The 56574-nt window shown below is 46.3% G+C and carries 51 protein-coding genes; 29 read left to right on the top strand and 22 right to left on the bottom strand.

Annotated features, from left to right (window positions below):
• The coding region (locus ABEW34_RS27630) for an ATP-binding cassette domain-containing protein (protein ID WP_430163682.1) at positions 1–277 on the bottom strand (277 nt) is incomplete at its 3' end.
• Positions 278–589: 312 nt separating this feature from the next.
• Here ABEW34_RS27630 and ABEW34_RS27625 point away from each other — a divergent pair.
• Together ABEW34_RS27625 and ABEW34_RS27620 are read left to right on the top strand one after the other, a co-directional pair.
• On the top strand, positions 590–1321 hold the full coding sequence (locus ABEW34_RS27625; RefSeq protein WP_430163679.1) for a sensor histidine kinase: 732 nt from the start codon (positions 590–592) through the stop codon (positions 1319–1321).
• A 168-nt stretch (positions 1322–1489) separates the two neighbouring features.
• Positions 1490–1843, top strand: coding sequence for a c-type cytochrome (locus tag ABEW34_RS27620; protein ID WP_430163676.1), 354 nt, complete (start codon positions 1490–1492; stop codon positions 1841–1843).
• A 123-nt stretch (positions 1844–1966) separates the two neighbouring features.
• Here ABEW34_RS27620 and ABEW34_RS27615 read toward each other — a convergent pair whose 3' ends face one another.
• The 5 genes from ABEW34_RS27615 to ABEW34_RS27595 all read right to left on the bottom strand — a co-directional run bounded on the left by ABEW34_RS27615 (position 1967) and on the right by ABEW34_RS27595 (position 6746).
• Entirely contained in the window at positions 1967–2704 is a 738-nt protein-coding gene (locus tag ABEW34_RS27615; RefSeq protein WP_430163673.1) for a response regulator transcription factor, read from the bottom strand.
• A 508-nt stretch (positions 2705–3212) separates the two neighbouring features.
• Positions 3213–4085, bottom strand: coding sequence for a DJ-1/PfpI family protein (locus ABEW34_RS27610; RefSeq protein ID WP_430163670.1), 873 nt, complete (start codon positions 4083–4085; stop codon positions 3213–3215).
• Complete coding sequence (locus ABEW34_RS27605; RefSeq protein ID WP_430163667.1) at positions 4082–4888, bottom strand: ABC transporter ATP-binding protein; 807 nt, start codon at positions 4886–4888, stop codon at positions 4082–4084. The genes ABEW34_RS27610 and ABEW34_RS27605 overlap by 4 nt, the downstream gene beginning before the upstream one ends.
• Complete coding sequence (locus ABEW34_RS27600) at positions 4885–5934, bottom strand: FecCD family ABC transporter permease (protein ID WP_430163688.1); 1050 nt, start codon at positions 5932–5934, stop codon at positions 4885–4887. Before ABEW34_RS27600 ends, ABEW34_RS27605 begins: the two co-directional genes overlap by 4 nt.
• Before the next feature lie 14 nt (positions 5935–5948).
• Complete coding sequence (locus ABEW34_RS27595; RefSeq protein ID WP_430163664.1) at positions 5949–6746, bottom strand: ABC transporter substrate-binding protein; 798 nt, start codon at positions 6744–6746, stop codon at positions 5949–5951.
• On the opposite strand from ABEW34_RS27595, the gene ABEW34_RS27590 reads away from it, so the two are divergent.
• Positions 6715–7014, top strand: a complete 300-nt coding sequence (locus tag ABEW34_RS27590) for a hypothetical protein (RefSeq protein WP_430163661.1) — start codon at positions 6715–6717, stop codon at positions 7012–7014. The two genes, ABEW34_RS27595 and ABEW34_RS27590, sit on opposite strands and share 32 nt — an antisense overlap.
• Before the next feature lie 950 nt (positions 7015–7964).
• Here ABEW34_RS27590 and ABEW34_RS27585 read toward each other — a convergent pair.
• Together ABEW34_RS27585 and ABEW34_RS27580 are read right to left on the bottom strand one after the other, a co-directional pair.
• On the bottom strand, positions 7965–8576 hold the full coding sequence (locus ABEW34_RS27585; protein WP_430163659.1) for an SCO family protein: 612 nt from the start codon (positions 8574–8576) through the stop codon (positions 7965–7967).
• Entirely contained in the window at positions 8573–8722 is a 150-nt protein-coding gene (locus ABEW34_RS27580) for a hypothetical protein (RefSeq protein ID WP_430163657.1), read from the bottom strand. The genes ABEW34_RS27585 and ABEW34_RS27580 overlap by 4 nt, the downstream gene beginning before the upstream one ends.
• A 302-nt stretch (positions 8723–9024) precedes the next feature.
• On the opposite strand from ABEW34_RS27580, the gene ABEW34_RS27575 reads away from it, so the two are divergent.
• From ABEW34_RS27575 to ABEW34_RS27535, 9 genes are all read left to right on the top strand, one after another.
• A complete protein-coding gene (locus ABEW34_RS27575) occupies positions 9025–10419 on the top strand; it encodes a cytochrome ubiquinol oxidase subunit I (protein WP_430163655.1) in 1395 nt (464 codons plus the stop codon).
• A 2-nt stretch (positions 10420–10421) separates the two neighbouring features.
• Positions 10422–11435, top strand: coding sequence for a cytochrome d ubiquinol oxidase subunit II (cydB, locus tag ABEW34_RS27570; RefSeq protein ID WP_430163652.1), 1014 nt, complete (start codon positions 10422–10424; stop codon positions 11433–11435).
• On the top strand, positions 11435–13192 hold the full coding sequence (gene cydD / locus ABEW34_RS27565) for a thiol reductant ABC exporter subunit CydD (protein ID WP_430163650.1): 1758 nt from the start codon (positions 11435–11437) through the stop codon (positions 13190–13192). The genes cydB and cydD overlap by 1 nt, the downstream gene beginning before the upstream one ends.
• Positions 13179–14951, top strand: a complete 1773-nt coding sequence (gene cydC / locus ABEW34_RS27560; protein ID WP_430163685.1) for a thiol reductant ABC exporter subunit CydC — start codon at positions 13179–13181, stop codon at positions 14949–14951. Before cydD ends, cydC begins: the two co-directional genes overlap by 14 nt.
• A gap of 193 nt (positions 14952–15144) precedes the next feature.
• A complete protein-coding gene (locus tag ABEW34_RS27555) occupies positions 15145–15522 on the top strand; it encodes a hypothetical protein (RefSeq protein ID WP_430163647.1) in 378 nt (125 codons plus the stop codon).
• A complete protein-coding gene (locus ABEW34_RS27550) occupies positions 15519–16856 on the top strand; it encodes a right-handed parallel beta-helix repeat-containing protein (RefSeq protein WP_430163644.1) in 1338 nt (445 codons plus the stop codon). The genes ABEW34_RS27555 and ABEW34_RS27550 overlap by 4 nt, the downstream gene beginning before the upstream one ends.
• Positions 16853–17416 (top strand): nitrous oxide reductase accessory protein NosL, encoded by a 564-nt coding sequence (locus tag ABEW34_RS27545; RefSeq protein ID WP_430163641.1) that lies wholly within the window; start codon positions 16853–16855, stop codon positions 17414–17416. Before ABEW34_RS27550 ends, ABEW34_RS27545 begins: the two co-directional genes overlap by 4 nt.
• Complete coding sequence (locus tag ABEW34_RS27540) at positions 17413–18234, top strand: ABC transporter permease (RefSeq protein WP_430163639.1); 822 nt, start codon at positions 17413–17415, stop codon at positions 18232–18234. Before ABEW34_RS27545 ends, ABEW34_RS27540 begins: the two co-directional genes overlap by 4 nt.
• Positions 18227–18964, top strand: a complete 738-nt coding sequence (locus ABEW34_RS27535; RefSeq protein ID WP_430163637.1) for an ABC transporter ATP-binding protein — start codon at positions 18227–18229, stop codon at positions 18962–18964. Before ABEW34_RS27540 ends, ABEW34_RS27535 begins: the two co-directional genes overlap by 8 nt.
• Before the next feature lie 74 nt (positions 18965–19038).
• Here ABEW34_RS27535 and ABEW34_RS27530 read toward each other — a convergent pair whose 3' ends face one another.
• Together ABEW34_RS27530 and ABEW34_RS27525 are read right to left on the bottom strand one after the other, a co-directional pair.
• The gene (locus tag ABEW34_RS27530; protein ID WP_430163634.1) at positions 19039–19530 is read right to left on the bottom strand and encodes a FixH family protein; all 492 of its coding nucleotides are present in this window, start codon (positions 19528–19530) and stop codon (positions 19039–19041) included.
• A gap of 16 nt (positions 19531–19546) precedes the next feature.
• A complete protein-coding gene (locus ABEW34_RS27525; protein ID WP_430163631.1) occupies positions 19547–20965 on the bottom strand; it encodes a PepSY-associated TM helix domain-containing protein in 1419 nt (472 codons plus the stop codon).
• Between the two features lie 295 nt (positions 20966–21260).
• Here ABEW34_RS27525 and ABEW34_RS27520 point away from each other — a divergent pair, with 295 nt between their 5' ends.
• The 6 genes from ABEW34_RS27520 (at position 21261) to ABEW34_RS27495 (ending at position 25784) form a co-directional block, all read left to right on the top strand.
• Positions 21261–21815, top strand: a complete 555-nt coding sequence (locus ABEW34_RS27520; RefSeq protein ID WP_430163628.1) for an NADAR family protein — start codon at positions 21261–21263, stop codon at positions 21813–21815.
• Between the two features lie 158 nt (positions 21816–21973).
• Positions 21974–22465 (top strand): SMI1/KNR4 family protein, encoded by a 492-nt coding sequence (locus ABEW34_RS27515; protein ID WP_430163625.1) that lies wholly within the window; start codon positions 21974–21976, stop codon positions 22463–22465.
• Positions 22466–22634: 169 nt separating this feature from the next.
• Complete coding sequence (locus ABEW34_RS27510; protein WP_430163622.1) at positions 22635–22907, top strand: NmrA family NAD(P)-binding protein; 273 nt, start codon at positions 22635–22637, stop codon at positions 22905–22907.
• Positions 22900–23136, top strand: coding sequence for a hypothetical protein (locus ABEW34_RS27505; RefSeq protein WP_430163620.1), 237 nt, complete (start codon positions 22900–22902; stop codon positions 23134–23136). Before ABEW34_RS27510 ends, ABEW34_RS27505 begins: the two co-directional genes overlap by 8 nt.
• 116 nt (positions 23137–23252) lie before the next feature.
• On the top strand, positions 23253–24554 hold the full coding sequence (locus tag ABEW34_RS27500; protein WP_430163617.1) for a D-alanyl-D-alanine carboxypeptidase family protein: 1302 nt from the start codon (positions 23253–23255) through the stop codon (positions 24552–24554).
• Positions 24555–24767: 213 nt separating this feature from the next.
• Complete coding sequence (locus ABEW34_RS27495; RefSeq protein WP_430163614.1) at positions 24768–25784, top strand: phosphotransferase enzyme family protein; 1017 nt, start codon at positions 24768–24770, stop codon at positions 25782–25784.
• Positions 25785–26174: 390 nt separating this feature from the next.
• Here ABEW34_RS27495 and ABEW34_RS27490 read toward each other — a convergent pair whose 3' ends face one another.
• Entirely contained in the window at positions 26175–26792 is a 618-nt protein-coding gene (locus tag ABEW34_RS27490; protein ID WP_430163612.1) for a TetR/AcrR family transcriptional regulator, read from the bottom strand.
• 135 nt (positions 26793–26927) lie between these two features.
• On the bottom strand, positions 26928–27686 hold the full coding sequence (locus ABEW34_RS27485; protein WP_179264641.1) for an SDR family oxidoreductase: 759 nt from the start codon (positions 27684–27686) through the stop codon (positions 26928–26930).
• 1096 nt (positions 27687–28782) lie between these two features.
• Between ABEW34_RS27485 and ABEW34_RS27480 the strand changes: the two genes are divergently transcribed.
• Complete coding sequence (locus ABEW34_RS27480) at positions 28783–29115, top strand: hypothetical protein (RefSeq protein ID WP_430163609.1); 333 nt, start codon at positions 28783–28785, stop codon at positions 29113–29115.
• 306 nt (positions 29116–29421) lie between these two features.
• On the opposite strand, the gene ABEW34_RS27475 is transcribed toward ABEW34_RS27480, so the two are convergent.
• Entirely contained in the window at positions 29422–30177 is a 756-nt protein-coding gene (locus tag ABEW34_RS27475; protein ID WP_430163606.1) for a class I SAM-dependent methyltransferase, read from the bottom strand.
• Between the two features lie 149 nt (positions 30178–30326).
• Here ABEW34_RS27475 and ABEW34_RS27470 point away from each other — a divergent pair, with 149 nt between their 5' ends.
• From ABEW34_RS27470 to ABEW34_RS27445, 6 genes are read left to right on the top strand one after another with little or no spacing between them, the layout of a single operon-like run.
• Positions 30327–31922, top strand: a complete 1596-nt coding sequence (locus ABEW34_RS27470) for an ABC transporter substrate-binding protein (RefSeq protein ID WP_430163603.1) — start codon at positions 30327–30329, stop codon at positions 31920–31922.
• Entirely contained in the window at positions 31892–32869 is a 978-nt protein-coding gene (locus tag ABEW34_RS27465) for an ABC transporter permease (RefSeq protein WP_430163600.1), read from the top strand. Before ABEW34_RS27470 ends, ABEW34_RS27465 begins: the two co-directional genes overlap by 31 nt.
• Positions 32866–33669, top strand: a complete 804-nt coding sequence (locus ABEW34_RS27460; RefSeq protein ID WP_175380646.1) for an ABC transporter permease — start codon at positions 32866–32868, stop codon at positions 33667–33669. The genes ABEW34_RS27465 and ABEW34_RS27460 overlap by 4 nt, the downstream gene beginning before the upstream one ends.
• Positions 33670–34473, top strand: a complete 804-nt coding sequence (locus tag ABEW34_RS27455) for an ABC transporter ATP-binding protein (RefSeq protein ID WP_430163597.1) — start codon at positions 33670–33672, stop codon at positions 34471–34473. It abuts the gene before it with no gap.
• Complete coding sequence (locus ABEW34_RS27450; protein WP_430163594.1) at positions 34466–35236, top strand: ABC transporter ATP-binding protein; 771 nt, start codon at positions 34466–34468, stop codon at positions 35234–35236. The genes ABEW34_RS27455 and ABEW34_RS27450 overlap by 8 nt, the downstream gene beginning before the upstream one ends.
• Entirely contained in the window at positions 35218–35424 is a 207-nt protein-coding gene (locus ABEW34_RS27445; RefSeq protein ID WP_430163592.1) for a hypothetical protein, read from the top strand. Before ABEW34_RS27450 ends, ABEW34_RS27445 begins: the two co-directional genes overlap by 19 nt.
• 1064 nt (positions 35425–36488) lie before the next feature.
• Here ABEW34_RS27445 and ABEW34_RS27440 read toward each other — a convergent pair.
• The 3 genes from ABEW34_RS27440 to ABEW34_RS27430 form a co-directional block, all read right to left on the bottom strand.
• Positions 36489–37958 (bottom strand): carboxylesterase family protein, encoded by a 1470-nt coding sequence (locus tag ABEW34_RS27440; RefSeq protein WP_430163589.1) that lies wholly within the window; start codon positions 37956–37958, stop codon positions 36489–36491.
• A 254-nt stretch (positions 37959–38212) separates the two neighbouring features.
• The gene (locus ABEW34_RS27435; RefSeq protein WP_430163586.1) at positions 38213–38830 is read right to left on the bottom strand and encodes a 3'-5' exonuclease; all 618 of its coding nucleotides are present in this window, start codon (positions 38828–38830) and stop codon (positions 38213–38215) included.
• Between the two features lie 62 nt (positions 38831–38892).
• A complete protein-coding gene (locus tag ABEW34_RS27430) occupies positions 38893–39726 on the bottom strand; it encodes an SPL family radical SAM protein (protein ID WP_430163583.1) in 834 nt (277 codons plus the stop codon).
• A gap of 379 nt (positions 39727–40105) precedes the next feature.
• On the opposite strand from ABEW34_RS27430, the gene ABEW34_RS27425 reads away from it, so the two are divergent.
• From ABEW34_RS27425 to ABEW34_RS27415, 3 genes are all read left to right on the top strand, one after another.
• On the top strand, positions 40106–40990 hold the full coding sequence (locus tag ABEW34_RS27425) for a helix-turn-helix domain-containing protein (RefSeq protein ID WP_430163580.1): 885 nt from the start codon (positions 40106–40108) through the stop codon (positions 40988–40990).
• A gap of 117 nt (positions 40991–41107) precedes the next feature.
• Positions 41108–42433, top strand: coding sequence for a replication-associated recombination protein A (locus ABEW34_RS27420; protein ID WP_430163577.1), 1326 nt, complete (start codon positions 41108–41110; stop codon positions 42431–42433).
• Positions 42434–42461: 28 nt separating this feature from the next.
• Positions 42462–42803 (top strand): MmcQ/YjbR family DNA-binding protein, encoded by a 342-nt coding sequence (locus ABEW34_RS27415; protein ID WP_430163575.1) that lies wholly within the window; start codon positions 42462–42464, stop codon positions 42801–42803.
• Positions 42804–43281: 478 nt separating this feature from the next.
• On the opposite strand, the gene xerS is transcribed toward ABEW34_RS27415, so the two are convergent.
• From xerS to ABEW34_RS27385, 6 genes are all read right to left on the bottom strand, one after another.
• Positions 43282–44352 (bottom strand): tyrosine recombinase XerS, encoded by a 1071-nt coding sequence (xerS, locus tag ABEW34_RS27410; RefSeq protein ID WP_430163572.1) that lies wholly within the window; start codon positions 44350–44352, stop codon positions 43282–43284.
• Between the two features lie 289 nt (positions 44353–44641).
• Entirely contained in the window at positions 44642–45775 is a 1134-nt protein-coding gene (locus ABEW34_RS27405) for a serine hydrolase domain-containing protein (protein WP_430163569.1), read from the bottom strand.
• A 491-nt stretch (positions 45776–46266) separates the two neighbouring features.
• Positions 46267–46461 (bottom strand): MbtH family protein, encoded by a 195-nt coding sequence (locus tag ABEW34_RS27400; RefSeq protein WP_430163566.1) that lies wholly within the window; start codon positions 46459–46461, stop codon positions 46267–46269.
• Positions 46462–46487: 26 nt separating this feature from the next.
• Positions 46488–52070, bottom strand: a complete 5583-nt coding sequence (locus ABEW34_RS27395; protein WP_430163563.1) for an amino acid adenylation domain-containing protein — start codon at positions 52068–52070, stop codon at positions 46488–46490.
• Positions 52063–53472: a glycosyltransferase gene (locus tag ABEW34_RS27390; RefSeq protein ID WP_430163560.1), complete on the bottom strand. Its 1410-nt coding sequence runs from the start codon at positions 53470–53472 to the stop codon at positions 52063–52065. The genes ABEW34_RS27395 and ABEW34_RS27390 overlap by 8 nt, the downstream gene beginning before the upstream one ends.
• A gap of 31 nt (positions 53473–53503) precedes the next feature.
• Positions 53504–55369: a non-ribosomal peptide synthetase gene (locus tag ABEW34_RS27385; protein ID WP_430163557.1), complete on the bottom strand. Its 1866-nt coding sequence runs from the start codon at positions 55367–55369 to the stop codon at positions 53504–53506.
• A gap of 579 nt (positions 55370–55948) precedes the next feature.
• On the opposite strand from ABEW34_RS27385, the gene ABEW34_RS27380 reads away from it, so the two are divergent.
• A complete protein-coding gene (locus ABEW34_RS27380) occupies positions 55949–56545 on the top strand; it encodes a TetR/AcrR family transcriptional regulator (RefSeq protein WP_430163555.1) in 597 nt (198 codons plus the stop codon).
• The last annotated feature ends 29 nt before the right edge of the window (positions 56546–56574 follow it).

Below are 56574 nucleotides of genomic sequence, written 5' to 3'. Positions count from 1 at the left end.
TACTTTTTAGTCTAACAACACCTTGGGGCACAAACCCGATTTTTCTTCGAGCTAAGTGGAAATCCTTTTTATGCTCCATTTTGTGCGAATGGATGGTTATACTTCCTGCTGAGATCGGGAGCAGTCCAAGAATGGCTCTGAACAAAGTTGATTTCCCTGCACCGTTAGAGCCGCTTATTGCTACAAGCTCTCCTCTCGCAGCTTTGAAATCCAGTTGATTAATAATGGGGTTCATTCCATAACCCGCGGTTACCTGTTGAAGCTCAAGAGCAAGCACTTATCTTCGTTCACCTCTTTCTTTTTTACATTATGTACAATGACGCTACAAGTTAGAATGACTCCATATAGCTATATGCCAATGACATTGTTACAAAGTTGAGAATTTTGGTAAACAATTAGCTCTTATGAGTCATGCGTTAAGAAGCAGAAATAAGCGACAATAGACACATGCTTAAAAATTCTATTATTATTCTCAAGGGGGATATTCACACTGTATAAACAAATTAAATGGTTAATTTTAATTATACCAACTCTAACCATTTGGGTATGGGAGTATGTTCGGCATGAATATTTATTACCCTATATATCCATGGATGCGGGGAATTGGATTTCTCCGTTAATTGTATTTGTAGTCACGCTGCTGCTGATCACGCGGCTTTTCACCATTTTAGAAGCGATTCAAGAGGAACTCCAGCAAGCAAGACTGGCACAGATAGCGCTTCAGGAGCGTGAAAAGCTGGCTAAAGAACTTCATGATGGCGTTGCCCAGTCCTTATTCTTAGTTTCTGTTCAGCTGGAGCAGCTTAAACCAACTAAGGAACAAAACGAAAAGCTGCTATCTATTAAAAATACGGTACGGGAAGTTAACGAATACGTTCGTCAGTCCATTTCCCATTTAAAATATCCGCCTGAGGTAGCCGTTGAACCTTGGAATGATTCGATTAACGACTTAATTAATGATTTGCATTTCGATTCAGTTATAAATACCGAATATAGTTGGCCAATAGCAGAGATTAATTTAACGGACAAGGAAAAAATAGCATTGTACGCTTTTCTTAGAGAAGGATTGCTTAATATTCGAAAGCATGCGAAGGAAGCCAATCATATTCGGATTCGCTTAGAATCAACAGAATGGGGCTGGACATGTCGTATTTCAGACAACGGATTAGGCTTTACCGATGATCCGCTGCTCAAGGAAGGCAGTTATGGCTTGAAATTTCTAGAAAAACGGACAGTAGAGCTGGGTTGGGAACTCCAATTGAGACGAGAATCGGAAAGAACCGTACTGGAAGTGATACAGCGGGAGGAAGGTGTAGCATAAATGACCAATCAACAAATACGCGTTCTAATTGTAGATGATCATCCCCATGTCTGGAACTGCTCGAAAAAACGAGCAGCGCACCGCCGTTTCCAACCATTTTGTCGTTCATTTTAACAGCTCAAAATTGGTTATGAAGCATGTGAACGAGATGAGGAAGGAGGGATTTATATGAATAGTAAGCTTAAGTACGGTTCTGCAATAGGCGTCCTGCTAGGCGTGTTGGTATTATCGGCATGTGGAAGTTCTGGGGCTGACGCTACAACGAATAATAACCGTAATGAAGAAAGGAGTGTCCAAGAAGGCGATCCAGAAATCATATACAAGAAGAAATGCATGTCCTGCCACGGTACCGATCTTCAAGGTAGAAGAGGGCCTAGTCTTCAGAACATTGGAAGTCGATTAACGGAAGAAGAAATCATTGATATTGTTACAAACGGCAAAAATGGAATGCCCAAGTTTGAAAAAAATATTTCAGCAGAGGACATTCAAAGTGTTTCTAAATGGTTGTCGGAGCTCAAATAAAGGGAATATCAGACCTATAGAGGAAAAATGGTTAAGGTAGCTATTTTGGTATGAAAAAGCATTCAGAAGCCTAGATAAAAACGGCCGCGCTGCTTTTGAAGCAGCGTTGCCGTTTTTTGTTCCTTATTCTACTTTCATCACACTATGCTTGCCTTTGCTAAATATATAGCCTACCCCTCGTACCGTTTTGATCATGGCTCCTATATCCGGTGAAAGGGGCATCAGCTTTTCGCGAAGACGTTTAATATGTGTGTCTACTGTTCGGTAATCGTTTACTTCAGACTGTCGCCATATGACACTAAGAAGATGAGTACGTGTGTGAACGATATCTGCATGAAGCGCAAGATAGTAGAGTAAATCAAATTCTTTTAGAGATAGGTGGATTTCTGTACCATCTACTTGAATACGGTGAGCAGATGGATTAATGGTGAGTCTACTTAGCTGTATAGTTGGATAATCCGTTCTGCTTGTTGCTTTCAGGGCTTGAACAGTGCTTCTTCTAAGAATAGCTTTGGTACGCCATATCATTTCTTGATAGGAAAATGGTTTTTCCATGCAATCATCGGCTCCTGCTTCAAAGCCAGCTAATCGCTGATCTTCCTTGCCATTCTCTGTAATTAACATAATGGGGGTTTTTAATCTTTTTCTGATGGCGATGCACAATTGAATATTACTCAAGCCGGTTTCCGCATGGTCAATAATAATTAAACCGTAATGATTTCGATTTGGCTTAAGCCAAGCATTTTTTACATGATAGGTGGTGTCTGTATGATAACCTTCTTTCAAAAAAAAGGATTTCAATTGAGCTTGGGTATGTTTTTCCTGGCTAATAATGAGAATAACGCTTTTCTTTTGTTTCAAGGTAGCGATCCCTCCATGCTTGTTGCAGATCACGCGCTGGCTAACGAAGCTACTATGGCAATTGTGTGGTCAGTGGAACATGCAGCTCAAGAAAAAGCCAAGTCGAACATCGAGAGGTCGACGGCGAAAACGAACGGAAGCTTGATGACTATGGCGGATTGGTAAACATAAGTGCGCACAAATGTATAAAATAACCCAATTTACGAACTGCCTTTTCAGAAGGGGGCTCTTTTCCAGTTTACTCCGAAATAGGATTTCTGAAGATTCGTTCAACTCTGAAGTGCTATGCAATGCTAGTGATAAAAAATATAAAAACAATCAGCGTTTCCATTAATCCGGTAACGCTGATTGTTCTTATGGTGGGTTATGGATAATTTTAAGTGAATGTTTCCTGCTAATCACTCACAAATCCTGTCCATAATGGGCAATCAGCTCTTTTCTTGCACCATTTCTTACATAGGACAAGTAGGTCCATTCTCCGTTGCCTTATTGCAATGACCGGAGCGCGTCACTCAGCGCGAAGTGCATGTTCGAGTGTGGCGTAAAAGTCTCGCGCGAGAGCGGTGAGTTCCGGTCCCGCCTCATCAGGCGTTCCAGCCCCGAGCGGTGGTTGCGGCGCGTACTCCGCTCCAAGTTCGAGGAACCGGGCGTACTCGTCGCCGCGGAGCCGTGCCACCAGCCGAAGGGCGAGGTCCATGCCCGCTGTGACCCCGGCGGCCGTCATGAGGTCCCCGTCGATGACGACACGCTCATCCACGGCCTCGGCTCCATACCCTGCCAGCAGATGGTGCATCGACCAGTGAGTAGTCGCGCGCCGCCCGTCGAGCAGTCCGGCTGCCCCGAGGGCGATGGCGCCGGTGCACACGCTCGTCACGATGTCTGCCCCGGCAGCGATGCGGCGGATCGCTGCCATGGCGGCCTCATCGGCGAGGAGGATGGGAGTGTCCCCGCCTGGCACGAGCAGCACAGTCGGGGATGCAGGGGCGTCCTCCAGCGTGGTCGTGGGGATCAGCGGCAGCCCGCCGGCGCTGGTCACCGGCTCGCCCGGAGCTCCGGTCGTTGCCAGGTGTACCTTCGCCCCCAGCATGGAGGCGAGGAAGTAGTGCGGGCCGATTACGTCGAGAGTGTCGAAACCTGGGTGCAGGACGATGACAACATCCTCGTCCGCGGTGAACGTCACTCCAGGCAGTGCCGCAAGTGCGTCATGCGCCGCGACTGAGCGGTCCCACGCCGCTCGCGCTGCCGGATCGTCGGGACGCCCTGTCAGATGATCGTGGGTTGCAGCATTCTGAGCGGGTTTGGTGTTCTCTGTTGCAGTCATGGTCTCTCCCTTTCGTGGACGTAGGTGATCTGTAGGTTTAATAATTAGTTTTTTATTCAAGATAAATTCATCTCCTTTTCGTGGGCATAGACGAGTTGCATGCGCCCGGTGAGTGGATTGGTGATGCCCTGAGCGCGTATACCGAAGACCTCATGCAGCAGCTCCGGGGTCAGGGTGTCCCCGGGCGTTCCCGAGGCTACCACCTCACCTGCTGAAAGGATGAATAGGCGGTCGCAGTACGCCGCGGCCAGATTGAGGTCGTGGAGGGTGACCAGGGTCGTCACCCCCAGCGTGTGGACGAGCGCCATCAGCTCGAGCTGATGGCGGATGTCCAGGTGGTTCGTCGGTTCGTCGAGCACGAGGATGCGCGGCTCCTGCGCGAGAGCGCGCGCCAGTTGGACTCGCTGCCGCTCTCCGCCCGACAGCGTACTCATATCACGATTGGCGAAATCGCTGACGCCGGCCCGCCTCATCGCTCGTTCGATCGCGAGCATGTCCTCCGGTCTGTCGGATCCGAGGAGGCGGCCGTGCGCAATACGACCCGTGGCGACGCACTCCGCCACAGTCAGTTCAAGATCGCTCGGTCCGTCTTGGACGACGGCAGCCGTCACACGGGCCGCCTCCCGTGGGCGGGACTTCCAGACGTCGCGATCTGCCGCCGTCACGCGCCCGGAGGTGGGGCGGAGCATCCGGTAAACGGCGCGCAGCACGGTCGATTTTCCGCTGCCGTTGGGGCCGATGAGTCCGACGACGTCTCCGTCAGCGGACAGCGAGATTCCCTTGACGATCTTACGTCCGGCTATCTCGACCGTGACGTTATCGACGTGGAGAGCTGCGGCATCCTTACCGCCCGGGGTGCTCATTCCTCTCCTTTACTGGATTGCCTTAGCATCCAGAGGAAGAACGGCGCACCAATGGCGGCGGTGAGCAGCCCCACAGGCAGTTCGGACGGGGCGATGATCAGACGCGCAGCGATGTCGACCACGACGAGCAGCAGCCCACCGGCCAGAGCCGATGTGGGCAAGACCCACTTGTGGTCTGAGCCGACGAACATCCGGACGGCATGTGGAACCACGAGCCCGATGAATCCGATCGCGCCGCTCACTGCGACAACGACTCCTACGAGGAGCGACGTAATCACGAACATCATCAGACGGAAATGCCCGACATCTACGCCGAGACTCGCAGCGGTTTCATCGCCGATGAGGAGCGCGTTGAGAATTCGGGCCAACAGGATAAGCACCACAGTAGCGACAACAAGGACGACAGCAGGTATGCCCAGATCGACCCATTCCGCTGCGGCGAGGCTGCCGGAGAGCCAGGAGAGTACTTGGCTCACGCCTTGGCCGGGTGCGCTCGCACGCAAGACGAGATAACTGGTGACGGAGCTGAGCAGGTATGACATCGCCACGCCTGCGAGAATTAACCGTCCCGGCGTGACGCGGCCTCGCCGTTGCGCGAGCGCGAACACGATCAGTGTCGTTGCGAGGGCGCCACCGAAGGCCGCTACCGGGACGGAGACGGCGGTCAGGACGCCCAGGCCCAGCGTGAGAGTCGCGACAGCCGCGACGGATGCGCCGGAGGAGATCCCGAACATAAAAGGATCGGCGAGCGGATTGCGCACCACCGCCTGGAGCACCGCGCCGGCGACGGCGAGGGAGGACCCGACGACGAGACCGAGCAAAGCACGGGGCAGCCGGAACTCCCAGATGATACGCGCCTCCACATCCGTTGCCGCGACAGTGACGCTCCACGGGACGATGTGGTCGGCGATTACCGACAGGACCTGGCCCGGAGCGATCGGGACCGATCCGACGGATACGGAGAGCACCACGGCGGCGACGCACGCCATCATCAGGACGACAATGATGGTCCGCCGGCGACCGGTGCGACTCGTGGGCGGCACCATGATCGACAAGGAGGTCACGACGCAGGTACCGCGAGATTCAGGTCGGGATGGACACCGTTCGCGATCTCCGTCAGGCCTCTCATCACGGAGATGGACGCGTCGGTGTCGGCGACGGGGATCTCGACGAGCCTGCCATTCTTCACAGCAGGCAGGTCAGGGAAGTTCGTCGTGATGTAGTTGCTGAGGGTCGCGAAGTCCTGCCCCTCGAAGGTGCCGACGAGAATCACGTCGGCGTCGGATGCCGCGAAGTCCTCTTTGCTCACGTAGACCGAGTCCGCCGGGAATACGTTCTTTCCGCCGGCCGTTGCGATTGCGTCGTCGTAGATGCCGCCAGCGAGCACGATCAGCGGTCCATCGCCCCCGTTGTAGAACGCGACCCGTTGCGTGGGCAGACCCTTCACGGCGTCGACGACCGTCTGCTTCTCCGCGGTCATCTGGGCGATGAACTCCTCCGCCCGGTCCGAGATGCCGAAGATCGTTCCGAAGTCCCGCAAGGTGCGGTATGGCGTCTCGAGCGTCATATTGAGAGCATCCGCCGAGCTGCACAAGTTCGACCCGTAGACCTGGGCTCCACCCTCTTCGATCTGCTCCACCGAGGCGTAGCCCTGCGAGGTATCGAAGGCGAAGCCCTCCAGGGACTGGCCGACTACGAGGTCGGGGGCTTCGCTCAACAGAACCTCCTTCGAGGGCCAGCTCATCGAGGTGCCAATCACGGGGAGTGCCTCGGCGGCTTGGGCGACGCTATCAGGGAAGGCGGCGTAGTTACCCGCAACAGCGGTGATGCGATCATCGAGTCCGAGAGCGAGCATCATCTCGGTGGGCGCCTGCCATAGGCTCACCACACGCTCCGGCGCCGAATCGAACGTCAGCGTGCGTCCACAGTTCTCAATTGACACCGGATACGCCGCCCCCACCGACGTAGGGGATGCGGTCGAACTGGGGGAGCTGGCGGTATTTGAAGCGCTGCTTGCAGGAACGCTTGTCTCCGGAGCGGAGCCACCAGGCGAGCCGCATCCGGATAAAGCGATGACGGCGATGGAAGCTAGTATAAGCGGATTGGCTTTGAACCTGATCATGTAAGGAATCCTCCAATATTCTTTTTGTATTGAAAAATAACAAGCTATTTGACGTCGGAACGAATCGTTATTCTTACAAAGGATAGTACGGCGAGCTTTCAGAATTTGCCGTCCACAAACGAATAGGATATCTGCCTGTTGTCATCTGGCGCAGCCGAATTGATGCGGATGAGATTGTCCCTGGCTCCGCGATCTTTTTCAGCCTTCCACGCTCCGTAGACCGCCTGCGAATCGCGTTTGGCTCAGCAGCGTCCCTGACAGACGAGAACATGCTGTTCCAATTCCGTCATCCGCTCATGGGATTGCCGACGAATGAGAGCAAGCTCTTCTTCTGATCGCGCTTCTTTTTATCCAGTAGATTTGCATTCTAGTTTGGCATATTGGCCCACATCTCGCTTTCTCCATCATTTTTTTCTGCAAGTCCGTTCTGTTCAATAGTAAGAGATAATCAGGATAAATCCATGACCATTTGGAGTTATTAATGTGAAGGAATGATGACATCTGCTTCCAACGCAAAGACGTCACAAAACGGTCAATTCGGGGTTTAGGGATAGCTCGAACACTGCGTTGGTTTTCAAGCGTGTAACGAATCTAATGCGTCATTTGCAATGAACGTAGCTCGTCGCGTTCTTGCAGTTCTGCATGAAGAAAATGCTTGAAGCAAGCGGGTGTCGAGCCATTTACCAAATGACGAAAATAGCGTTTTCTTGTCCCTGTGATGATCCTTATTAGTGGATTATGGACAGGGCGATCTTCCATATCTGTTATTAAGAGTTTTTTATGGCTACATTTGAACAATACAAGAAGCAGAAAAAGAGGAATAACATTAATCGCATGCCGTCTCAGAAACTAGGAAATTGAATAAGCATATTTGGGAATGAAAATCAGCCATCCTAAATCGGAATGGCTGGTTGAGAGGATTTAAATTAAATTTTCCAATGTCATCCTAACGGATTACTTTTCTTTCAGGAGAGCATTAATGTCTTTCAAAATAGCTGAGTTATCCATTTCATCACCCATGCGATAAACCTTGCGAATTTGATGTTTGGCATCCAACAGCATGAGGGAGGTTACTGTATGTACGAACTGATCATCTTTCAGCTTTTGAATCGCAATCCCATATTCTTTTGCTTTCTCAATCGTATAGGCTTCGTCTCCACGCAGCAGCTTCCAGCCTGATCGATCAATGCCCATTCGCTCGGCATAAGCTGCAAAAACCTCTGGTGTATCCGTATTAGGATCAAAGGTTATAGCCGCGAATTGCACGTTCTCCCCAAAACTACCCTGTTTCTTCAATTCATCCTGCAGCAGCACCATATTGTATGTCGTTACTGGGCAGATATCAGGACAGCTCGTGAACATAAATTCGATCAGCATCACTTTTCCCAAGCTGTCGCTTAAGTCATAGGCTGTGCCATCCAGCTCCTGAAGGGTGAAGGCAGGGGCTTCTCTCATGACAGGGAGCTTGCTGCTTCCGCCTTGAATTGTATAGACAAGATAAGCGATCAAGGCCGCCACGAAAATAATGACTGCGATAAGAAGGGGGCTAAGCTTTTTTGTTATCATACCTGCTTTTCCTTATCCCTCACGACTGGAAGAGGATGGATGCTATCTTGCAGCTCATTGTCCTCCTGTACAAGCTTCGCTCCGTTAAGCATAACGTAAGCGCCGCCACCTAAAAATAATCCTCCTAAAATAAACCAGTACAGCATGTCTCGTTCTCCCTTCCTCGTACTCATTCATTATATAAGCAAAGCACGATGCAACTTAATGACTCGTATGAGCTATTTTCACAATAGTGAAGAACAAATGTCACACGATAGCCAAAGTTGTGCCTTTTTTCACAAAGTAGCCGCTTTTTCGTGACAGCATTGTCACACGTACCTGCTCAATGGGGCCATACAAAAGCATTGATGATGATCTATAATGATGATTATCTGAAAAGTGAGTGAAGAAAATCACATACTTTTTTCAGTACATAACATGCAGATACAGAAAAGAGGTAACCACCAAGATGGACGTAGTAGAATTAGCACGCCTTCAGTTTGCAACGACAACGATCCTTCATTTTGTCTTTGTCCCCATATCCATAGGCTTGTCTTTGCTTGTGGCTATCATGGAAACGATGTACGTCATTACAAAAAAAGAATTGTACAAAAAGATGACGAAATTTTGGGCGCATTTTCTGTTAATCAACTTTGCTGTTGGCGTCGTTACTGGTATTTTGCAGGAATTTCAATTCGGGATGAACTGGTCTGATTTTTCACGCTTTGTTGGAGATGTGTTTGGAACTCCTCTAGCCATTGAAGCGCTTCTAGCTTTTTTTCTGGAATCTACCTTTATCGGTCTATGGGTATTTGGCTGGGATCGCTTACCGAAGGGCGTCCATCTCGCCTGCATGTGGCTGGTATCCATTGGAACGATGTTATCCGCATTCTGGATTTTGACGGCGAATTCATTCATGCAGCGTCCCGTCGGATTTGCTTTGAATAACGGTCGGGCAGAAATGGTCGATTTCTGGGCGCTTGTAACGAACGAACAAGTGCTTTGGGAGTTTCCGCACACGCTGTTTGCAGCCTTTGCAACAGGCGCATTTCTGATCGCAGGAATCAGCGCATGGAAGCTGCTGCGAAAAAAGGATATGGAATTCTTTAAGCCATCCTTTACTTTAAGCATCATCGTCGCCTTTGTATCGTCCATAGCCATCGCACTATTCGGCCATGGTCAGGCTCAGTTTTTGGTGGAGACACAGCCTATGAAGATGGCTGCCAGTGAAGGCCTGTGGGAAACGAGCAGTGATCCCGCACCTTGGACCGTTATTGCAGGCATTGACCCGGATAAACAGCAGAATTCGTTTGAGCTTAAAGTGCCTTACCTTCTCAGCTATCTCTCTTACAGCCAGTTCTCAGGCTCGGTTATCGGAATGAAAGAGCTTCAGGCTCGTTATGAGGCTGAGTATGGTCCCGGAAATTATATTCCGCCTGTACGCACAACCTTCTGGAGCTTTCGCATTATGATTGCTTGCGGCAGCGCCATGATTTTATTAGGGCTTTATGGAGCCTATCTTGCAGTACGCAAAAAGCTTGAACAGCCAAATAAGCTATTTATGCGCGTGATGATGTTTGCCATCGCGTTGCCGTTTATTGCGAATACCTCCGGCTGGATTATGACCGAGGTGGGGCGCCAGCCATGGACGGTATTTGGACTTCTGCAAACGAAAGATTCCGTCTCTACGACGACAAGTGCAGGGGAAGTGCTGTTTTCCTTCATTTTGTTTACCGTACTTTATGTGATCTTATTGGGAGTCCTGGCTTTTCTGTTTGTTCGCGAAGCCCGCAAGGGGCCGTATGCAGCCCATGAGCCAGAAATCGCCTTGCAAGATCCATATCAGTTCAAGGAAGGGGTCTGACGATGTCGCTTAGTGATTTATGGTTTTTGTTAATTGCCGTGTTATTTACAGGCTTTTTCTTTCTGGAGGGCTTTGACTTTGGTGTAGGTATGGCAACGGGCTTGCTTAGTCGCAATGATAGGCAGAAAAGAGTGCTTATCAATACGATCGGTCCTTTCTGGGATGCCAATGAAGTATGGCTGATTACGGCCGCTGGGGCTATGTTTGCTGCTTTTCCGCATTGGTATGCAACGATGTTCAGCGGCTATTATGTCTTATTTACGCTTATTTTGATCGCACTGATCGTAAGAGGTGTCGCATTTGAGTTTCGTGGCAAGGTGGACCATTCGTGGTGGAGGAAAACATGGGATATAGCCATTCTGATTGGAAGCAGTGTACCTCCGCTGCTATTCGGTGTTATGTTTGCGGGGTTAATCAAAGGACTGCCAATTGGACAAGACATGGAGATGCGATCTGGATTCGCGGACGTTGTCAACAGCTACAGCCTGTGGGCAGGCATTACGATTGTCGGCTTGTGCTTGCTGCATGGCCTTACATTCATTTCTCTGCGGACAATGGGAGAACTGCGAGAGCGTTCCCGCCATATGGCGGCTAAATTTTTACCTGTGCAGGCTGTTTTGCTAGCTGTGCTTGTCGTATGGACCTATTCCGTCACTGATTTATTTGAACGCCGTGGAGGCTTATTGCTGGTATTTGTCATGATAGGTGTCCTTGCGGTATTGCTTGCCGGATGGTTCCTGAAGCGGGGACAGGAAGGCAGAGCCTTCTGCATGTCGGGGCTGTTGATTTTGCTGACATTTGGATCGTTTTTTGTTGGACTTTTCCCTCGATTCATGGTCAGCTCCATTCATACAGCGTATGATCTGACGCTTTATAACGCTGCTTCCAGTGCTTATACCTTGAAAGCAATGACGATTGTGGCAGCTGCGCTCCTTCCCCTTGTACTGGCTTACCAAGCCTGGAGCTACTTTGTTTTCCATAAACGTGTCAGCGAGAAGGAGCATTTGGAATATTAATGGACAGGTCATGGTTTCAGTTAAAGGGAATCCAGCTGCATATGCTGCTGCTGACTGTGCTTTCCCTTCTTCAAGGAGCAGCTATTATAGGTCAAGCTACTTTTTTATCCAAAGCCATTACGCTGTTATTTGAAAATAAGCCGATTGATCAAGCAACTCAGCCGTTGCTCCTGTTTTTGATAAGCTTCGTGGCTCGCCAAACTTTCGTCTGGCTTCAGCGACGGCTTTCCGGCGGCTTCGCAGAAAAAACAGCTGAAGCCATTCGGCAGCAGCTGCTTGCAGCGATATTCGGGCATGGTCCGAGTTTTGCAGCGAAGCAGGGAAGCGGACGTCTGGTAACGCTGGTGCTGGATGGAGTGGATCGTTTTCGCACGTATTTGGAGCTGTCGATTTCCCGTATGATTGATATGCTCGTGGTTACGGTTCTACTTTTACTGTGGGTTTTCAGGCTCGACATCATATCGGGAATCATTCTGATGTGCACGCTTCCGATCCTTATCGGTTTTTTCATTCTGCTCGGGTTTGCAGCAAGGAAGCAGGCTGACAAGCAATGGCGAACTCATCGGATGCTGTCGCATCATTTCACAGATTCCTTGCGAGGCATGCTGACGCTGCGCTTTCTGAAACGAAGCAGAGCACATAGCGAGACGGTTGGAAATGTCAGCAATCAATACAGGGTATCGACGATGCGAACGCTGCGTGTGGCCTTTCTTTCGTCTTTTGCCCTTGATTTCTTCAGTATGTTATCGGTTGCTTTTGTCGCAGTAGGCTTGGGCATTCGTTTGGTAAATGGAAATCTCGGACTCGAGGTTGCGCTGGCCGTGCTCTTAATTGCACCCGAATATTTCACGCCCGTCAAACTGCTGGGTACGGATTACCACGCTTCTCTCGATGGCAAAGAAGCCTGGAGCACGATTCGCTCTATGGTTAGCTCCAAAAAACAACCCGAACAAGGGCAGGAAGACAAACCTGCTTTTCTGTTAGCAGAGCCAAAAGTAGAGCTGGCTATGGAGCTTTCTGGCATAGAGGTTGTGGGCGATGCTGGGACTTTTCTGCTGAAGAAAGTGTCCGTACAGCTTCCGCAAAATGTTACCCGCATTGGCATTGTTGGGGCCAGCGGGGCTGGAAAAACGACTCTTCTTGGTTTGCTGAGTGGATTTATTGAACCGGATGGCGGTGACTTTCGGGTGAACAACGTACGGATGACCAGAACCGTCAGAGAAGAATGGCGAGGCCAAGTGGCCTATATTCCGCAGCATCCCCACCTATTCAGTCAATCGCTCACTGATAATGTCAGGTTCTATGCTCCAGATGCTACACAGGAACAGGTTGAGAGGGCGATAGACGCGGTTGGGCTGCGCTCTTTGGTCGATCAGCTTCAGACGGGAAGCGATTCGAAAATTGGAGAAGGTGGAAGAACGCTAAGCGGTGGGCAGGCACAACGTGTGGCCTTGGCCCGTGCGCTTCTGAGCAGCCGTCCCGTCATTTTACTCGATGAGCCAACGGCCCATCTTGACATTGAGACCGAATACGAACTAAAGCAGATGATGTTAACTGTTCTGCAAGGAAGAAAGGTGTTTATGGCTACACACCGTCTGCACTGGATGCCAGAAATGGAATTTATCCTAGTACTGGAGCAGGGCCGCCTTGCAGAAAGCGGAACACATGAGCAGTTAATGGAGCAGCAAGGTGTTTATTATCATTTGATTTTGCAAGGCTCGGGAGAGGGTGAGGCGAATGGCTATGAGAGGGGATGACCATCAAGCAAAAGGATGGCTGCTGCCTTATCTGAGACAGCATGCTCCGACCTTTGCAGCCGCACTTTTATTCGGAGCTTTGGCACTCGGCTGTGCGGGTGCACTGCTGTTCACTTCGGGTTATCTGATCTCGCGCTCGGCATTAAGGCCGGAAAATATATTGATGGTGTATGTGCCGATTGTGCTTGTCCGTGCCTTTGGCTTTGGCAAAGCTATTATTCAATATGTGGAGAGACTGACTGGTCATGATGCGGCACTACGCGTATTATCACGCATGCGTGTTCGATTGTACCGCGCGTTGGAGCCGCAGGCGCTGCAGCTCCAAGCCCGGTTTCGCACAGGAGATTTATTAGGGCTGCTTGCGGAGGATATCGAAAAGCTCCAGAACGTTTATCTCAAATTCCTGCTTCCCGCCTTATCTTCTATCATCATTTATGTTGCAGGAGTAGCTGCATTGGGACGTTTGGATCGTATGCTTGCACTTATGATGGCACTATATGGCGGCTTTATACTATTTCTAGTCCCCTTCATTGCTTTGAAGGCATCGATGGGGAGAAGGCGCAGAGCCAAGCAAGTCCGCAGTGAAGCTTATCAGGAGCTGACCGATGCCATGTTTGGCATGTCCGACTGGGTTCTGAGCGGCCGAATTCAGCCGTTTCTACAATCCTTTTTCAAAAAGCAGGAATCCTCTTCGCGGATAGAGAACTCGCTTCGCCGCAGCGAATGGCGGGTAAACTGGATTTCCCAGTGCGGTATCGGTGTTGCGGTCATTATTATGACGTTATGGGCAGGATGGTTGGCAGAGGCAGGAACGATTCAAGCGACGTGGATAGCCGCACTGGCGCTTATTGCCTTTCCGCTTCTTGAGGCGATGGTGCGAGCAGCAGGGGCCATAGCACAATTGCCAGAATACCAGACTTCACTTCACCGTCTGCAGGCTATAGAAAATGTAAATGCAGCGGATGCTCGCCTTTCCACATATTCGTCTGCTCCAAAGCCTTCAAGTTTGTTGCCGAAAGAAGGATTGCTTGACCTGCAGGGAGTACGTTTTCGTTATTCTCATTCAAGGGAATGGGCCGTTCATGATATTTCTTTACAGCTTCCTCAAGGAGGGAAAATCGCAATTCTAGGACGCAGTGGCTCCGGAAAATCGACATTATTGAATCTGATTCAAGGAGAATTACAGCCTGATGAGGGCAGCGTTAAGGTGAACGGTATTCCTGTAAATGCCGAAGCGGGGGATGCGAATCCATTTTCCGTATTAAATCAAAATCCGTATTTGTTTGATACGTCTGTTGCCAATAATATAAGACTTGGACGCCCGGAAGCAAGCGACGAGGAGGTGCGTTTGGTTACCGAGCAGGTGGGTTTGGATGTGTTGATCGCTTCTCTACCAGATGGATACAGCACGAGGATGGAAGAAACAGGCCTTCGTTTTTCAGGAGGTGAAAAGCAACGAATCGCACTCGCACGTATTTTATTGCAAAACCACCCAATTGTACTTCTGGATGAGCCCACTGTTGGGCTTGATCCAAAGAATGAGCGCGAGCTTATGCGGACTGTTTTCCGCGTTCTGCATGGAAAAACGATCGTTTGGGTCACCCATCATTTGAGTGGTATGGAAGAAATGGATGAAGTGATTTTTATGGAGCAAGGCAGGATCAGCATGCGAGGCACGCATGAGCAGCTTATGAGGGAAAATATGCGATATCGCAAGCTTTACGAATTAGATTGTCCATTACAGAAACGAGTGTGCTAAAAATAGATTAAAAGATCCACTTTCAACCTAGTTATGATCAGAGCAACAAAACAACTCGAAGCAGCCTTGAGTTGTTTTGTTGTTTTGTGTTCGTTTTGAAACTTGCATTTTCCATATAGCCCTTTTGAGTCATACGGAAAAAAGCCTGCATTTGTTAATATAAATGAATAAACTATGGCGGGTAGGTGAAAAATTGCGAACAATAGTTAAAAAGACAGTATTAATTGGATTAATTTGCACCTTTCTGGGAGGTTGTTCTACCTCTGCTACGACTCCTATTGATCCGGCAGCCCTTGAGGCAACATTGACGACGGAGCCAGCTTCACCAACCGCAGGCACTCCCATTAAGCTAAGAGCAGCGTTTACAGGCGCCGAGCTTTCCAAATCATCGGGATTGACGTTTGAGATTAGGGTGGATGATAACAAGGCGTTAGTGGAAGCTGAAAAAGGAGGGAGCAATACATTTGACGGGGAATACACTTTCTCAAAATCAGGGACTTACGAGGTTTATTTGCATTTGTATACCGAGGATATTCATTTAACGAAAAAGAAGCAGGTTGTGGTTCAATGAAGAACGTTCGAAAATGGGTATTGGTGTTGCTATTGGGTGTTTTGTCCCTTATTTGTCTAACACCTCCCATAAAAGCGGAGGAACAGGCGAGAGCTTTGCAGTCCCTCATTAATGAAGCACAGGCAGGCGCTACGATAATTCTAGCGCAAGGCACATATGAAGGACCCATAATCATTGACAAGCCCCTTCAATTGGAGGCTAAGTCAGGGGAAGAGGTCACAATTGCCAATACTTCCGATCAGCCCGCCATCCAAATCATCGCTGATGAGGTGTCTTTAACCAGAATCACTATTCGCGATGAGCAGATTAAGATGCAGCCTACTGTGCTCATTCAGGCAGACGGCGTGTTATTGGATCAACTCCAGATCCATACGGGCTCCTTCGGTATTAAGATGAGGAAGGCTAATCATGGCGAGGTGCGAAATACGAGCATTGTATGGGCAGGGAGTGTTTCCAATCGACCGCTCAAGCTGTCCGACAAAGGTAACGGAATGGATCTGTATGAATCGAACGACAATACGTTTATTGGTAACAGCGTTATAGCCATGCATGATGGCATCTATATGGAAAACAGCGACAACAATTTAGTTGAGGAAAATAATTTTGAGCGGCTTCGGTATGGCGTGCACTGCATGTATACAAGGGGAACGATTATACGCAATAACATTGGAAAGTTGAATATAACCGGCGCTATGATTATGGCAGCCCGTAAGGTTGAGCTTTCTAATAACCAATTCACGAAGCAAAGCGAGAATGTGAACTCACAGGGGATCCTTTTGTTTGACGCACATGAGATAATGATTTTCGATAATCATGTGGAGGGAAACCGGGTTGGGCTATATGTGGAGCAATCGACACTCAATCGCATAACAAACAATAGCATAATTGGAAACTTTATTGGCCTTCAGATATTAGATGCTGAAAATAACGCCATAAGCGGAAATCAGTTTATTGGCAATGTGGCAAATGCCGCGTCTAGAAACAGTGTCAATAATACACTCGATGGGAACTATTGGGATACCTTTCAAGGCATTGATCTGGATGGGGATAGGAAAAGTGAGATCGCTTACGCGATTAATCCTTTTTTCCAAAGCCTTGTGAAGGCCAAGCCAGGCTTTCAGCTTTTCTTTCAGTCGCCAGGAATGGTTTTCCTTGAAGGACTTTATCAGTCACAACGGGAGCAATGGGCAGTAGATGCTTCTCCTTTAATGGAGCCGACTGAAAATGTTCGATTTGTTATTTCCAAGCAGACCTTGCAGCATTCAGCCACTATAGGGGGCTTACTGCTTTGTCTATCTATTTATTTAATTTATCTGGGGGTAAGAAGAAAATGAAGTCATTTAACGCAATGCTGCTGATCATGGTTGTTGTACTGCTATCAAGTGCCTGCGGGGCCAAGGAATACGAACCACAGGCAATTAATGAGGAAACCGATAAATGTGTCATTTGTAATATGTCAGTAAAAGATGACCCCTATGCGACGCAAATCATTACGAAAGATGGACAATCTTTGAAATTTGATGACATTGGCTGTATGAATGAATGGAAGGTTCAGAATGGAACGGAGACCGTAGGGGCGGAGTTTGTCAGAGACCATAATAGCGGAAACTGGCTCAAATATGATAACGCCTATTATGCTTATGATGCTGAATATGTGACCCCGATGGCCTATGGCGTAATTGCCTTCGAGAGTCAAGCTTCAGCACAAGCGTATATCACGGAGCAGGGCAAAGGAGAATTGCTGAGCTCTGCTGATCTGAAGGATCATAAGTGGGAAGTTAACCGCGATATGATGGACATGGAAGAGATGGAGATGCACAATGAAAGCATGCACTCCGATGACAGTAAAGAAGAGATGGAAATGGGTCATGAAACAGAAGGGAAGGACTCGTGATCCAGACTGCGCACATTGCAATAAGGGAAGTGAAGCTAGGGTTTCGCAATCCGTGGGCTTATTCCTTCATGGGGCTTTTTGCTTTATTTATGCTGTGTCTGCTCCTAATTAATGCGCAGGGCTATGTACAAGGTTATTCAGGCATAACGGGGACAACACTTAATTTAATATTATACTTATTGCCACTAATGTCTTTGCTGCTAGGCTCCTTTTCCTTGACTGCCGAGAAGGAGGATGGTAGCTGGGAGCTGTTATCTGTCTACCCGGTAAGCACATGGTCCTTTATCATTGGAAAATATGTCGGGCTTGCGATTGTGTTGCTTGTTATCGTTTCGATCGGCTTCGGAACGGCAGGTGTTTTGGGGTTTGCAGCTGGCTCCGGTTTTGGACTGCTTACGTACGTACAGCTGCTGGCTTTTTCCAGCAGTGTGGCCTTATTTTTTCTGGCCATTGCTCTGTTGATAGGTACGCTAGCTAAAAATCGCTGGCAGGCATTAACGATCGCCGTTGCGATCTGGTTCTTTGCGATTATTGGCTGGCCTCCGCTGCTCATTGCAGTGCTTGGCTTCATGCCTTATCCCATGATTAAACCTATGGTGACGCTGCTTACCTTTCTTAATCCAGCGGAGCTATCCCGCTTATTTACAGTAGTAAAGCTGGGAGGAGGAGCTATTCTCGGCCCTGAATATTACGAATGGATAAAATGGATCAGACAACCTGGCGGCAGCTTTAGCTTTGCATTAGTTGCGCTGTTATGGATTGGAAGTGTAATGGCAGCCGCACAATTCGTATGGGAGAGGAGGCGCCTACGTGGCTGAACCGATCGTTAGGCTGGAAGGGATTACAAAAACGATTAAGAAGCAAGTCATTATAGAAGGGCTAAATCTGCAAATTGAAGAAGGCCAAATCGTTGCGTTGTGCGGTGGAAACGGAGCGGGCAAGAGCACGATTCTAAGAATGATTGCAGGCATTTCGCATCCTGACAGGGGCAAAATTACCGTTGGCGGTTTGCAGTGGAAAAACAATCGTAAGCGTTATGCGGACCTTATTGGCTATATGCCTGATGATTTTCGTTTTAGTCAGGGGCTGACCGCATTCGAAACGCTCGCTTTCTGGGCCGCGCTGCGGGGAATAGCGCAAAGCAGAGTAAAGGAGCTGCTCCAAGAGGTTGGCCTTGCGGATACGGGGAGAAAATCAGTCTCCAGCTTTTCGAAAGGGATGAGACAGCGGGTATTGTTTGCGCAGGCTTTGCTCGCGAAGCCGCCTGTTGTTCTAATGGATGAGCCTACGAATGGGCTTGATCCTTACTGGATTGAATCCTTTGTCCGTATGGTTAAAGAAACGGCCGCAAGCGGTCAGACCGTTATCTTCTCCACGCACCAGCTGCATGTAGCCGAGGCGCTGGCAGATCGGATTGCTTTGCTAAGAGGAGGCCAAATTGAGCTTGAAGGTTCAGCAGCAGATATTCGAGCGCAGCTGGGCGCAAGCGGTCTGCAGGCAGCCTTCGCTGAATGGTTTGGACTAAGCGGAAAGCTTAATGGCTATTAATAGTACATGTTGTTTCATACTTATAACCCTTAGGCCTTAGGCCTAGGGGTTATTGTGTTTAAGTATGTTCAAGTTTAATGGTGTCCGCCAGCAGCTGGAGCAGGCGCATCGGAGTGCTGTGCGCTTTCAAGCTGTGTAAGGCGCTCTATGGCATGGGCACCAATCGCAAAGCGTTTCATCGGCATCACCTGAGTATCGGCGAATTTGATCCGTGATTGGACAAAATACAGACCTTCTCCGTCAATCACATAAGAGGCGGAATATAAACCGGGGGAGGTTTCGTCGGCTTTAATCGTAACTGCAGAATCCTTGTTGTCCTCCCGCCATATGACAAATTCCGCTGTATCTGCGTGCTCAAGCGGCTTATTGCTTTTTGACACTTCTACAGAAAAAACGTTGGAGCTGCCTGTTTCAAATGACCTAGGCAATTGAAGATTTACGCTTAAATGAGGCGGCAGCCCGCTCTCATCCGTTTGCACGGCTTTGGCGGTACACCCGCACAGCAACAAGACAAGTAGCATAGGCCATGCCCATTTGTACATGCATTTGATTTTTATATTCATCATTAGACTCCCCTAGCTACTAGACCGAGAACCAGTGCCGAAGCGACTTTATTCTGCGGAGAATGAATAGATCAAGAGCGATAACCATCAGAATGGACAAGCCTACTAGCGGCATGAGAGCCCCGCATGCCAGCATAATAATGAGTACAGCAATCGTTATTTTTGTGCTTTTGGGCTTGGCAGGTGCTCCAAGCTTGCGGGTTGGCTTTCGTTTGCGCCACATAACATAAGAGCTGATGGATACGAGTATTAATCCCATACATGCAAGCAGACCTAATAATTGATTGGCCGGGCCAAATAAAGTGCCTTCATGAAAGGCGATGCCGTAGGAGATGGCTTTTGCCATAATCCCATAATCCGCAAAACGAACATCGGTCAGCACAGCGCCGCTGTATTGGTCAATATGAAGCGTAGCGTTTTGACTTGGATGGGGGCTGGCAGTAGACACGGTGAAAACACCGGTTTCTCTCGCAGGCTTTGTAATGGTGTAAGGCTTGATTACCTGCTGCTCATCGGCAATACCAGCAATATCGTTTAAGCTTAAAGGAACGTACCCGCCAGCAATTGAAGCGGGGACTGGAACATTTTCAGCTGCCCAAGGCAGATCCTCAGCAATATCCTGCGCTACAGTAACGGAGTCCGGTTTGGCTCCGAAGCTGTAGGCAAAGGGAGGGGTATTCGTATTAGTCGAATTGGCAACCTTGTCAATTTGATCGCCCATGATTCCGGACCAAGGCAGTCCACTTGCGATAATAACAAGCAGCACGAGCGAAAGCCAAAAGGCAGGAACGGCATGCAAATCACGCCAAAAGAGCCGGCTGCCTGGTTTACTAAGACGAGGCAAAATCGTTCCCCAAATGGCTGCTTTGCTTCGAGGCCACCAAAGGAAGAGCCCTGTTAGGATTAATATAATAGCCCAGCATGCAGCTAGCTCTACAAGCCGATTGGCGAAGGTACCCCCGATCACAAGCTCACTGTGCATTTTTTTGAAAAAGGCAGAAAACGTCTTGCTGCTATCCATCATACCAAGCGCATGACCCGTATAAGGATCTACATACATGATGGTAGAGGCTCCATTGCGAGTGACGGACAGCTTATAGCTCGACTTCGCGTTGCTGTCCAGAGTAATCGAGGAAATAACCGTACCCGGGTAAGCTGTTACTATTTTGCCTACAATGCTCTCTGGTGCCAGCGGAGTTGTCCCGACTTCGCGGACGGTCAGCATATCCTTGTACAAATAGCCTTCAATTTGAGGCTTAAATAAATAGACGGCGCCGCTAAACGCTAAAATAATTAAAAAGGGCGCGAAAATAATACCGGCGTAAAAATGCCATCTCCATACAGACTGATAAATAGATTGACGTACGCCTGCTGAAGTTTTGCTTTTCACCGCAGGTTTAGTAGGGCTTGATTGTTCTGCTGGCATTGTCCTCATCATCTAACTCCATTCCTAAATGAATAAAATCCTCCTCCATTATACGCAAGTCTTTCTAGTTAGCCGATGACCCATTAGAGCCATCCTATCGGACGTGAAACTATCCGCGTTCATCATTTGTTCAAAAAATAGGAAAAATTCGGATAAACCTTATGAGAAACGAAAAAGCGAATTATTTTGCAAGTTGCTATATGCATGTATCAAAATGGATACGCAAGCACATCCATGTCAGTTATAATGAAAATTATATGGGAATACCGTCCTGAATGACCTGTTTAGGTAGAAAGCGAGGAGCTTTATGTGCTATTCACTAAAGGAACTACAACATGCGTATAAATCTGGAGAAAAGGTTAAGTTTCTATTTTTCTGGGGCCATACCCCTATGAAAGACGGCACTATAAGTGCTAGCTGTTTAAGCCAGTGGTGGGAAAGCTCATTTAAAATAGAAGGGGAACAATACAGCTGCGCTGAGCAGTATATGATGGCTGAAAAGGCTAGGCTTTTTTATGACGATGAAATGCTTGAGGCCATAATGTTGGCAAAGCACCCGAAGGAAATGAAAAGTTACGGACGTGCGATTAAAGGTTTTGATGAAGCGTTATGGGAAAGCCGCTGTTACGATATCGTACTGCAAGGAAACCTAGCCAAGTTCAGACAAAACCCAGAGCTTTTAAACTTTATGAAGACAAGTAAAAATAGGGTTTTTGTAGAAGCTAGTCCAGTGGATCGAATTTGGGGAATTGGACTTTCAAAAGAACATCCCCACGTAAATAATCCTTTGTTATGGAAAGGCAAGAATTTGCTTGGCTTCGCATTAACCGAGGTTCGTGATCGCTTGAATAACGAAGATTAATGCTGCCTTTGTGCCAATCTATACTTGCACCAATCAGACAGAGCTTATGATGGGTATCTGGAGAAAGGCATTACGCTAACTTCAAGCCATTCATATGAGAGCATTTTGGTTAAGAGGTGCAGTGACCAGCATAAGGGTGTCAACTAGTAGGAGGGAGTATGAACAAGAAATGCAGTAAATTCATTAGTTGGACTAAAAATAATGGATGGAAAATAACTGATAAATCTGAATTAAATTTAAATGATAGTATAGCATCAAGGTATAAAGAAATTCCCGAAGGTTATCTAGAATTTTTAAAAAGGGTTAAAGAATGCATAACGCCTAGCGAGAAAACATGGTTTATATGTGAGGATGAGTATAATAATAATTCGGGTATTGTATTTAAATGGAATGAATTTGAATTGTTAAGCTTAGAAGCAGCAGAGAATGATGAGGAATGGAAAGCAGAAATAACTTCATGGTGGGATAAATATCTACCCATAGTTATGTCAGTTGATGAAGGATATTCATTCTATGCCATTGATTTAAAGAATGATATAGGCGCAATTGTACAAGGATATGAGCCCGAATTCGAAGAGGTAGAAAAAATAGCAAATAGTCTTGAAGATTTTTTTCAATTAATCATGTCTAATACAATAGAGATGCATTAGAAAAGGCTCATAAAAGGAGAATACACAGAATATTTTACAGACTCCTATTTTAGCGGCTTTTTTGATTTATCAGAATGCCTACGAGCAATCCTATATTTTTAGATTTATTGCAAAATGATCTTAGCAGCTGTCAGAGCGAACTGAATTACTCGATTATGTAGGATTTAAAATGGCCTCAGTTCTAACTATACATGGAACAGAGGCCGTTCAACTTCAAGAGCAAGGCATTACCGCCTTTGTTGGAGATCTATCCGATGCAGCCAGCCTAATTCCAGCTCATCAAGGTGTCAGCAAAGTGTTTCTAGTGATGCCAGTGAACTATGACTGGGAGCATAATCGACAATTCATTCGCAATACCGTAGATGCTGCCAAAGAAGCCAATGTTGAGCTTCTCGTTTTTAATACCAGCGGATTCTCCAATCGCATGGATCAGTATGGATGATGCGGCAGCTTACAGTGTACATGCTCTTAAACATCCAGAACTGGCAGGGCAGACATTGCCTATCGTTGGACCTGAGGCGCTAAGCGGGAATCAACTGGCTGAGCAGTTTAGCGTTGTTTTGAATCGCAAGCTACAGTTTTACTCTCTCCCAGTGGAGGTGTTCAAAGAAGCATTGTCTCCGATGCTGGGCAAGGAAACAGCAGAAGGTCTGGCCGACTCGTATAATTAAACAAGCTTGAAGTGCCGCATGGAAACATTGCTTGGTTCAGGTGGAGAACATAAAGAAAGCTTAATGGGGCACATCGATTTGGAACGTCCAATGATGAGAAATGAGGATAGAGAACATTGATTTTTAGAATATTCAAACCATTAATCACAGTAATCATCGTTTGTATACTGGCAATATATGTGTTACCGCTCTCCGTTTCAGCCACGAACCAAGGAACACTCAGCTCATCGGGTATGTCTGACATACCGACTGTGGAATCCTTGCATCTTAATGTTAAATCCGCCATTCTCATTGAACAAACTACAGGAGATGTTCTATTGTCCATTAATGCCGATCAGGGCTTTGCGCCGGCAAGTATGGTCAAAATGATGACTGAGTACATTGTGGCCAAAAAAGTTAGAACAGGAGAGCTATCCTGGGATGACATCGTTACAGTCAGCGATCATGCATCTAAAAGCATAGGTACCCGTGCATTTCTTGCAGAAGGAGATCAGCATACGGTAAAAGAACTTTACATCGCAATGGCAGTAGGATCCGCGAATGATGCTGCGATTGCTCTTTCTGAGCATGTATCGGGCACAGAAAAGAACTTTGTAACACTTATGAATGAGGAAGCCAAACGCATGGAACTGACTAAAACCCATTTTATCAATGCTACCGGACTGAGCCGAGCCGACATGCCAGAAGGCTTTCGCCCTGATGAAATGGGAGAAACGCTGATGTCAGCAAAAGACGTGGCCACATTGGCGAAAAACCTTATTCAAGATGAACCGGATTATGCTGATGTCACATCCATTCCATTTTACAAGATGCGTAAGTCTGATAAAGATCCAATTGTCAATTCAAACCGGATGCTAGAGAAGAACAAAGCTATTCCGAGTTATGCTTATGAGGGCTTGGACGGTCTCAAGACAGGATATACCGAAAGCGCAGGCTATTGCTTTACCGGAACTGCAGAGCGCAATGGTATGCGTTTAATCAGTGTTGTCATGGGGACTCCATCGATGGCGAGCCGCTTCGAAGAGACGGCAAAGGTATTAGACTATGGATTCAATCACTTTACAATGAAACAAGTAATTCCTGCAGGGAGCTTAGTCACTGGGATGGAAACATCTCCTGTCAAGGGCGGGAAAGAAAAAAATGTTCAGATCGTAACCAAAGATGATGTTTATTTTATTGTCCCGAAATCAGATGTATCTACACAACCTATTGCTACTGTAAATTTAGTTCCAGATGGGCTCCCTGCCCCTGTGGTAGCTGGTACAAAAGCTGGAACGGCGACATTTACTTACGTAGTCAAAGGGCAAAGCGTCGGACAATTAAGAACGGTTGATTTAATCACTGAGCGAACAGTGGAGAAAGAAAACTGGTTTATGTTACTTTTTCGGTCATTTGGTGGTTTCTTTAGTGCTGATTAGCAGTGTCAAGATGCTTTGAAAGGTTATGAGGGGTTTAAACTCGTCTTCTTTCATAAGTTGTCTCTTACAACCGATGGAATACAGGTAACCACTCCTGATATTTCATCGGTTGTTCCATTTTTTTGTGATAACATTATTTGCAGTAAAAAGCTTTTTTCATAATTGAAAAAATGATGCAACTACTTAACTTATGAGTGAAAGAAGGTATAGAAGATGATACGAGAAATTGAAGAGCAATTCACTGAAGAGATCCTTACCGAAGCAATAAAGCGATATGACATTAATAAAGATACTGTTCGTTCATTGGGCGGTTATGAAAGCTTTGTTTATGAATACCAGAAAAACAACGCATTTTACATATTAAAAATCTCACACACTATTAGAAGATCAAGAAATAATATACGAGGTGAAATTGAATTTTTGAATTTTTTGTCGAATAAAGGACTGGCGGTTTCAAATGCTGTTTCATCTACCAGCGGTAATATGGTTGAAGAAATTGCTGCAGAAAATGGTTCGTTCCTAGCCATTTCATACGAAATGGCTCTTGGAAAAGAAGTGTCGGATGAAGAATGGAATGAATCGCTTTATGAAAAATGGGGCGAATTTCTAGGGAAAATCCATCAAGCCACAAAGGGTTATGAATGGAGTAATCCGGCGTTTAAACGACAAGCCTGGGACCAAGAAGTTCAATTTAAGGCTGAGAAATACCTGCGACCTGATGATGTAATGATTTCAATTCTAAAAGAAAGATTAACAAAACTTACTTCTCTGCCCAAGTCCAAAGATACATACGGTTTGACTCATACTGATTTTCATCAAAGCAATTTTTATCTGCATAAGGGAAACATTTATTTGTTCGATTTTGATGATTGCGGTTATACGTATTTTGTAAACGATATTGGGATTACATTGTATTATGCACTTTCTTATCCGTTTAAGGAATTTGAAAATAAAACGGAATATTATAAATTGTTTTTCCGCCATTTTATGAAAGGATATCTGAAGGAAAATACAATCCAAGAAGAAGAAATAGTATATTTACAAGATTCCATTAAACTTCGTCATGCATTGCTGTATATTTATTTTCATCAAGCAAACGATGTGTCAAAATTGGATGAAGAATCAATGAACTGGTTAAAAGAGCTTCAACGAGTAGCCGCTTCTGATGACTCTATGCTGCCGATTGATTTTGTTCAAGAATTTAAAAGCATTTACAATAGTATTCATTAACCTGGGAGCCGTGCATTTTACTAAAGGAGGGGCTGACTCAACACAGCCGGCTCATAGGGGCCGGCTGTGTTTTTCTTAACTTATATTTTTCCGATAAGAAATGGTGTTTATTTAGTGTGTATGACACTAAATGTCGGGTGACAAGAACTTTATCCCATTCCCGACAATGGTTACATAACATCGTAATGACGAAGATTAGTGCCGAAATGCTTATTCCGAACAGCTTTGATCTTTGATCGGGATAAAATTCCCTCAAACACTAAACGAATGATCCCCTTTCCAAACGACTTGTTCTTCATTTCACCAAACAAAGTGCGCGCTTAAGACTAGAACGTAAATAAAACGAATACGAGGGAGTCTCATATTGGGAGATCTCTCGTATTCGTCTTTTTAGTCAGCATACTTGTTTATAATCGTATGAGCAGCCTCATCCGCTATTTGAAAAGCCCGCTCTCGTGAAATACTGAAATCAAGCAGCAACATTTTTGGCCATAGCACCTGCCCGGCAATGAGACTCATAAATTCGTTGGCCGTTTTTGATGCATGCGGCAGATTTATATTACCCAATTCAACTTCATCTAATAGATATTGTGTCAATTTCTGATGCACGGCGCCTTCGCCCAATTCATAATGAAAAAGACTGAGCTGGGGGAACTGCTTGGCCTCTGCAATGACGACTCGAAACAAAGGCGCCATTCCAACACGAGTCAGAACGCATGCGTAATCTCGTCCGAACTTTATTAATCCTTGCAGGGGAGAGCCGAGCACCGGTGGAACGTCCCATTCGGGATCAAGCTCCCAAAAATGCTTGACGATGGTTTCAAAAATCAATTCCTTCGTCGGGAAATGATTGAAAAGTGTACCTGTAGAGAGACCAGCAAGTTTTGCAATCTGAGCTAAAGTAGTACGCGCATACCCTTTTTCAAAAAACAGTTCTTGTGCGGCGGCAATCGCGCACGCCCTTTTTTCTTCCTTTATACGTTCATGGTAAGTTGATTTTGTTCCCATAATTCCACTCCAAAGTTGGATTTAAGTCTTATCAGAGGGATAGCACCCTCTTCTCTACTATACAACAGTTGACCGTGTTCTAAAAGAAAAAGCTGCCTAAGCACCGAGGGCTTAAGCAGCAATAGGGCTAACCTATTAGAGAATCGTTTGAGCGCCATCCAGAACCAAGTCAACGCCAATGGTGAAGCGTGACTCATCCGAAGCCAGATAAACAACAGCTTTGGCAATCTCTTCGGCAGTACCCATACGTCCGGCCGGAATGCCGTCACGAATGCGGTTAATAACCATCTCACGAATTTCGTCAGATACGCCGAGCTTGTTCTTATCGTAAAGCGGCGTATCAATCGGTCCAGGACTCACAGTATTGAAGCGAATTCCGTGAGACGATAATAAGTCGGAATTCCAGGCTTTGGTCAGAGTGGAAATGGCGCCTTTAGTAGCCGCATAAGCGTTGGAATGTGCATATCCGGCATGAGAACTGCTCGATCCCATTAAAACGACAGAGGATGGGTTCGCCATCACTGGAGTTAATGCCTGCATTAAGAAAAATGGAGCTTTTACGTTGATGGCAAACAAGCGGTCAAAGGCTTCTTCATCGATTTGCTCGAATGGACGCCAGTCAGATACGCCTGCGTTTAAAAAGGCAATATCCAGTTTGCCAAAATGTTGTTCAACGCGTTCAGCCAGTTGAAGTTGAGCGTTGAGGTCTCGGGAATCTGCCTGAAGCACAAGGACTTGATTTCCCAGTTCCTTTTGCGTTTTTTCTACATTTGCCGGGGTTACTCCGGTGACAATCAATTCAGCGCCTTCAGCCAGAAATTGTTTGGCTGTCTCCAAGCCAATTCCGCTGGTGCCACCCGTAATAAGTGCTCGTTTACCATTAAGTCTAGTCATGTGAAAACCTCCATCGCAAGATACTTACGAGGACAAATATAAGCGAACAATAATATAAAGTCAAGTAACTCAACTTTATTTATTTTTTCTTATGTGATAAGATCATTTTGAGCACAAGAGACTGTGAATACAGAATTAAAGAAGTTTTTTATTCGTTTAGAGAAAGTGAGAGATGAACACTGACAAATGAGGGAGGAGTAGTCCTGATGGGACATCAGCTAAAAAGGTTCAATGTCTGAAGATCGTTATCAAGTAGGAGAAGCCGGGAGAGCTTCCACTGTCTAAATTAGATACAAATACTCGTAAAGAAGAGTATTTGTATCTATAGGAAATTGACTCCCATTTGCGATTGAAGTCACGAAAACCAATCGTTGAATAATTTGTTTCAGAGAATAGAAGAAGGTTAATATGGTCAACTTCAATTTTTCAACAAAGTTGTCATCGGAGCTATTAATTAGCTAGACAAGTCTTTCCAGAAATGATTGAACGGGGTGAAGGATCTTTCCGCAATTAGTCCAAGCTCGATGTTTGGAAAAATAGCAGCTATACATGTCAAAGGACAAGAACATTGTTCCATTTAAAGTCGCTATCATAGCGGCTTTTTTGATTTAAGGAACCAAGTTTTTGTCCCAAGCTGAGGACAAGAACTTGGTTCCTTTGTCGAAAAGGACAAGAACATTGTGTCATTGCGGATTAGGTAATTGAATAGAAATTGCTTTAGAGCTTATTGAAAGCATGTTAGTTAAGTTCAGGTCAGAGAAGAAATGGACTCTCCAAGCAATTGGGCAGTTGTCTGAAGATAATATTACACTGCCCCGACATCAAAAAGTAACATTATTGCTAACTTAGTTGCTCATATTAGAGATGCGGTGCACTCACGAATTGAAACAATTCTTCTAAAAATTCCTGACACAAGAGATAGAAATGGAAGCAGTTTACTAAGCGTGCCTTGAGTGGTTCAGACACTTACATTTTTGATTGTTGCTTTATGCAAAATCCTATAACAATAGGAATGATTAAATGTGGCGCTATGAACGAAGATGTTACTAGCTACATCTGAGAACTGGAAAAAATTGTAGAGAGACTAAATCCCTTATTGATTTATGTTGAACAGAATGATCTTGAGCATTCCTTCAGAAAAGCAGTTAAGGAAAGACCTAAAGAATGGTCAGAGGGTTTTATTGAATATTATACAAATCAAGAATTTGGAAAAATTTTTGGTTACATTGGGTTAGAGGGAACTCTTCAGGTTCTTAAGGCAAGAAGAGAATTGGAAGAGGAGATTTTTAACAACATTGTTGTCGAGAGACAAGAACATATTCCCATTGAAGTCGCTATTATAGCCGCTTTTTTATTTTATCGGTACAAGTTCTTGTCTCAAGCTAAGGACAAGAACTTGTACCGATTGCCGGAATGGACAAGAACATAGTCCGATCACCGATTAGATGTGTATCTAAATAATAAAGATGTTATTTAAATCTTAACATAAGTGGAGAGCATTCAGATCTACAGCCTTCTGGACTAATATTTAGTGATCGATGTTGGTAAGCCATTCATACGATTCACCTTTAATACCTGCCTGGGAGAGGGGCAGGTATTTTCTCGTGTATAGACTCGCACATGTTTTTAACATTTTATAATACGTAGCTGAGCAGGGTCGAAAGAAGAACCGAGTGCGTAAAGCTGATGCCCGCATAAACGGAGTGATAAAGTGTTCGAGGCTGCGAATGTTGAGTTATTTATTGGCAACGATCGCAAACATCGGTCTGTGTCGATTCAGAATTTGTTCACCTCTATGATACAGTTCACCATCGAATCCTTGATGAATTTGGATTTGGGCAAAGCCAATTGAACGAAGCATTTCGCTGTCCCATTCAGGTCTCCTTACATAGCTCAATGGCAAAGTAAGTGCCAGTTGGTCTCCTTCTTCGACATCCTTCTCTGGGCGGTACGGCACATACCCTTTCGCGACAGCCTCCTCCTTGTCTTTTTGAAAAAGCTCTGCCTCCTTCGGATCAGATAAAAATAAATTCCAATTCGCATCAAAAATAATAACCTGGCCTCCGTCATTAAGCATTCCATGCCAATTTTGATATGCCGCTACAGGATTGTACAGGAACCAGGTCACATTTCGTGAAATGATGATATCATATTTTTCTTCTGTCTTATATTCTATAATATCTGTCTCGATAACCTGGATACTGCAATTATATTTATGGGCGTTTTGATTAGCCCTAGCCACCATCTCCGGAGAAGAATCAATAGCAGTAACCTGATGCCCCATCTGGCTGAGCAGAACCGCGAAGAAACCAGGCCCGGTACCTACATCGAGCACTTTTAAATTACTTTTCCCGGACAAAAAATGACTCAGAATTCCCTTCCATTGATCATATCGGTTGGACGCAAATTCGGCATCCACAATTTCATCATAGACAGCTGCTCCTTTGTCCCAATAATCCCGATATTGTTGTACAAGTTTATGCTTACTCACTAACATCGACTCCTTGTTATATAAAAAATTCCTTGCTAAAAGTAATGATTACGATTAATAATATACAAAGATTGTTCATCTAGCAAGTATTCATGAGAAAAACAGCTATGCAATCATAAACAGCTTAAAGAGGAATAGGAGGAGTCGGGATGTTTGGAAGATCTGGATTTGGAGTAATTGCTGTTGTCTTAATGTTGTTCATTATGGGGTGTTCACAACATGTGAGCTCACCCTCTGCAGCAGAGGAGGACAAGAACATTGTGGTCGCAGTCACGCAGGATACTGAAGCAGACAAGCTTGACGCCTCGACTTACAATGGTTCCAGACATACGCATGCGGCTATATATGATGCCCTTGTGGACTATAAAGGAAAAGGTGAATTTGCGCCCAGCCTGGCGGAGTCATGGGAGATATCCGATGATGGCAGGACTTACATTTTACATCTGCAAAATCAGGTCATGTTCTCGGATGGCAGTCCACTGAATTCAGCAGCCGTGAAGTTTTCTTTGGAAAGAGCGGTAAGCAGGGAAGAGAATGCTTCGCTTGAAATATCCCGTTTATTGCAAAAAGTTGAAGCACCTGATGATCAAACAGTCGTACTTTCCTTTAAGGATACAGCAACGCAAGTGTTGTACGAGCTTAGTCAGGCAAGACCATATCGAATTATGAGTCCGAACTCGGTAACCCCTAAGGGAGATGTGAATGGTACTTTTCAAAAAGCGATCGGAACGGGTGCCTGGAAAATAGGAGAGTATCAACCAGGGATTCAGACTGTTCTAATCCCGAATGAACATTATTGGTTAGAACAACCATCCGACTATTCACTTGTTTTCAAAGTCATTACAGATCCTCAGGCGAGGGTAATGGCATTGCAATCTGGAGAGGTGGATCTTGCGGGCGGGGAACTTGGTAATATCCCCATGGAAAGTCTCCCTGTATTTCAGAACAACGACAACTACGTAATCGAAACCGGAAACAGTACAATGTCCTACTTTATGGTTATCAACCAACACAATACTTTTCTAGCTGATAAGAATATCCGCCAAGCTATCAATTATGGCAATGATACGAGCAAGTATGCAGGAGGTAGCGGGGACCCTGTTAGAGGATTGTTCCAAGAGAAGGTTGCATTTATATCCGACAGTAATCAGCCTTCCTATCCGTATAATCCCGAAAAAGCCAAACAGCTGATTGAAGCGTCAGGCTACCAATGGAATAAGAACAAGCACCTCTATGAAAAAGATGGACAAGTACTGCAACTTCGTCTGGTGATTCAATCAGAGGAATATCCGGAATGGAAAGAGATGGCTGAAATTTTTCAAGACAACATGAAACAGATCGGCATTCAAATCCATATTGTGAATCAGGAACGGGCTGCTTACTACGATACCCTGTGGAGCACGAAGGAATATGATCTGCTTATGTATCGGACATACACTGATGCTCAATTACCTTATCGATTCCTGTCCTCCTTATTCTATGATTCGCCATCCTCACCAGGAGTTGCGTATCAGGACAAGCCTTTATCCGATTTGCTGGATCAAATCGCGGCTACGGTTTCCACTCAGCAGCAGCAAAAGCTGTTCAATCAGGTGTTCCTCCGCATGCATGAGGAAGCCATGTCTGTTCCGATATACTACGCCAAGCAAACCTTTGTTCATTCAAGCCAAGTGGTTGATTTCAGGTTCAATGCTATTGAGGACGACCCGTTGAAGTGGCATTACCTGAAGAAAGAAGCGAAGTAATGCTCCGCTCTATGATTCATCGTCTGATCATGTTGGTAGTCACGTTTGTTTTATTTTCCTTGTTTGTTTTTACATTAATGCGTTTGGCGCCGGGTGATCCGGCGTCGATGCTGCTGCTGGAAATCGGAGCCGTACCGGAGCAATCCATCGTAGCTGATTTACAGAAACAATGGGGACTGGATCAATCGTTCATTCAGCAATATTTAGCATGGGCACATCACGTATTTCAAGGAGAGTTAGGGCATTCCTTTTCTTCCGGAGAACCCGTATTAAGTGAAATGATTGAACGTTTAGGCTCAACATCGAAACTCATTGCAAGCTCTTTTGTATTAACCCTCTTCATATCCATACCGATTGGAATCTGGATGGGATTGAATGAAGGCTCAATGGCAGATCGAGTGGTTTATTCAATGACCATATTGGGGTTGTCGATCCCTTTATATTGGCTTGCTATTCTTCTTATGTATGCCTTAGGCGTGATATGGCCCGTCTTGCCTGTTGTAGGCAGTTCGACCACACGGCATTATATTTTGCCGGTAACTGCCATGACGCTGGTGCAAAGTGTTTACTTTATTCGGATGGTTCGATCCTATACGATCCAGTACAGCAAGTTCTCGTACATTGAGGCTGCAAAAGCTAGGGGATTGCGGCTGAGCATCTTTTATCCGTCTTATTTACTGCGCTCCATGTTCATCCCAATTCTGACATTAATCACGACGAGTCTACCCAGCTTTTTTGGGGCTTCGATTATCATCGAGACGATTTTCAGTTTTCCGGGATTCAGTAAATACATGCTTGAAGCTATTTTTCGCCGTGATTTTCCAGTCATTCAAGGGAGCGCACTCTTCGTGGCAGCATTTATTTTTGTTTTTAATTTTATGACCGACCTGTTGTACTTCCTTGCGGACCCGCGTGTTCATCTTGACAAACAGAGGTGGGAAGTTTGATCAGTATCATCCGAGCGAATAAACTGCCAACGGCTGCGTTGTTATATATCATCCTACTAATTATTACAGGACTTGCGGCCCCGTGGATTTCACCTTATGATCCGTTCCATACGAATCATCAACAGAAGCTTCTTCCTCCCAGCGTTGCTCATCCATTTGGAACGGATTATTTGGGAAGAGACCTGTTAAGCCGGGTCATACACGGGATTAGTGAATCGGTATTCCCTGTTTTTATTGTACTTAGTGTTGTGATGTTGATTGGTCTTCTGGTGGGGACATGGAGTGCTTTTTTGGGGAACAAGCTGGACATGCTTATGATGAGCCTAACCGACATTTTCACAGCATTACCGAGTATGTTACTTACCATTGTGGTCGTTGGTTTCCTTGGCTTTGGCATGGAAAATGTATATTTTGCGGTGATCCTCTCCTGGTGGGCCAAGTACGTACGAATCATAAGAGGGCTAATTCATGATGTGAAAAAGGAACCTTATATTACCGCCAGCAGGGTTAGCGGGGCATTTGGACTTAGAATAATAACCAGACATATGATTCCGAATATCACGCCTCAGATTGGAACGATGCTCATTCTGGATGTGAGTAAGGTGATCCTGACTTTATCCGGTTTATCCTTTTTGGGTATTGGTGCACAGCCTCCTTCTCCAGAATGGGGTGTCATGCTATTGGACGGAAAAAATTATTTGCAGGTCGCCCCATGGATGGGCTTCTTTCCAGGCTTTATGATATTTCTGACTGCTGCTTCGTTCCAAATTATAGGCGAGCGACTGAGGAGGGAACGCTAAATGACGACCTTGCTCGAAGTCAAAAATCTAAATATCAGAAATAAGGAAGGTCAATCGCTTGTGCATGATAGCAGCTTTTCTCTGGAGACTGGGAAAACATATGCATTGATTGGAGAAAGCGGCAGCGGTAAAACGCTGACAAGTAAGGCTATCTTGGATATGCTGCCTGCTCATCTGCAGATGTCAGGTGACATCGTGTTACAGGGTGAACATCTGAAGCAATTATCAAGGAAGCGCTGGCGCAGCATCAGAGGGGGCCAGATCGGTGCCATCTTCCAGCATCCGGAGCAGGCCTTGCATCCGTCGATTCCGATTGGTAGGCAATTCGTTGATCTGATGCGCAGTCACTTGCCTGTTTCAAGATATGAGGCTGAGAAGCAAGCAAAAAAAATGTTGTCCCAAGTTCTCTTAAAGGACACGTCCCATGTGATGAGCAGTTATGCTCATGAGTTAAGCGGTGGAATGAATCAACGTGTCATGATTGCGATGGCGCTTCTGTTAAAGCCGAAAATCCTGATAGCCGACGAGCCAACGAGTGCACTTGATGTCAAAACACAGGCTGAGATCATATTCCTTCTGAAAGAGCTCATTCTGGACACGGATATGAGCATGTTGTTTATTACCCACGACTTACTTATATCCGGCTATCTTGCGGACACGATTGGTGTTATGCGGGAAGGGAAAATAATAGAGCAGGGCAGTAAGGAGAACATTTTAAGCGCACCTGAACATGAATACACCCAAGAGTTATGCAGGCATTGCTCTCAAAGATTTCTTGGAAAAGGAGAGATAGCTTATGCTTGAAATCCGGCGACTGTATAAGGAAATTCACGGAAGACCCATTCTGGAAGATATTCATTTTAGAATAGAAGATGGAGAATCTCTGGCCATTGTGGGGGAGAGTGGTAGTGGTAAATCCACGCTTGCCCAGCTTATCATGGCATTAAAACAACCAACCTCTGGCCATATTTTCTTTGACGGGCGGCCCTTGCCCAGCAAAGGAATATTATCGTATAGGGAATGGTATCGCGATATACAGATTGTTTTTCAGAATACTGGCTCCACATTAAATCCATCACTGAGCTTGTTTCAGTGTCTGGAAGAACCTTTAATTAATTTTACCCGTTATAATAGAGCCGAGCGCAAGCATAAAGTCCTTGAATATTGGGGAAAAGTAGGCCTGAATGAGAACCTTCTTCGAAATCGCCCCGGAAAACTGAGTGGTGGGCAGTATCAAAGAGCTTGTCTCGCCAAAGCTTTGTTAACTCGTCCCAAACTGTTAATCTGTGACGAAATGGTCTCCAACCTCGACGTCTTATTACAACAGCAGATGATTGAGCTGCTCATATCCATTCAGAAGGAACAAGGCTTAACTCTTCTATTCATTACTCATGACCTCACGCTGTTACCAGGACTATGTTCGAATATTATGGTTTTGAAAGAGGGAAAACAGGTTGAACTTTTCAGTACTTCTGCGCTCTATGACGAAGCAGAGAGGGATCCATATACCCTCACGTTATTAAACTCAAGTAAGATGTTTGAAACAGCATGGAACCAATTGACATAAAATTCAGCGGGAATAAATTAAGTAAATTACCAATTTTGGGAATTATTTTTTCATCTGCAAAAAGGTGTTGGGAATCAAACGGTACCTTTTTGAAAATGAATTTTTCTCAAAGAAAAATGATTTCTCAGTTTCGAGGCACAGTTATTCATCCAGCAGCATGGAGTATTATCCTTTTAGCAAAAAAGTAAGACTAAACCGATGGATTTCCCCGATCTCAGACAAAATCGTTGTAGCGATTTTGCTACCTATTCCGGGATTGGATAATCTGATCGACTAGGGCAGAGGCAGGTAATTGTGTGTGTTACGGTTGATACGCCAGCTGCTCGAAATGCCCCAGGAGTCACGAACTGTTTTAAAAGCAGCAACGAAATTTTTGAATAAAGGTCACCGAGTTGATTATATTTTTCATTGCGGATAGTAGACAAGATATTCAATCAATGATATCGTATACACCACAAAAAGTTGCCATGCTGAACATGAGTAATCCAAGTGATGAATATAAGATCCTCCAAAAAACAGTCGAGAGATATGTAAAAAAATTGAATTTTTGAAACCGTTAATCTAAAAAGATTAACGGTTTTTTTATGTTTAACCCGGACCGGTTAAAATGAGAAGGAAAAGAGACGGCCACCCATTGAAGTCGCTATTTTAGCGGCTTTTTTATTTTATCGGTAGTGTCGCGGGACAAGAACACTGTTCCTTTCAAAGTCGCTATTATAGCGGCTTTTTTGTTTTAAGGTACTAAGTTCTTGTCCCAAGCTAAGGACAAGAACTTAGTACCTTTGCCGAAAAGGACAAGAACATTGTGTCTTTCCAGATTAGGTGATTATCTAAATAGTATCATGATGGAGATCATGTGGCTAGATAAAACCATTTATGAAACAAGACCTCGCTTGTATAACGATTTTTTTGTTTCAGGAACTAGGTTTTTTGGACCAAAGGCAAAGAACTAGTTCATTGTTGAAAAGGTTAAGAATACGGTACCATGCTGATAAGATTCTTTATCGGTTTCTTTAAGCTAACGGGCAGATCAATAAGAGTTGAATACATATTAATCGTATGTTCGTCGAGAATCCAAGTAAAATACAGTAACCTAAAAAGGCAGCATGATGCAAGACAGTTTCACATTTTTAATAAACTTGCTGCCTCAACAGTGCACCTTATTCCTTTTCTTGGTACTTGGAGTCATCTCACGTGCTGCCGGCGAGGCCGCCGTTGGATCGGTAATCAACCTCATGTCGATGGGGCTAGGTCAGGGCCGTTCAATGCCTGCGAAGATGCGCAGGACTTCGGCCGCACGGGCAGAGGGATCGAATGGTGGGTTGCCAATCCCATGTGTGACAGGTTCCGTGGTCACGGAGTCCCAAAGACGTTCGTGTTTGCCTGCGGCAAAGTCGAGGAGGGCGTCGCGGACGAGGTTATCCCGGATCGCTTGCTCTCCGCTATGTCGGGGGCGTTGCTGGCCGACGATGCCGTTCATCTCCGTGCCGTGTACCGCTGGCGCACCCTCGACAGGACCAACGGCGAGCAGGTGGGCTTTTCCGCCTGCAGCGGCGTGGGCGAGTGCGGCACGGGCTGCGGGTAGGGTATAGATGTAGTCGGTCAAGAGCGCCCCGCGTACTTCGACTGGAGTGCGACCTTTGACGTCGTAGGCGGCGACGATATCCCGAGCACGGCTTCGAGGGATCCGAGACTTCGTTACCAACTCGTCAACAAGGTTGTCGATGCTGCCCGGGTCGAACTGCTCGGTCGCGTTAATAACCCACCAGTCTACCTCATTCGTCGCCGTGCTAAAGAGAATGTCGACATCGTGGTGACGCCCGGATTCGAGAATTCGCAGCGGTGTGTCGACGAGAACGCCACCGGTCTGAGAGTGATCGTTCACGATGCCAATCGTCGTGTTGTCGATGCCGTTTCGGTCGCCGATGTCACGTGGGCCAACCTTGAAGAGCGTCTCAGAGAGGAGCTTTCCATCCAGGGTTAGCAGTTGTTCGGGATCGTCCGTGATGCCAAGTTCGGTGAGAAACTTGTTCGCTAGTTCTTCAGCCCACCAAGCAGGAACGATCCGGGAGGCGCCGCCGGAGAACGCAGCGAGTCGCTGGTAGAGTCCGTCAGCCGCCGGCGCTGCGAGGAGCGCTATCGAGGAGAACGCGCCGGCGCTGTGCCCGGTGACGGTGACATTCTGAGGGTCGCCACCGAAGCGAGCGATGTTCTCCTGCACCCATCTAAGCGCAGTGATGATGTCCTGTAGGCCGAGGTTGGTGGCGTCCGCGAACGCGCCACCGTATTGGGAGAGCGAGAGCCAGCCGAAAGGGCCGAGCCGGTAGTTCAGGGACACCCCAATGGCGCGGCCGGTGGCTGCGAGGCCTGAGGCGTTTGAGGTAGTCTGTGTGTTTGCGCCGCGTTCGAAGCCTCCACCGTAGATGTAGACGATCACGGGGAGCGGTTCGTCGCCAGCTTCTTTCGGTGCCCAGACGTTGAGGTTCAGGCAGTCCTCGCTTAATCCGTTGTCGGCCTCCAACCAGCTATTGTCGCCGGGTTGCAACGGTGCGGGTCCCTTTTGGTCGTATGGAAGATCCGGGTTGAATGGTAGCAAGATGGAGCGGCGGAAGCGTTCTGCGCTGGCGTAGGGGATGCCCAGCCAGGAGCGGATCGCTCGGGCAGTGGTATCCGTGTTATTCGTGTGATCATTCTTTCCGTTAAGAGCGTTGTCAGGTTTCATTTGTATTTCTCCTTTCATAGGTGAAGCAGTATGATCATTTTAGGCCATTATTTATAATAAGGAAAGGTTAAATCCAGACTTGATATGACATATTTAGGACATGGAAGTAAATCCCATATGCCTTAGAGTGATTATGGATGCTGTGTTGGTGTGTACACGTCCAACATGAGGGAAGATATCTTGGATGTCGCAGCTACCGACCATAGAAAATTACAGGTTGTTAACATGTGGTTCATTGACTGATGTAGGGATAATTATTCCGCTTTGTTTTTTAACTGTTTAGAATTGATTTTACGCTTCCTAAAAGGCGTATACCCACCTGAATACAGTGATCCCGCCTGAAATCCCAGGGATTTCGCAAAATACAGCGGATCACATTCCTTTTGCTGTTCCATTAAATTTAACATAATTTGGGCACATGCCCGGGCGTCATCGAGAGCGTTATGGTGATTTAAGCTTATACCGAAATGGTTTGAGATCATATTTAGTTTATGGGAGGATAGCTCTTGTAGCAGCTTTTTCCCAATTCTGTACGTACATAAATATTGTATCTCTGGATAGCTTTTTTCAGCGGCATCTAAGCAATACCTTAATACGCTTATATCAAAAACAGCATTATGTGCAATAATAATTTCTCCAGATACTAATGGTTCAATGGTTGTCCAAAGTTCTTTAAATATAGGTTGCTTGTCAACCATGGAAGGTGTAATACCATGGATGGCAATATTCATTCGATTAAACGGCTGTTGTGGATCAATTAGCCATTCATATTCACCAGTTACAATCCCATCTCTAACTTGAACTAAACCCAGAGAGCACGCACTCGATCGGTTTAAGTTTGCAGTTTCAAAATCAATAGCTGTAAAATTCAATAGTTCATTCTCCTTTATCTTCCTATCCACAAGAGTAGGGTAGGACCCGACTATTTAAATACTTATCCTTTTAAGGGATACACCTTATCGGAAGAAACAAATATCATTTCTTCGGGAAAAAACTTTTCAAAATACTTTTTCACTCTAAGGTGTATGTCCAACTGATACCATTCAGACAACTCGTTCTCTTTAAACAAAAATGGCATACCTAAGCGCTCGGAGCGTTTCCCCCTTGTTCCATCTCCAATGTTAAGTGTGTCGATGTAGATCCGATCAACGATAGACTCCAGTGTTTTAGGAAAATCGGGTGTGAATGGAAGAACAGGCGAAATGGAAGCTTGGGTAGCAATTCCAACGTTATTCACTTCTTTTAATGCCTTCAAGCGTAATTTAATACCTGGAGCATGGGGAGCGAACAATCGTTTCATATCTTCCCGATCTGTTTCTATAGTCATGGAGACAAGGACCTCACATTTTTGATTTAGTTCAAGTAAGAGATCTAGATCCCTTACGACAAGAGGACTTCTTGTTTGTATCTGAAGGAAATTTGGAGGGTGTTTGATCATTTCCTCTATAATAGAGCGAGTTAGCTGCGTCTTCCGTTCCAGTGGTTGATAGGGATCTGTTGCAGTAGATAAAAAAAGATTAATGGGTTTATTTCTTCGGCAGAGATTGATCATCTCATTCCGATAATTATCGGCCGCATTTGTTTTGATGCTTACCCACTCTCCCCATGGAGTATCACTATACCTTTGAATAGGCATTTCTCTAACGTAGCAATACCTACATCCAAAAGCACAACCACTATACGGATTTAATGAATGTGTGAAACCGACAGAGGAATCTCCTTTCATTTCAGTTAAGATTTTTTTTGCTGTTATACTTTTAACCTGCATGTTAGCCTCCTTTATTGTGAATACTGTACCTCAATTAAATTAAAGAGCTATCGAATCAATCACTACAAGTAACGTGAAAATTTAATTTACGGATAATATGTGCTGCGTTGCTGAGACAACAACGTAACATTTTTTTTTAGTTAAATTAAGTTAGAACCATACCACTAAAATTTGATAACACGACTAAACTTTGTCCTAAGGTATTGCACATCAGAATTGTGTGTCACTTTGACCCACTACAAGTTTGTTTCGTTCTAAAAATGTGATATGATCATTTTAGGTCATTAATTAGATATGATGAAGGCAAAAATGGGATATTTAATGATATTTTTAGGACATTTTATTTATCAAATGCTTTTAGAGGAGGTTAGTGTAAACGTTGGATTCATTCAAACAGGAAAATAAAATAAGACCTCTTATTTATAAACCAGTGTTTTCTTACCCATATGATATGGAGATTTTTAGTGTATCTTCTCTCAAAGAGCGAACTCCAGAGGAAAGTATGAAAATCACTTATCGTTATGAGTTTTATATGCTCATTTGTGTCACCGAAGAAACTTGTACTCAATGGATCGATTTTGAGCCCATCCCTTGTAAGGAAGGAACTTTGATAGTAGTAACACCTGGACAAGTCCATAATTTTGGAAACGATGAGAACTGGGATGGATGGGTTATTCTTTTCCGTGAGCAATTCCTTCTTCCTACTTCACTTACGTTGAACGAACTCAATTTAACGTTTGATATTGGCAGAACCCCTAAGGGTTTAACGCTAAATACTACAGAGCTGCAGCGAGCAAACACTTTGATAGAGCAAATGGTTCAAGACTCCTTAATTCAAGCAGCTAAAGAAGATGTTCATATTTTGTTACGGTTTCAGCTTTATGCATTTGTAGCTTGGCTTAACCTCATTCAAAAACAAAAAAAAATTCCTTCTACTTCTCAGGTCTCACAAAAGTTTTTAAAGTTTCAAGAATTAGTGGAGAAAAATTATGCCCAATTAAATCATGTAAGTGACTATGCAGCCCTTTTAAATTGCACAGAAAAAACGTTAACACGAGTTACAGTCTCAGCTGTTGGAATAAGTGCTAAAGCTTTCATATCAGCTCGAATTAGTCTCGAAGCTAAACGTTTGTTAATGCATACAGATTACTTGATTAGCGACATTGCAGAAATGCTTAACTTCCAAGAAACGACTCACTTTAGTAAATTTTTTAAACGGGAAACTGGCTTTACGCCTGTAGAATTCCGAAAGCAGAACCTTTAATTATATTTTTTAAACATGCCTAAAGTACATGAATGGGGAACACCTCTAAAAAACTTGGGCTTAACCATTACAGAGTTTTTAAGAACACACATTTGTTGTTCAAAAGGGAGTGATACTGTGATACAAGGAACATTATTTGATAATGAACATGATCGACCGTTGGCTAATCGCGTGCGTCCTCAATCATTGGAGGACTTTATAGGACAAAAACATTTACTTGGCCCTGGAAAAGTTCTGCAAGATATGATTAAAAATGATCAAGTGTCTTCTATGATATTTTGGGGTCCTCCAGGTGTTGGCAAAACAACACTAGCTAAAATTATTGCTAATCAAACCAAGTCTAAGTTTATTGATTTTAGTGCTGTAACTAGCGGTATTAAAGATATCCGGAATGTAATGAAGGAAGCTGAGGGAAACAGGCAACTAGGGGAGAAAACCCTTCTATTCATCGATGAAATTCACCGCTTCAACAAGGCACAGCAAGATGCTTTTCTTCCGTATGTGGAAAAAGGAAGCATTATTCTCATCGGTGCGACTACTGAAAACCCATCGTTTGAAGTTAACTCAGCCTTGTTATCTCGGAGCAAAGTATTTGTCCTTCAACAATTAAGCAGTGAAGATATTGTTGAATTATTAAAAAAAGCGATTGTGGAGCCTAAAGGATACGGAGATCAGAAGATCAGTTTTGAAGAGGGAGTACTTTCTGCTATCGCAGAATATTCAAATGGTGATGCCAGAGTGGCATTAAACACCTTAGAAATGGCTGTGCTAACTGGAGAGAAACAAGATGAAGCTATTCTAATTAGCAAAGAAGGGCTGCTTCAAATTATTCATCGAAAATCACTATTGTATGACAAAGATGGAGAAGAACACTACAATATCATTTCTGCATTGCATAAATCCATGCGAAATAGTGATGTCAATGCGTCTATTTATTGGTTGTCACGAATGTTGGAATCAGGTGAAGATCCTTTATTTATCGCTCGTAGGCTGGTTAGGTTTGCAAGTGAGGACGTAGGTTTAGCAGACAATAGGGCGTTGGAAATCACTGTTTCGGTGTTTCAAGCATGTCAATTTATAGGAATGCCAGAGTGTGATGTTCATCTAACACAAGCCGTTATTTATCTGACTCTGGCTCCCAAATCGAATTCGGCTTACTTGGCTTATCGCTATGCGAAAAAAGATGCCTTACATTCCATGAGTGAACCTGTCCCATTGCAACTTCGGAATGCTCCAACGAAGCTTATGAAAGAGCTGAATTATGGGAAAGGGTATCAGTATGCCCATGACACAGAAGAAAAGCTAACAAGAATGCAGACTATGCCAGATTCCCTGATCGGACGCGAATATTACCATCCGACAACACAAGGGTCTGAATTTAAAATTAAACAAAGGATGGAAGAAATTTCAGCATGGCACAAGCAGAACAACAATCAAAAATAAATACATTGTAATATAGGAGAAAATTAAAATGAAATTAGAAGAAATCGTGGAATACGGTTTGTCATATCCAGCCTCATATGAGGATCATCCTTTTGGAGATGGTTGGACAGCCATACGCCACAAAGGAAACGAGAAGATATTTGCGTTAATATTTGAAAAAGATGGCCATCTTTGTGTTAATTTAAAATGTGATCCTGATCGATCCGAATTCCTTCGAAACGCATTTGAAGAAGTTAAACCGGGATATCATATGAGCAAAGAGCATTGGAATACGGTTATCCTAGATGGAGAACTTCCGGAGGATGATCTTCACGGTATGGTAAAACATAGTTTTGACCTGACAAAACCCAAACGTAAAGTGAAAAAATAATTTGTTATGAATATTGAATGTATGTTTCTCTAGGTTGGAAATCAAACAAACAGCGACAGACACTTTCTAAACATATGAAGTCTTGTCTGTCGCTGTTTGTTTATTCGTTTGCATTGGCCGGGATCGTCGAATGCAAACCTTAATTATACCGCGCCTTTATATATTAAATATTGTATAATGCCCTTGCGGAGCAGGGTTGTTAGTATACTGAGTTTGAAAGAAATGCGTTTAATCAATCTTCATCTCAACGCTTCTCTATACTTCTTTTAAAAAATTTAAAGGAGTGTAAAAAGAGAAGTAAACAGCAATAGGTACAAGTTCTTGTCCTTTAACGGTACAAGTTCTTGTCCTCCGACAGTAAGCTACGTATGCAGTGAAAGGCTTAATCATCCATTCTGATCGTGGTGTTCAATAAGACATATGTATAAAATACAGGTTTTGTGAACATGTATGTGGGAATCCGAGTAACCACGCAGGTTTATCGGTCCATGTTATCTACAGCTTTCCTCATCTCTTCATCTGTTAGATGTGTATATATCATGGTTGTTTGTATCGATGAATGTCCTAATTGATTTTTCAATCTCGGTACATCATTGTTCTCTAGATGGTATCGTGTCGCGAAAGAATGTCTTAGTGAATGTACGGTTAAAGCTGGTTTCCCAAAAGCGGCTGCATATTTTTCGATTAGTTTTTCAATGGACCTTTGCGTTAAGCGCCGACTTTTTCCTTTACGGCCAATAGGAGCTGCAATAAACAAAAAGGGTTCCAGTTTTTCTGGTTTGTATCTTGATTCTCGAATTTGCAGATAACTTTCCACATCTAATAAGGCTTGCTTGCTAAAGTAAACGTATTGTTCTTTATTGCCTTTGCGTATCACTCGTACGATAGCTTTACTTAAATCCAGATCTTCCAGGTTAATGCCGGCAACCTCAGAAAGCCTAAGTCCGGAGCCTAAAATAAGCGATACGATCGCCGTATCCCGTTCACGATTCATCTGATGGAAGTTATGAATCCGTTTGTTCTCTTTATTTACTTCTCCAAAATCATGGGCTACAAATTGTCTAAACGTCTCAAATTCGTCTTCTCTGAGAATTTTCCCTTCAATACGGTTTGCGATGGTTTCCTGGCTTTCCTTGACCACATTTAAATCCATCTTGGCCATGACATTACGCTGAATATAGGGCTTCAGCTCAGCCGTCTCAGCCTTGTTCTGCAGGTAATCAAACAAGGACTTCAGTGACGATAACTTGCGATTAATCGTGAGATTAGTATTACCCAGCTGATACTCTAAAAAAGATAAAAAATTCTCTACTTCACGAATGGTCAGCGTTTCTAATGAAGCTAAACTAATCTCTGTACGGCTGGCCGTTGTTAAGTTTTCTGCAACCAACCAGTCAAAAAATATAATGTAATCATGGCAATAATTAAGAAGCGTTGTTGGAGAAAGCTTGCGTTTACGGCTATCAATAAATTCAGTCACGAACCACGGCAATTGATTTAATTTTTCATCTATGCGATTCATATAATGAAGCTTCGTTTGTTTGTCCATATGTAAGAACCTCCTGTAGTTAAAAATAACCTATATATAATTATTCGTCAAATTATTATTTTACGTAATTATAATTATTATAAGCCAAGCCTCAGTACTCCTTACTTTACAGATTGTCTAACACAAACAACGTATGCGAGATGATATGGGGTTGAAGAAAGAATGATGTCAACTTGCTGTATTTTCAATCGACCCAAAAAGAGACAGATATAGCGATTACGCCAAATCTGTCTCTTCCTTCATCCGTTTCCGTATTACAAGTGATACAATGGATCGCCCAGCTTCCACATTACAAGCAGGAATACACCACATTTCGCAAGCGTCGCTGAACGTAAGGCTCCTGACTGTTCAGAAGGTGCTGCGCATACATAACGGTAAGCTTGGAATCCGGATCAATGATAGCCATGCACCCGGCTGCGCCGCTCCATCCGAATTCGCCGACCGGGCTCAGTGAACCGCTTAATGACTTGGAGACATGAGTACGGACACCGAGGCCATAGCTATACCCACTCATGTGATCCCATGAATAATCGCCGCGGGTCTGCTCGTTCAGATGGTCCGTGCGCATCAGCTCTATCGAGGCTTGTGACAGAATTCGGACGCCTTCCGGACTGGTTCCGTACCCAGTCAATGCGTTCAGGAATAGTGAATAATCACTAACTGTGGACAATAATCCGGCGCCACCACTCTCAAATTCGGTACCGATTCGGTACCCGTTTCCATCCATACGTACGGCTTTTTCAAGCTCGTCATTGTACCTATACTGCGGAATCAGTCGAGTCTGCTGTTCATCGTTCAGATCGAATGCGGTATCGTTCATGCCAAGTGGTCCGGTGATTTCCTCTTGCAGATACGTACCAAAGCGTCTTCCGCTGACAACCTCCACCAATGCCCCAAGCACATCGTGACACATGCTGTAGTTCCAATGCGTACCTGGCTCAAACAACAGGGGCTCCTTGGCAAGCGCTTTCGCGAAAGCGCGTGTTGGCAATGCTCCGTTGGTGCTACGCACAGCTTCCTTAAAAGATGGAGTACCTATATCATAGGAGAACCCGGCAGTCATCGTAAACAAGTCGCGCACCGTAATGAGACGGGTTGCTTTTTCAAGCCTAACTTCCCCGTTCGGCAAAGTTTTCCTCACCGTCATCTCGGCATACTCTGGCAGATAATCGGAAAGCGGATCACTTAGCAGCATATCGCCTCTCTCCACCAGTTGAAGTGCTGCAACGCAGGTCATTATTTTCGTCAAGGAGTAGAGATTGAAGATCGCTCTATCACTAATAGGCATTTGTTCCTCAAGATTAGCATAGCCGCTACGGTAACGGAAAACGATATCATTTTGAGACATCACCAGTACCTCTGCCCACGGAACTCGCCAAGAAGTGATACGGTCAACAAATGAAACAAGCGGTTGAAAATTCATTTTTTCACTTCTTTCTATGTAGAATCGTTTATCATTACGTAATGTGGTCATTGATCTCTCTCATAATCCACATACTATTAATATACGACCATTTGCATGTAATGACCACCATCAATTGTAAATCTCGTAGGCAACTTAGGAGATGATTCTCTACCATATATCTGATTAGCCTCTCTTTGTTAACATAATAATTGTTATTGAATCATAGTTACCCAAATCCATAGTCGACAATTGCATTAAAAAGGGTTAACCATTCGAAATGGTTAACCCTACCCGTTCGCCCATCCAAATCAATAAGAACATCCGAGCGTGCTCTTTAACAAGTAGGTTGCACAATGCATGATGCTCCCTGTTTACGAACAACGCCCGGCAAAACTGTATAATTAGGAGCACTTCGCTCTACTACTTTAACAGCAGGTGTGCAATACGCTCAAGCTATTCTTGGTGCGAACGCCGTTCCATGCTCAACGCACAGATGGCTGGAACAACGTTCATGCTTGACGCAAACTTAAGGGCGTCAAGTCGCTCCATACTTCCTTCACATAAGCCAAGCATTCTTCCTTCGTCCCGCTCTTGCCGGCACTGCTCCAGCCGTCCGGATTGTTCAGATGCAATGGCCATATCGCATATTGCTCCTCGACATTGACGACTACTTTGTAGCTGAATTCTAGTATTTCGTTCTCCATCAAAAGTACCCTCCCCTATTCCACAATTAAATTCCAACGCCCATCTGGCGGTCTGCTATTTGCTGCAACTGATCCTTATCTCGAATAATAACGGCATCTGGAACGGCATCCGGCAAAATTGTCTCCATATGACGCAGCTGCCGATAACGCATACCGAGTAATCCCCAGACGAACAAGATAACGCCAATTGAAGTAATTAACAGCCCGATACCCATCCCGGCTCCCGATCCAAACACCCCTGCAGCTTCTGTACCAGCTGGCAGCGCTGATGCAAGCGGAACAAAAACAGATGCAACAAGCGGTCCAGCAAGCAGGAAGCTAAGCGGACGCATGCTGAAGGCCATGACTTGGTTCGTTGCCAATACGCGGCCTTGCAACTCAAGCCCTACCTTCGTCTGTATGAGTGCCAGCCAGTGCGTATTGATAAGCGCCAGCGCAAAGCCAAAGCCGAACAAGCCGATCGCTGCCGTTACAAGCGAAGGATAGATTCCGGCAACCGCAATCGATAAACCGGTCAGCATAACGAAACCGACCATTCCATCCGCCCTGCGGTCGAAGCCGCCCCATATCGTCATAAGGATCGAGCCGATAAATAGTCCTGCACCCTCAAACGCGATAACGATGCCTACTTTGTCAGCAGTCATGAACTGCAGTAAAAACGGCGTTGTCAGCACGTTATATAAGCTCATGAAAAAATTGACAACGATAAAAAACACAACCATCGCGACCATGCTCTTCCTCTGAATAATATACTTCCATCCTCCGACGATTTCCCTGCCCATCGGTTCCTCACGTTTCTTGAACATCAAGTTAGGGAATCGGATCAGTGAAAGGATGATTATAGACAAGCTGAGCAGCACCAGATCGATTACAACAATGGTTTGCAGACCGATCAATACAACCAAAGCTCCTCCTAGCGCAGGTGCCATAATCCCGTTCAAGGACATGACAAGCTGTCCTAATCCGTTTGCATGTCCTAAGTACCTTTTCGGCACGAGTTGCGCTGTTGCTGCTTGATAAGCCGGCATCGTGAATGCACCTGAGATCGATCCGATTCCTGCAGCCACATAAATCGCCCATAACGACAACGCATCCAGATAGAGCATAGTCGCGAGGAAAATCACCGAGCCTAACGCTAACAATTGTCCCGCCAGCATCACCTTTCGTCTATCATAGCGGTCCACAACCGCACCGGCCACCGGAAGCAGCAGCAGCGTGGGCAAAATCGCATAAAGGGAGATCGTCGCATAATCCGAAATCGACCCGGTATGCTGAAATACCCAGATACCAAGCGCAAAGCCTGTCAGTGACGTGCCGATTGTCGCAATGATTAAGCACAGCGTCACCGTGAGAAAAGATTTCACGCTCGGCTGAATATCCTTCTGCTTTTGTTTCTGCTCCAGAGCAAGTGTCGGTACATGCTGAGGAGCAGAAGGATTCGGAGAAACCGTATTCCTTGTTGATCGGTTTTCCCCGTTGTCACGTTCTTCCTCCCATGCACGAATCTGCTGCGACATGATTTTCGCGGCATGGTCTGATTGATGCTTGTGAAAATAATGCCCGGCATGCTCAACAACATGCAAACGCACATCCTCGCTGAAATCGTGCCACTCCATATAACGTTCCTCGTAGAACTCGGTCATTCGATCGGCGCCACCCACGATGCAAGCTACCGGTGCCTTCAGCTTTGGCTTATCCGGCAGTGCATAGAGCGCTGTGTAATAATCCTCCGCTTCTCGTGCATCATGCCGCAGATTGCGCAGAACGAACTTCTGCTCCTCTGGAGAAATTTCGTCATCGAAGCCGCCAAAGGCGCGCAGCATGTCGCGTGCGAACTTATCGGACGTCCACTTCTCCCGTGGGAACAAGCGATGCCACCATTCCGTCAGCTTGAATGGCAATCTGGCTCCCGGGAAGGTGCCTGCCATAAAAATGCCGCTTACCTCCACATTTGCTTGCTCCAGCAGCAACCCGGTACGGAGCACCATTGCCCCGCCTAAGCAATGGCCGTAGAGATAAACTTCGCCCTTGACCTTGCTTTTGATTTCTTGTGCTATCCGATCCGCCGTTTCCTCGTGCGAGGCTAGCAACTGGTTAGGTCGACTATAATCATGCCCGGGCAGTTCGACCGCATACAAGGCATAGTTGGGCGGCAATTCCTTCGCCATTGGCTGGAATGTGATTGCGCTACCGCCGCCATACGGCACGCAGACTAGCGTAATTGCTTTGCCCCCGATGTTCGATGACTTTTTGAATTCAATCAGAAGATCGTCGCTCCGTGTAGCGCCGGATGCGAGATGCTCGGCCAGCTCACGCACCGTTGGATACTGGAAAAGGTCCATTACGCTAAAGGAATTGCCCATTTTGCGTACGACCTTAATCGCCTTGAATGAATCGCCGCCAAGGTCAAAAAATTCATCGTTGATGCCGATCTGATCGAGCCCCAATACTTCCTGCCAGACAGCGGCGATTTCATGCTCTTCCTTGGTCTCCGGCGCGGCAAAGCCATTGTCGCCCGCACGATTTGCAGCGCTTGGCGCAGGCAGCATGGCACGGTCCAGCTTGCCGTTCGCGTTAAGCGGCATCCGCTCGATCTCGACAAAGGCCGAAGGCAGCATATAGTCGGGCAAAATGCTTTTTATGTGTTTTCGAATCGCGCTTATATCGAGCTGTGCCCCACGTACAGCCTGCTCCTGAGCGTCTGGTAACAAGCGCTGCTCCGGTACCAAATAGGCAACCAGCCGTTTGTCTCCCGGTTCATCTTCGCGAATGGTCACGACCGCGTCGCGCAAACCTTCCATTTGCAGCAGAACATGCTCGATCTCGCCAGTCTCGATCCGATAGCCGCGGATCTTGACCTGTTGGTCCATTCGTCCAATAAACTGAATGGTACCGTTAGGCAAATGGCGAACGAGGTCACCCGTGCGATACATCCGTTCTCCCGGCCGGTCTGTGAACGGATTGGGTACGAATCGCTCAGCTGTCAGATCGGGCCTGCCATAGTAGCCGCGCGTCACGGCGCTGCCACCGATGTACAACTCGCCGATGACGCCAGCTGGAACCGGCTGCAAATTAGCGTTAAGGACATAGACCGGCGCGTTCGGTATCGGACGTCCAAGCGGAAGCACCGCAAGATGATCTTGCTCGCTTCCACCTACTGGCACCTCATAGGTGAGTACGGAAACGGTTGTCTCCGTAGGACCATAATGATTTTGGATCCGACAGCCCGGACGAAGGCGCCGAATGTCTGCAATTGACCCCCAATGCGAGGCTTCTCCGGCAAGAATCAAGCACTCGCGCGGTATGATGACGCTGGGATTTGCTACGCCGAGCAGCACCTCCATATGGCTTGGAACGATCTTCATAACATCGATCGGATGCGCTTCGCAATAAGCGGCGAAAGCATCGGGATCAGCAGCACGTTCATACGGGATGACATGCAGGGTCCCTCCTGTTCTGAACGCCCCCCAGATCATCGGCGTTCCAAGATCGGCGGCAAGCGTGCTGACGATGGCGAAATGGAGGCCTTCCCGCAGCGACAAACGCTGCATGATGCCTTCCAAATAGTTGGCATAACTTCGGTGCTCCACCGCCACGCCCTTCGGTTTCCCCGTCGATCCGGATGTGAACAGCACATACATAAGATCGTCCGGCTTTGAGACGACTTCTGGATTGGCCGCATCTTCTTGCGCTATCTTATTCCAATCCCGGTCGAGCGAAACTATTCGTATGGGCGTCGCTGCTGCCTCCTCGTTTTGCGGCGGCAGCAGATCGGCAAAGGCTTCCTCAGTCACGATGATGGATACCTCAGCCTCCTGCGCAATCATTCGCAAGCGCTCCACCGGCAGCTTAGGATCAAGCGGCACATAGGCTCCACCTGCCTTCAAGATGCCGACCAAGCCGACGATGATATCGACGGTACGCTCCATATAAAGACCAACAGTAGTATTAGGTCCGACTTGCATGCCGCGCAAATAGTGCGCCAAGCGGTTAGCCCGTTCATTCAGCTCTAGATAGGTAAGTGTACGCCCCTCTGAGCATACAGCTGCAGCCATAGGTGTAAGGGCCGATTGACGCTCCACGAGAAGATGCGGCAATTGGAGCTCTGCCCCGGTAGACTCGGCGGCATTCCAGTCGACCATCACCTTCCGCAGCTGTTCGCCTGAGAGAGCCGCGACTGAATACAGCGGCAGCGCGGAATTTTCTATTACGCGTTCCAAAATCATGCAGTAATGCTCCGCCATTTGCCGAATTGTCGACTCGCGAAATAGATCCAGGCGATACGTCAAAGTAACTTCCATGCCTAACTTTTGATTTTCGAATACCGTCATCGTCAGATCCAGCATCCCGCCTCGTGTACGATCACCTACGAACGGTACAATCTCAAGGTCAGGCAGTTCCCTCAGCGCCTGCCCATGCCGTTCGAACAGGAACATGGTATCAAAAAATAGCGCATGGCCTATAACACGATCTGGATTCATCTCTTCAACGATTCTGTCAAACGGCAAATCCTGATGATCATTCGCCTCCAGCACCGTCTCGCGGACTGCCGAGATAAAGTCGCTGAAGCTGCTGCCCATATCAATCGCGGAGCGAAGCGCGACCGTATTCGCAAAGAAGCCAGCAAGCTTCTCGATTTCCTGCTTGCCTCGATTCGCCATGGGCGTCCCGACAACGATTTCTTGCTTGCCGTTGTAGCTTGCGAGTAGTACCTTGTAAGCGGCTAGCAGCAGGACAAACGACGTGCAGCCGAGCTGCTTGCTCGCTTCGCGGATACGCTGCGAGAATGATGGATCGATCATCAGGCTGAAGAAACCGACTTTGCGCTCAACTTGAATCGAGGGGCGCGGGTAATCCGTCGGCAGATCCAGCGTCGCCGGTGCTGGCATCAGTTTGTTTTTCCAGTAGCGCAGCTGTTCTTCGTATTCCGATCCTGTCATCCACTGCCTCTGCCAGACGGCAAAGTCCGGGTATTGAATCGGCAGCTCCGGAAGGGAAAGCGGCACTTCCAGTGCTAAGGAACGATAAATCGCGGCGAGCTCTTCGTCGAACACGTCGGCTGACCAGCCATCATAAATTAAGTGATGCGTCATCCAGACGAGAACATGCTTTTCGGGATCCAAGCGGAAGAGCATTGCCTTCACAAGCGGCCCGTTCAGGAAATCATATGGTTCCGTGGCTTCCTTCTCCATAAGCTCATAGACCTTGTTTTCATCGGTCAACTCGATAATTGGGAGGTCGATCGTCAGCTCGGGGCGAATGATCTGCACGTAATCGTCGTCCTCATAAGCAACAACAGCTCGCATGATTTCATGACGCTTGAACATCTCGTTCAGCGTGCGATGCAGGGCAGAGACATTCAGCTTCCCGATGAGCTTGTAGCCGTTGGCAAAATTGTACCGCTCCGTCCCCGGCATATATTCTTCGAAAAACATAATTCGCTGTTGCGGAAATGATAGAGGGAACTTGTTAGCTCCTGCTTGCCTAGGCTGCTTTGGGATTACGGACGAAGCTGCGGCAGCCTTTGCCTTATTCTGTTTGGCTTTCAGGGCAAGGAGCGCCCGTCGTTCGGGCGAAAGCTGCTCGATGCGATCAATCGTTTTACTCATAGTGCGCCTCCTTCAAAGGCAGGGGATGACTACCGAGCTGGCGCTGCACCAGCCACTGCGATAACAGTGAACGCTTGCCTGCTGATAGTGACTGATTGATCTCATTCAGGCGATGATCAGGCGCGGTCACTGCGCTCGCCAAGGACTGCTGGCGCTGCGCTGCAACGTAATCAGCAATAAGCTGATCCGAGGCAATGGCGTAGTCGGGCTTGCCGACTACCGATTCCATGGCCGTGCAGGCCGCTGCCATCGTATCATGCTCCGCCATAACCTTTGCTAACTGACGGCAGCGCTCTTTCACTGTGCTTGTCTGAAGGCCTTTTATGGCATTTGCGATCAGCGCGGGCTCCCACTGCAGCGGCGGCAAATAATCACCTATGCCCAGATGCTTGATTCGCATTCCGTTATCCGGCCGATCCGTATCGGCCGCGAGCGCCAGCTGCGGCACAGCGGCGGTCATGGCTCCCGTGATCGTACCGATGCCGCCGTGATGGATGACGCTGCCGATTAGCGGATAGGCACTGGCGAGCGGCAAAATCTTGTACCAGCGAATATGATCCGGCAGCTCGCCTTGAATGAATTCTTCATGCCTCGTAACAAGTATGGTTCGCTGCCCCAGCAGCTTGACGCCCTCGATTGCCGCTTGGTAGAAATTCGGCTTAATCATTTTCCCTGTCCCGCCCGTAATCAAGAGAGGCGGTTCGCCGGCGCGAATAAAATCTAGCAGGTCGTTTGGCAATGGCTCATATTCGATCGCATCGGCCAGCGGAAATCCGACGGTATCCACCTTCAGCGCCCATTCTGGTGCTTCCACAGCAGCATCAAAGCTCTCATGCCAGAAACCGATGTTTTTTTTCACGGCGCCCATCCATGATGTCCAGCTTGAGACAGGCGTAAGTCCAAGATCGCTGCGAAAAGTGTTAATAAGTGATATCGCAAAGTCCAGTCCAAGCTCTTCCCAAATATGCAGCTGCGTTACATAGCTGGGCGCGAGAACGCCCGTGACGATTGGCACATGCAGCATCTCAGATACGATCATTGCAACGAAGCCGTCACGCTCCTTGCAGATCAGCACGGAGTCCTCCGCTTGGCACAGCTCCGTCAGGATGTCATACTCCTGCTGGAATTTCTCTTTCGAATAATACTTGCGTTGGTAAGCTTCATAGAGGTCGGGCTTGTTCAGCGGATCCTCCATCATGTAGAGATCCTTCATGATTTCGGTGTATTCCTCTGGTTTATCGATGCCGCGAAAAGCGATGCCGGACTTCTCGGCCAGCGGCGCAAATACGCCGTGAGTCACCAGGGTTGCTTGGTGACCGCGCCGGCGAAGTGCAGACGCTAACCGCAGAAACGGCAGTACATCTCCGTTCGTCATATGCGTGCTAAGAACGAAATTTGCCACGAATCGTCTCCTCCTGATCATCTACTGACTGTTACTTCAGCAGCGCCTCAATTTCCTCTTCCGACAGGTGCTCCATCTCGCTTAGCAGCGCTTCGATCTCGGCATCGTCAGTCTCAGCAAGCAGATTGGCTTCAATAATTGACGCGAGGGTGCGAATCGTCGTTCCTTGTGTGAGCATATCCTTCAGCGATACCTTCACGCCGAAAACATGCCCACACCGGACAAGAATTTGAGTTGCGACGAGCGAATGGCCGCCCAAGTCGATGAAATCGTCGTCAAGCCCGAGCTGATCGAAACTGAAAAAGCCTGACCAAATCACGGCAAGCTCCTTCTGGATATAGGTTTCCGGCGGAACATACGCCTGGCCAATCATCAGGCGTGACAGCGTCGGACTCGGCAGGAGCTTGCGGTCCGTCTTGCCGCTAGGGGTCAGTGGGAAGGCCTCCATCTCAACGAAATAAGAAGGGACCATATAGTCTGGCAAATGCTGCTGTAGATGGCTCCTCAGCTCGCTGATCGAGGGAGCGAACTCAGCATTTGGAATGAAATAGGCGGTAATGCGCTGGTCTCCGGGCTGATCCTCGCAGACAACCGTCACAGCTTGATTGACTCCTGGATGCTGTTCAAGCACCGTGCTAATTTCGCCCAGCTCGATACGGAAGCCCCGTACCTTCACCTGATCGTCGTTGCGGCCCAGACATTCCAGGTTTCCGTCCGTAAGCCAGCGTCCAAGATCCCCGGTATGGTACATCCGTGCTCCCGGTTCCTTGCTGTATGGATCGGGCACGAATCGCTCGGCCGTCAGGTCCGGTCTGCCGTAATAGCCGCGCGCGAGCCCGATGCCACTGATGAAGAGCTCGCCAATCTCACCAGGTGCGACCGGTTCATAGCGGTCGTTTAATACGTACATAGCATTCTCAGGAATAGCCTGGCCAATTGGAATGACCGAACGGTTCAAGCTGCGATCGCTGGTCCAATTGGTAATGAATACCGCTGCCTCGGTCGGACCATACAAGTTGTGAAGCTGCGCGGACATCGTACGGCAGAACCGTTCGTTGAGCGCGGCAGACAGCGGCTCTCCGCATAAGAAAACATGCTTTAGAAAGGGGAGGTCCTGAGCCCGCTCCGCACTCAAGAACGTCTGGAGCATCGTCGGAACGAATTGCACGAACGTAATACATTCGCGCTTGATGACCTCCCACATATATTCGTTGTCAAGGTGACCTTTGGGCTTGGCCATGACGAGGCATGCTCCGCATATATGCGGCCAGAAAAATTCCCATACCGATACGTCGAAGCTGTAAGGAGATTTCTGAAGAAGCTTATCATTTTCCTCCATTTCGAAAGTGTTCTGCAGCCAGTGGACCCGATTGCGAATGGCAGCGTGCGTATTCATTGCCCCCTTCGGCCTTCCCGTCGATCCGGAGGTGTAGAACATGTAAGCCAGATGGCTCTCATGCAAGGCAATATTCGGGTTTCCCTCCTCATCTCCATATCCATCCAATGGCTCTGACTCGTCTAAAATCAGTACATCACCGTCGAACCCAGCGAACTGTTCCGCGAATTGACGCTGCGTAATGATTCGTCTTACCTTGCTGTCCTGAATCATGTAGGCTAGGCGATCCTTCGGATAATCCGGATCCAGCGGCACGTAAGCGCCCCCTGCCTTTAGGACGCCGTAAAGCGCGACGACCAGCTCAATCGAACGCTCCATGCAGATTCCTGCTAGCACGTCAGGACCTATACCGATCGCACGCAAGCGATACGCAAGCCGATTCGCGCGGCGGTTCAACTCGGTGTACGTTACTGACTTCTCCTCAAATCTAACAGCTTCACGACTAGGCGTACGTTCCGCCTGCTCCTCGAATAACTGGTGAACCAAGCTTTTTGCTTGCATTCAATCACTCCTCATATGTAGTGACCATCACGATAATGCTAAAACATGTGCATAGAATATCCTACTTGAATATGGTAGGCAGTGCTAATGCTGGAATGACTTCTTTACCACTACTTTAACGCTAGAATGACCCTTTCCGGCAATCTCTCAGACATTAGCAAATCGCAGCCACACAACAAGAAGCCTCCGTGGATGTGAAGGCTTTTAAAGAGTTTGTTTTATTTGTAAATATTGAATATATTTTACAATATAGTCATTCCACATCCTCACAAAAACAGATGATCTCCAGATTCAAGAGGTCATCCATAGGCTTGAAAAGTTTCATATCAAGCAACCGTTTTATACCTATTAGGTACTCCTTCATATTATTCTTATTTTCTATTTATTTTTTTCAAGCTTATTTTTATAAATAAATAATTAATCCTCTTTGCATTAGATGTTGACTCATAGAAAAAATACTGCTACTGTTTCAATGCAGACTTCCTTAGTCAGCACATTCCTCTCTTTTTTACTAGGATTAAGCGGATAATTCTCCAATTGTTATAAGGGGCTCACATAAAGGATGGGAAGTGATAAACAATGAATGAAACAAATACAACCTACCGTTCAGAGCGCCGTGATGCCGCCGAGAACCGCCAGCGTATTCTGGATGCGGCTAACAAGTTATTTCAGCTGCACGGCGTCGAGCAGGTCAGCATGAACCAGATCGCCGGAGAGGCGCAAATCGGAGCGGGAACCCTGTACCGGCGTTACCGCAACAAAAGTGATCTATGCATGCATTTAATCAAAGACAACGTGACGGTGTTGTTTGAGGATATTGAGAAATACTTGCAGGAGAACGCCTACCGCCCGCCTTCTGACCGATTGCGTGGGCTGCTTGCTGTGTTTATTCAGTTCAGAGAGAAAAATGCGCAGCTGCTTGCCGGTGTCGAGAATTCAGCTTATAATGTGTCGGACCCCAAAACGAAAAGTCCCATCTATGACAAATTTCATAAGCTGCTTCTTGGACTGATTGAAGAATGGATAGCAGAAACCAACCAACCACAGCCTCTCAGCTTATTCAAAACAGATATGCTTATGAACGCCCTCAGCAGCGATTCGTACCTGTTTCAAAAAAATGTGCGCGGCAACTCGCCCGACCGGATTTTGGAGCAGCTATGCCAGACCTTTCTTTAATGCATCACGTTCATGAGAACAAGCCTAAT

This window comes from Paenibacillus algorifonticola, assembly GCF_050481745.1.
Taxonomy (GTDB): Bacteria; Bacillota; Bacilli; order Paenibacillales; family Paenibacillaceae; genus Pristimantibacillus; species Pristimantibacillus algorifonticola_A.
This window is presented reverse-complemented; position numbering and strand designations above follow the sequence as displayed.

What these genes read in the sequence shown, in the direction of transcription:
- ABEW34_RS27625 (WP_430163679.1), top strand. Translation starts at nt 590, where the DNA reads ATGGATGCGGGGAATTGGATTTCTCCGTTAATTGTATTTGTAGTCACG.
- ABEW34_RS27620 (WP_430163676.1), top strand. Translation starts at nt 1,490, where the DNA reads ATGAATAGTAAGCTTAAGTACGGTTCTGCAATAGGCGTCCTGCTAGGC.
- ABEW34_RS27605 (WP_430163667.1), bottom strand. Translation starts at nt 4,888, where the DNA reads ATGAGCACCCCGGGCGGTAAGGATGCCGCAGCTCTCCACGTCGATAAC.
- ABEW34_RS27600 (WP_430163688.1), bottom strand. Translation starts at nt 5,934, where the DNA reads ATGGTGCCGCCCACGAGTCGCACCGGTCGCCGGCGGACCATCATTGTC.
- ABEW34_RS27590 (WP_430163661.1), top strand. Translation starts at nt 6,715, where the DNA reads ATGCGATCATCGAGTCCGAGAGCGAGCATCATCTCGGTGGGCGCCTGC.
- ABEW34_RS27595 (WP_430163664.1), bottom strand. Translation starts at nt 6,746, where the DNA reads ATGATGCTCGCTCTCGGACTCGATGATCGCATCACCGCTGTTGCGGGT.
- ABEW34_RS27585 (WP_430163659.1), bottom strand. Translation starts at nt 8,576, where the DNA reads ATGATAACAAAAAAGCTTAGCCCCCTTCTTATCGCAGTCATTATTTTC.
- ABEW34_RS27580 (WP_430163657.1), bottom strand. Translation starts at nt 8,722, where the DNA reads ATGCTGTACTGGTTTATTTTAGGAGGATTATTTTTAGGTGGCGGCGCT.
- ABEW34_RS27575 (WP_430163655.1), top strand. Translation starts at nt 9,025, where the DNA reads ATGGACGTAGTAGAATTAGCACGCCTTCAGTTTGCAACGACAACGATC.
- cydB (WP_430163652.1), top strand. Translation starts at nt 10,422, where the DNA reads ATGTCGCTTAGTGATTTATGGTTTTTGTTAATTGCCGTGTTATTTACA.
- cydD (WP_430163650.1), top strand. Translation starts at nt 11,435, where the DNA reads ATGGACAGGTCATGGTTTCAGTTAAAGGGAATCCAGCTGCATATGCTG.
- cydC (WP_430163685.1), top strand. Translation starts at nt 13,179, where the DNA reads ATGAGAGGGGATGACCATCAAGCAAAAGGATGGCTGCTGCCTTATCTG.
- ABEW34_RS27550 (WP_430163644.1), top strand. Translation starts at nt 15,519, where the DNA reads ATGAAGAACGTTCGAAAATGGGTATTGGTGTTGCTATTGGGTGTTTTG.
- ABEW34_RS27545 (WP_430163641.1), top strand. Translation starts at nt 16,853, where the DNA reads ATGAAGTCATTTAACGCAATGCTGCTGATCATGGTTGTTGTACTGCTA.
- ABEW34_RS27530 (WP_430163634.1), bottom strand. Translation starts at nt 19,530, where the DNA reads ATGATGAATATAAAAATCAAATGCATGTACAAATGGGCATGGCCTATG.
- ABEW34_RS27525 (WP_430163631.1), bottom strand. Translation starts at nt 20,965, where the DNA reads ATGATGAGGACAATGCCAGCAGAACAATCAAGCCCTACTAAACCTGCG.
- ABEW34_RS27520 (WP_430163628.1), top strand. Translation starts at nt 21,261, where the DNA reads ATGTGCTATTCACTAAAGGAACTACAACATGCGTATAAATCTGGAGAA.
- ABEW34_RS27515 (WP_430163625.1), top strand. Translation starts at nt 21,974, where the DNA reads ATGAACAAGAAATGCAGTAAATTCATTAGTTGGACTAAAAATAATGGA.
- ABEW34_RS27510 (WP_430163622.1), top strand. Translation starts at nt 22,635, where the DNA reads ATGGCCTCAGTTCTAACTATACATGGAACAGAGGCCGTTCAACTTCAA.
- ABEW34_RS27505 (WP_430163620.1), top strand. Translation starts at nt 22,900, where the DNA reads ATGGATGATGCGGCAGCTTACAGTGTACATGCTCTTAAACATCCAGAA.
- ABEW34_RS27495 (WP_430163614.1), top strand. Translation starts at nt 24,768, where the DNA reads ATGATACGAGAAATTGAAGAGCAATTCACTGAAGAGATCCTTACCGAA.
- ABEW34_RS27490 (WP_430163612.1), bottom strand. Translation starts at nt 26,792, where the DNA reads ATGGGAACAAAATCAACTTACCATGAACGTATAAAGGAAGAAAAAAGG.
- ABEW34_RS27485 (WP_179264641.1), bottom strand. Translation starts at nt 27,686, where the DNA reads ATGACTAGACTTAATGGTAAACGAGCACTTATTACGGGTGGCACCAGC.
- ABEW34_RS27470 (WP_430163603.1), top strand. Translation starts at nt 30,327, where the DNA reads ATGTTTGGAAGATCTGGATTTGGAGTAATTGCTGTTGTCTTAATGTTG.
- ABEW34_RS27455 (WP_430163597.1), top strand. Translation starts at nt 33,670, where the DNA reads ATGACGACCTTGCTCGAAGTCAAAAATCTAAATATCAGAAATAAGGAA.
- ABEW34_RS27450 (WP_430163594.1), top strand. Translation starts at nt 34,466, where the DNA reads ATGCTTGAAATCCGGCGACTGTATAAGGAAATTCACGGAAGACCCATT.
- ABEW34_RS27445 (WP_430163592.1), top strand. Translation starts at nt 35,218, where the DNA reads ATGGAACCAATTGACATAAAATTCAGCGGGAATAAATTAAGTAAATTA.
- ABEW34_RS27440 (WP_430163589.1), bottom strand. Translation starts at nt 37,958, where the DNA reads ATGAAACCTGACAACGCTCTTAACGGAAAGAATGATCACACGAATAAC.
- ABEW34_RS27430 (WP_430163583.1), bottom strand. Translation starts at nt 39,726, where the DNA reads ATGCAGGTTAAAAGTATAACAGCAAAAAAAATCTTAACTGAAATGAAA.
- ABEW34_RS27415 (WP_430163575.1), top strand. Translation starts at nt 42,462, where the DNA reads ATGAAATTAGAAGAAATCGTGGAATACGGTTTGTCATATCCAGCCTCA.
- xerS (WP_430163572.1), bottom strand. Translation starts at nt 44,352, where the DNA reads ATGGACAAACAAACGAAGCTTCATTATATGAATCGCATAGATGAAAAA.
- ABEW34_RS27405 (WP_430163569.1), bottom strand. Translation starts at nt 45,775, where the DNA reads ATGAATTTTCAACCGCTTGTTTCATTTGTTGACCGTATCACTTCTTGG.
- ABEW34_RS27400 (WP_430163566.1), bottom strand. Translation starts at nt 46,461, where the DNA reads ATGGAGAACGAAATACTAGAATTCAGCTACAAAGTAGTCGTCAATGTC.
- ABEW34_RS27395 (WP_430163563.1), bottom strand. Translation starts at nt 52,070, where the DNA reads ATGAGTAAAACGATTGATCGCATCGAGCAGCTTTCGCCCGAACGACGG.
- ABEW34_RS27385 (WP_430163557.1), bottom strand. Translation starts at nt 55,369, where the DNA reads ATGCAAGCAAAAAGCTTGGTTCACCAGTTATTCGAGGAGCAGGCGGAA.
- ABEW34_RS27380 (WP_430163555.1), top strand. Translation starts at nt 55,949, where the DNA reads ATGAATGAAACAAATACAACCTACCGTTCAGAGCGCCGTGATGCCGCC.